At 74.0% G+C, this 56,684-nt stretch carries 50 protein-coding genes (1 of these 50 running past the window's edge); 26 read left to right on the forward strand and 24 right to left on the reverse strand.

Annotation, left to right across the window (positions count from 1 at the left end; translation table 11 throughout):
* Together MF672_RS00005 and MF672_RS00010 are read right to left on the reverse strand one after the other, a co-directional pair.
* Positions 1 to 483 (reverse strand): LUD domain-containing protein (locus MF672_RS00005; protein WP_247815113.1); only part of this gene is annotated, 483 nt, incomplete at its 3' end.
* Positions 480 to 1,211 (reverse strand): (Fe-S)-binding protein, encoded by a 732-nt coding sequence (locus MF672_RS00010; RefSeq protein WP_242375726.1) that lies wholly within the window; start codon positions 1,209 to 1,211, stop codon positions 480 to 482. The genes MF672_RS00010 and MF672_RS00005, both read right to left, overlap by 4 nt.
* 87 nt (positions 1,212 to 1,298) lie before the next feature.
* Here MF672_RS00010 and MF672_RS00015 point away from each other — a divergent pair, with 87 nt between their 5' ends.
* On the forward strand, positions 1,299 to 1,976 hold the full coding sequence (locus MF672_RS00015; protein ID WP_242375727.1) for a FadR/GntR family transcriptional regulator: 678 nt from the start codon (positions 1,299 to 1,301) through the stop codon (positions 1,974 to 1,976).
* Here MF672_RS00015 and MF672_RS00020 read toward each other — a convergent pair.
* Positions 1,970 to 3,337: a sulfatase family protein gene (locus tag MF672_RS00020; RefSeq protein WP_242375728.1), complete on the reverse strand. Its 1,368-nt coding sequence runs from the start codon at positions 3,335 to 3,337 to the stop codon at positions 1,970 to 1,972. The two genes, MF672_RS00015 and MF672_RS00020, sit on opposite strands and share 7 nt — an antisense overlap.
* A gap of 145 nt (positions 3,338 to 3,482) precedes the next feature.
* Here MF672_RS00020 and MF672_RS00025 point away from each other — a divergent pair, with 145 nt between their 5' ends.
* A complete protein-coding gene (locus tag MF672_RS00025) occupies positions 3,483 to 4,484 on the forward strand; it encodes an LLM class F420-dependent oxidoreductase (RefSeq protein WP_242375729.1) in 1,002 nt (333 codons plus the stop codon).
* Here the strand turns inward: MF672_RS00025 and MF672_RS00030 are convergent.
* Positions 4,481 to 6,418, reverse strand: a complete 1,938-nt coding sequence (locus MF672_RS00030; protein WP_242375730.1) for an FtsX-like permease family protein — start codon at positions 6,416 to 6,418, stop codon at positions 4,481 to 4,483. The two genes, MF672_RS00025 and MF672_RS00030, sit on opposite strands and share 4 nt — an antisense overlap.
* On the reverse strand, positions 6,415 to 7,095 hold the full coding sequence (locus MF672_RS00035; protein ID WP_242375731.1) for an ABC transporter ATP-binding protein: 681 nt from the start codon (positions 7,093 to 7,095) through the stop codon (positions 6,415 to 6,417). Before MF672_RS00035 ends, MF672_RS00030 begins: the two co-directional genes overlap by 4 nt.
* 138 nt (positions 7,096 to 7,233) lie before the next feature.
* On the opposite strand from MF672_RS00035, the gene MF672_RS00040 reads away from it, so the two are divergent.
* From MF672_RS00040 to MF672_RS00050, 3 genes are all read left to right on the forward strand, one after another.
* Positions 7,234 to 7,743 (forward strand): signal peptidase II, encoded by a 510-nt coding sequence (locus MF672_RS00040; RefSeq protein ID WP_242375732.1) that lies wholly within the window; start codon positions 7,234 to 7,236, stop codon positions 7,741 to 7,743.
* Between the two features lie 9 nt (positions 7,744 to 7,752).
* Positions 7,753 to 8,403 (forward strand): response regulator, encoded by a 651-nt coding sequence (locus MF672_RS00045; RefSeq protein WP_242375733.1) that lies wholly within the window; start codon positions 7,753 to 7,755, stop codon positions 8,401 to 8,403.
* 67 nt (positions 8,404 to 8,470) lie between these two features.
* A complete protein-coding gene (locus tag MF672_RS00050; protein WP_242375734.1) occupies positions 8,471 to 9,151 on the forward strand; it encodes a DUF4328 domain-containing protein in 681 nt (226 codons plus the stop codon).
* A 34-nt stretch (positions 9,152 to 9,185) separates the two neighbouring features.
* Here MF672_RS00050 and MF672_RS00055 read toward each other — a convergent pair whose 3' ends face one another.
* The 3 genes from MF672_RS00055 to MF672_RS00065 are packed head-to-tail and all read right to left on the reverse strand — an operon-like array spanning position 9,186 to position 13,930.
* On the reverse strand, positions 9,186 to 12,839 hold the full coding sequence (locus MF672_RS00055; RefSeq protein ID WP_242375735.1) for a DNA polymerase III subunit alpha: 3,654 nt from the start codon (positions 12,837 to 12,839) through the stop codon (positions 9,186 to 9,188).
* Positions 12,839 to 13,105, reverse strand: a complete 267-nt coding sequence (locus MF672_RS00060) for a DUF6504 family protein (RefSeq protein ID WP_242375736.1) — start codon at positions 13,103 to 13,105, stop codon at positions 12,839 to 12,841. Before MF672_RS00060 ends, MF672_RS00055 begins: the two co-directional genes overlap by 1 nt.
* Positions 13,106 to 13,162: 57 nt before the next feature.
* The gene (locus MF672_RS00065) at positions 13,163 to 13,930 is read right to left on the reverse strand and encodes a GntR family transcriptional regulator (RefSeq protein ID WP_242375737.1); all 768 of its coding nucleotides are present in this window, start codon (positions 13,928 to 13,930) and stop codon (positions 13,163 to 13,165) included.
* A 163-nt stretch (positions 13,931 to 14,093) separates the two neighbouring features.
* On the opposite strand from MF672_RS00065, the gene MF672_RS00070 reads away from it, so the two are divergent.
* The 6 genes from MF672_RS00070 to MF672_RS00095 are packed head-to-tail and all read left to right on the forward strand — an operon-like array spanning position 14,094 to position 20,315.
* Positions 14,094 to 15,209, forward strand: a complete 1,116-nt coding sequence (locus tag MF672_RS00070; protein ID WP_242375738.1) for an ABC transporter substrate-binding protein — start codon at positions 14,094 to 14,096, stop codon at positions 15,207 to 15,209.
* On the forward strand, positions 15,206 to 16,054 hold the full coding sequence (locus MF672_RS00075; protein WP_242375739.1) for an ABC transporter permease: 849 nt from the start codon (positions 15,206 to 15,208) through the stop codon (positions 16,052 to 16,054). Before MF672_RS00070 ends, MF672_RS00075 begins: the two co-directional genes overlap by 4 nt.
* Complete coding sequence (locus MF672_RS00080; RefSeq protein WP_242375740.1) at positions 16,042 to 16,893, forward strand: ABC transporter permease; 852 nt, start codon at positions 16,042 to 16,044, stop codon at positions 16,891 to 16,893. Before MF672_RS00075 ends, MF672_RS00080 begins: the two co-directional genes overlap by 13 nt.
* Complete coding sequence (locus tag MF672_RS00085) at positions 16,890 to 18,020, forward strand: ABC transporter ATP-binding protein (protein WP_242375741.1); 1,131 nt, start codon at positions 16,890 to 16,892, stop codon at positions 18,018 to 18,020. Before MF672_RS00080 ends, MF672_RS00085 begins: the two co-directional genes overlap by 4 nt.
* A complete protein-coding gene (locus MF672_RS00090; RefSeq protein WP_242375742.1) occupies positions 18,010 to 18,624 on the forward strand; it encodes an HAD family hydrolase in 615 nt (204 codons plus the stop codon). Before MF672_RS00085 ends, MF672_RS00090 begins: the two co-directional genes overlap by 11 nt.
* A 44-nt stretch (positions 18,625 to 18,668) precedes the next feature.
* The gene (locus MF672_RS00095; protein ID WP_247815114.1) at positions 18,669 to 20,315 is read left to right on the forward strand and encodes a serine/threonine-protein kinase; all 1,647 of its coding nucleotides are present in this window, start codon (positions 18,669 to 18,671) and stop codon (positions 20,313 to 20,315) included.
* A 137-nt stretch (positions 20,316 to 20,452) separates the two neighbouring features.
* Here the strand turns inward: MF672_RS00095 and MF672_RS00100 are convergent, their stop codons facing one another.
* Entirely contained in the window at positions 20,453 to 21,046 is a 594-nt protein-coding gene (locus tag MF672_RS00100) for a TetR/AcrR family transcriptional regulator (RefSeq protein ID WP_242381180.1), read from the reverse strand.
* Positions 21,047 to 21,177: 131 nt separating this feature from the next.
* On the opposite strand from MF672_RS00100, the gene MF672_RS00105 reads away from it, so the two are divergent.
* From MF672_RS00105 to MF672_RS00130, 6 genes are all read left to right on the forward strand, one after another.
* Positions 21,178 to 22,839, forward strand: coding sequence for an ABC-F family ATP-binding cassette domain-containing protein (locus tag MF672_RS00105; protein ID WP_242381179.1), 1,662 nt, complete (start codon positions 21,178 to 21,180; stop codon positions 22,837 to 22,839).
* Positions 22,833 to 23,699, forward strand: a complete 867-nt coding sequence (locus MF672_RS00110; protein ID WP_242381178.1) for a Vgb family protein — start codon at positions 22,833 to 22,835, stop codon at positions 23,697 to 23,699. Before MF672_RS00105 ends, MF672_RS00110 begins: the two co-directional genes overlap by 7 nt.
* A gap of 535 nt (positions 23,700 to 24,234) precedes the next feature.
* A complete protein-coding gene (locus MF672_RS00115; protein WP_242381177.1) occupies positions 24,235 to 25,182 on the forward strand; it encodes a quinone oxidoreductase family protein in 948 nt (315 codons plus the stop codon).
* Positions 25,183 to 25,190: 8 nt separating this feature from the next.
* On the forward strand, positions 25,191 to 25,868 hold the full coding sequence (locus MF672_RS00120; RefSeq protein WP_242381176.1) for a LysE family translocator: 678 nt from the start codon (positions 25,191 to 25,193) through the stop codon (positions 25,866 to 25,868).
* A 689-nt stretch (positions 25,869 to 26,557) separates the two neighbouring features.
* Positions 26,558 to 29,872, forward strand: a complete 3,315-nt coding sequence (locus MF672_RS00125; RefSeq protein ID WP_242381175.1) for a DNRLRE domain-containing protein — start codon at positions 26,558 to 26,560, stop codon at positions 29,870 to 29,872.
* 82 nt (positions 29,873 to 29,954) lie between these two features.
* Complete coding sequence (locus MF672_RS00130; RefSeq protein WP_242381174.1) at positions 29,955 to 30,566, forward strand: DUF6461 domain-containing protein; 612 nt, start codon at positions 29,955 to 29,957, stop codon at positions 30,564 to 30,566.
* 9 nt (positions 30,567 to 30,575) lie between these two features.
* Here the strand turns inward: MF672_RS00130 and MF672_RS00135 are convergent, their stop codons facing one another.
* The 3 genes from MF672_RS00135 to MF672_RS00150 all read right to left on the reverse strand — a co-directional run bounded on the left by MF672_RS00135 (position 30,576) and on the right by MF672_RS00150 (position 33,584).
* Positions 30,576 to 31,742 carry a PucR family transcriptional regulator gene (locus MF672_RS00135; protein WP_302893134.1) on the reverse strand — a complete coding sequence of 389 codons (1,167 nt, stop codon included), beginning with the start codon at positions 31,740 to 31,742 and terminating at the stop codon, positions 30,576 to 30,578.
* Between the two features lie 149 nt (positions 31,743 to 31,891).
* Positions 31,892 to 32,695, reverse strand: coding sequence for an ABC transporter permease subunit (locus MF672_RS00145; protein ID WP_242381173.1), 804 nt, complete (start codon positions 32,693 to 32,695; stop codon positions 31,892 to 31,894).
* Entirely contained in the window at positions 32,661 to 33,584 is a 924-nt protein-coding gene (locus MF672_RS00150; RefSeq protein WP_242381172.1) for an ABC transporter ATP-binding protein, read from the reverse strand. The genes MF672_RS00145 and MF672_RS00150 overlap by 35 nt, the downstream gene beginning before the upstream one ends.
* A 142-nt stretch (positions 33,585 to 33,726) precedes the next feature.
* On the opposite strand from MF672_RS00150, the gene MF672_RS00155 reads away from it, so the two are divergent.
* Both MF672_RS00155 and MF672_RS00160 read left to right on the forward strand, forming a co-directional pair.
* Positions 33,727 to 34,539 (forward strand): patatin-like phospholipase family protein, encoded by an 813-nt coding sequence (locus tag MF672_RS00155; protein WP_242381171.1) that lies wholly within the window; start codon positions 33,727 to 33,729, stop codon positions 34,537 to 34,539.
* Between the two features lie 36 nt (positions 34,540 to 34,575).
* The gene (locus tag MF672_RS00160; protein WP_242381170.1) at positions 34,576 to 35,595 is read left to right on the forward strand and encodes a 1-acyl-sn-glycerol-3-phosphate acyltransferase; all 1,020 of its coding nucleotides are present in this window, start codon (positions 34,576 to 34,578) and stop codon (positions 35,593 to 35,595) included.
* Here MF672_RS00160 and MF672_RS00165 read toward each other — a convergent pair.
* The gene (locus MF672_RS00165) at positions 35,540 to 37,027 is read right to left on the reverse strand and encodes a cobyric acid synthase (protein WP_242381169.1); all 1,488 of its coding nucleotides are present in this window, start codon (positions 37,025 to 37,027) and stop codon (positions 35,540 to 35,542) included. The two genes, MF672_RS00160 and MF672_RS00165, sit on opposite strands and share 56 nt — an antisense overlap.
* 135 nt (positions 37,028 to 37,162) lie before the next feature.
* Here MF672_RS00165 and MF672_RS00170 point away from each other — a divergent pair, with 135 nt between their 5' ends.
* Positions 37,163 to 38,512 (forward strand): MFS transporter, encoded by a 1,350-nt coding sequence (locus MF672_RS00170; RefSeq protein WP_242381168.1) that lies wholly within the window; start codon positions 37,163 to 37,165, stop codon positions 38,510 to 38,512.
* Positions 38,513 to 38,596: 84 nt separating this feature from the next.
* Here the strand turns inward: MF672_RS00170 and MF672_RS00175 are convergent, their stop codons facing one another.
* The gene (locus MF672_RS00175; RefSeq protein ID WP_242381167.1) at positions 38,597 to 38,899 is read right to left on the reverse strand and encodes an antitoxin; all 303 of its coding nucleotides are present in this window, start codon (positions 38,897 to 38,899) and stop codon (positions 38,597 to 38,599) included.
* 98 nt (positions 38,900 to 38,997) lie between these two features.
* A complete protein-coding gene (locus tag MF672_RS00180) occupies positions 38,998 to 40,347 on the reverse strand; it encodes a lanthionine synthetase LanC family protein (protein ID WP_242381166.1) in 1,350 nt (449 codons plus the stop codon).
* An 82-nt stretch (positions 40,348 to 40,429) separates the two neighbouring features.
* Here MF672_RS00180 and MF672_RS00185 point away from each other — a divergent pair, with 82 nt between their 5' ends.
* Positions 40,430 to 41,377 carry a sulfotransferase family protein gene (locus tag MF672_RS00185; protein ID WP_242381165.1) on the forward strand — a complete coding sequence of 316 codons (948 nt, stop codon included), beginning with the start codon at positions 40,430 to 40,432 and terminating at the stop codon, positions 41,375 to 41,377.
* A gap of 23 nt (positions 41,378 to 41,400) precedes the next feature.
* Here MF672_RS00185 and MF672_RS00190 read toward each other — a convergent pair whose 3' ends face one another.
* A complete protein-coding gene (locus MF672_RS00190) occupies positions 41,401 to 42,297 on the reverse strand; it encodes a glycoside hydrolase family protein (RefSeq protein ID WP_242381164.1) in 897 nt (298 codons plus the stop codon).
* Positions 42,298 to 42,439: 142 nt separating this feature from the next.
* On the opposite strand from MF672_RS00190, the gene MF672_RS00195 reads away from it, so the two are divergent.
* Positions 42,440 to 43,321: a DNA-3-methyladenine glycosylase family protein gene (locus tag MF672_RS00195; protein ID WP_242381163.1), complete on the forward strand. Its 882-nt coding sequence runs from the start codon at positions 42,440 to 42,442 to the stop codon at positions 43,319 to 43,321.
* Here the strand turns inward: MF672_RS00195 and MF672_RS00200 are convergent.
* Entirely contained in the window at positions 43,318 to 44,463 is a 1,146-nt protein-coding gene (locus MF672_RS00200; RefSeq protein ID WP_242381162.1) for a sensor histidine kinase, read from the reverse strand. The genes MF672_RS00195 and MF672_RS00200 overlap by 4 nt on opposite strands.
* Complete coding sequence (locus MF672_RS00205; RefSeq protein ID WP_242381161.1) at positions 44,460 to 45,116, reverse strand: response regulator transcription factor; 657 nt, start codon at positions 45,114 to 45,116, stop codon at positions 44,460 to 44,462. Before MF672_RS00205 ends, MF672_RS00200 begins: the two co-directional genes overlap by 4 nt.
* A gap of 157 nt (positions 45,117 to 45,273) precedes the next feature.
* Here MF672_RS00205 and MF672_RS00210 point away from each other — a divergent pair, with 157 nt between their 5' ends.
* On the forward strand, positions 45,274 to 46,665 hold the full coding sequence (locus MF672_RS00210; RefSeq protein ID WP_242381160.1) for a hypothetical protein: 1,392 nt from the start codon (positions 45,274 to 45,276) through the stop codon (positions 46,663 to 46,665).
* On the opposite strand, the gene MF672_RS00215 is transcribed toward MF672_RS00210, so the two are convergent.
* On the reverse strand, positions 46,662 to 47,162 hold the full coding sequence (locus MF672_RS00215; RefSeq protein WP_242381159.1) for a pyridoxamine 5'-phosphate oxidase family protein: 501 nt from the start codon (positions 47,160 to 47,162) through the stop codon (positions 46,662 to 46,664). The genes MF672_RS00210 and MF672_RS00215 overlap by 4 nt on opposite strands.
* Before the next feature lie 60 nt (positions 47,163 to 47,222).
* On the reverse strand, positions 47,223 to 47,489 hold the full coding sequence (locus tag MF672_RS00220; protein WP_242381158.1) for a hypothetical protein: 267 nt from the start codon (positions 47,487 to 47,489) through the stop codon (positions 47,223 to 47,225).
* A gap of 2,617 nt (positions 47,490 to 50,106) precedes the next feature.
* Between MF672_RS00220 and MF672_RS00230 the strand changes: the two genes are divergently transcribed.
* Together MF672_RS00230 and MF672_RS00235 are read left to right on the forward strand one after the other, a co-directional pair.
* Positions 50,107 to 50,991 carry an MEDS and STAS domain-containing protein gene (locus MF672_RS00230; protein ID WP_242371746.1) on the forward strand — a complete coding sequence of 295 codons (885 nt, stop codon included), beginning with the start codon at positions 50,107 to 50,109 and terminating at the stop codon, positions 50,989 to 50,991.
* A complete protein-coding gene (locus MF672_RS00235) occupies positions 50,988 to 51,950 on the forward strand; it encodes an anti-sigma factor RsbA family regulatory protein (RefSeq protein WP_242371744.1) in 963 nt (320 codons plus the stop codon). The genes MF672_RS00230 and MF672_RS00235 overlap by 4 nt, the downstream gene beginning before the upstream one ends.
* A gap of 31 nt (positions 51,951 to 51,981) precedes the next feature.
* Here the strand turns inward: MF672_RS00235 and MF672_RS00240 are convergent, their stop codons facing one another.
* The 3 genes from MF672_RS00240 to MF672_RS00250 are packed head-to-tail and all read right to left on the reverse strand — an operon-like array spanning position 51,982 to position 54,584.
* On the reverse strand, positions 51,982 to 53,223 hold the full coding sequence (locus tag MF672_RS00240; RefSeq protein ID WP_242371742.1) for an MFS transporter: 1,242 nt from the start codon (positions 53,221 to 53,223) through the stop codon (positions 51,982 to 51,984).
* Positions 53,224 to 53,233: 10 nt separating this feature from the next.
* Entirely contained in the window at positions 53,234 to 53,911 is a 678-nt protein-coding gene (locus MF672_RS00245) for a phosphatase PAP2 family protein (RefSeq protein ID WP_242371740.1), read from the reverse strand.
* Positions 53,904 to 54,584, reverse strand: coding sequence for a phosphatase PAP2 family protein (locus MF672_RS00250; RefSeq protein ID WP_242371738.1), 681 nt, complete (start codon positions 54,582 to 54,584; stop codon positions 53,904 to 53,906). The genes MF672_RS00245 and MF672_RS00250 overlap by 8 nt, the downstream gene beginning before the upstream one ends.
* Before the next feature lie 128 nt (positions 54,585 to 54,712).
* On the opposite strand from MF672_RS00250, the gene MF672_RS00255 reads away from it, so the two are divergent.
* Positions 54,713 to 55,597, forward strand: coding sequence for a diacylglycerol/lipid kinase family protein (locus MF672_RS00255; RefSeq protein WP_242371736.1), 885 nt, complete (start codon positions 54,713 to 54,715; stop codon positions 55,595 to 55,597).
* 4 nt (positions 55,598 to 55,601) lie between these two features.
* Here the strand turns inward: MF672_RS00255 and MF672_RS00260 are convergent, their stop codons facing one another.
* On the reverse strand, positions 55,602 to 56,684 hold the 3' portion of the coding sequence (locus tag MF672_RS00260; protein ID WP_242371734.1) for a PP2C family protein-serine/threonine phosphatase. The gene runs 129 nt beyond the window's last position; the window shows 1,083 of its 1,212 coding nt (coding positions 130-1,212); the start codon falls outside the window, past its right edge — the gene reads right to left on this strand; its stop codon occupies positions 55,602 to 55,604.

Consider the following 56,684-nt stretch of genomic DNA (forward strand, 5'->3'; position numbering starts at 1 on the left):
GTGGATCGCGGGGACCAGGATGTGGCTGGGGAAGTCGTCGCCGAGCTGCACGATCAGCTCGGCGAGGTCGGTCTCGTACGCGGTGATGCCCGCGGCGGCCAGCGCCTGGTTGAGCTCGATCTCCTGGGTGGCCATCGACTTGACCTTGACGACCTCGCGCTCGCCGGTGGCCTGGACCAGCTCGGTCACGATGCGGTTGGCCTCGGCGGCGTCGCGCGCCCAGTGGACGGTGCCGCCGGCGTCCTGCACGGCGCGTTCGAGCTGGACCAGGTAGCGGTCGAGGTTGCGGAGCGTGTGGTCCTTGATGGCCTTGCCGGCGGCGCGCAGCTCCGCCCAGTCGGGCAGCTCGCCGACGACGCTCGCGCGCTTGCCGCGGATGGTGTGGGTGGCCTTGCGGAGGTTGTAGCGAAGCTGCGAGTTCTGGACGGCCTGCTGAGAGTTTTTCGGGAAATTTCCGGGCATGCCGAGGAATGTCGCGCTCATTGGCTCTCCTCCGTGGACGCCAGGATCTCCGCCAGGTGCATCGTCCGCACCCCCGTCTTCTGCCGACGCAGCGTGCCGCCGATGTGCATGAGGCACGAGTTGTCGGCCGCGCACAGCACCTCGGCGCCGGTGTCCATGATGTTGCGGGTCTTGTCCGCGCCCATCGCCGCCGAGACCGCCGGGTTCTTCACCGCGAACGTGCCGCCGAACCCGCAGCACTCCTCGGCCCCCGGCAGCGGCACCAGCTCCAGGCCGCGCACGTGGGCGAGCAGCCGGGCCGGGCGGTCGCCGAGGCGCAGGCCGCGCAGCGAGTGGCAGGTCGGGTGGTAGGTGACGCGGTGCGGGAAGTACGCGCCGACGTCCTCGACCTTCAGCACGTCGAGCAGGAACTCCGTCAGCTCGTACACCTTGGGCGCGACCTCGGCGATCGCCGCGGCCCCCTTGCTGCCCGGCCTGGCCAGCTTGGGGTACTGCTCGCGCACCATGGCCGCGCACGAGCCGGACGGGGCCACCACGGCGTCGTACCCGGCGAAGACCTCGGTGAAGTGGCGCGCGAGCCGCACGCCCTCCGCGCGGTAGCCCGTGTTGACGTGCATCTGGCCGCAGCACGTCTGGGCGGCCGGGAAGTCCACCTCGCAGCCGAGCCGGCGCAGCAGGGACACCACGGCCTTGCCGGTGCCGGGGAAGAGCGTGTCGTTCACGCACGTGATGAACAGGGCGACTCGCACGGCTCTCCTCTCGAAAGGTATGGTCTGACCACAATATGGTCAGACCATAGCAGGGAGGTCCGGTTGGACGGCAGTGGGTGGCGTCCGGTGAAGCGCACCCGGACATTTGAGGACGTTCTGGCTCAGATCGAACGGCGGATCGCCGAGGACGGCCTCACCGCCGGCGACCGCCTGCCCGCCGAACGGCAGCTCGCCGAGCAGCTGGGGGTCAGCCGCTCCTCCGTCCGCGAGGCGCTGCGCGTGCTGGAGACGCTGGGCGTGGTGTCCTCCCAGGTCGGCCGCGGCCCGGACGCGGGCGCGGTGCTGACCGCGCGCCCCGACTCGGCGCTGACCGACCTGCTGCGCCTGCACCTCGGCCTGGCCACCCTCGAACTGCGCGAGGTCATCGACACCCGGCACCTGATCGAGCGGTGGGCCGCCGCCCGCGCGGCCGCCGGCCGGGCCGGCACCGAGTCCCTGGCCGCCGCGCTCGCCGGCATGGACGCCGCCCGCTCCGCCGAGGAGTTCGTGGAGCACGACATCGCCTTCCACTGCGCGATCGCCGACGCCTCCGGCAACCGCCTGGTCGCCGCCATCATGCGCTCGCTCAGGGACGCGATGCGCAGGTTCTCGGTCGAGGCGGTCGAACGCCTCGGCGACACCGCGATCCTGCGCGCCGGCCACCTGCGCATCCTGGCCGCCGTCGAGGCGGGCGACCCCGGCGAGGCCGCCGCGGCCGTCTCCGAGCACCTGGCCGACGCCTACCCGGCGCTCTTCCCTCACTGACGCGCGTCGGCCTGCCGGCAGCTCGCCCCCGAGCAGGCCACCAGCGCGTTCAGCCGCGCCTCCAGCCCTGCCATCAGCGTCGCGTCGGCCGCGGAGGCCAGGTTGACCAGCTGGTACGGATCCTTCTGCAGGTCGTAGAGCTGCTTCTCGCCGGTGTCGTAGCGGACGAAGGTGTAGCGCTCGGTGCGCAGCGCCTGGTAGGCGGGCACCGGCGTCTGGCGGGCCGACGAGCGGTTGACGGGCCGGTTGAACTCGATCAGCGCGTTGTGCCGCCACGCCGCCGGCCTGGCCCCCTTGAGCAGCGGCACCAGCGACCGCCCCTCCGCGAACGCGGGCAGCGCGGCCCCGCCCAGCTCGGCGACGGTGGGCGCGAGGTCCACGGTGGCGGCCATCTGGGTGATCGTGGAGCCGCGCCGGACGCCGGGGCCGCGCACCACCAGCGGGACCTTGATCGCCTCCTCGAACGGCGTGGTCTTGCCCTGCGGCAGCCGGTGCGTGCCCAGGTGGAAGCCGTTGTCGGAGGTGAACAGGAGGTAGGTGTCGTCGAGGTGCCCGCTCGCGCGGAGGGCGTCGACGACGGTGCCGACCAGGTCGTCCACGCCGAGCATGGCGCGCAGCCGGGCCCGGTGGCGGCGGTCGACCGCCTCGATCTGCTCCTGCGACAGCGGGAGCCGGCTGCGCAGCCACAGCGGCTCGCGGCTGACGTCGGCCTGGTTGAACGACGGCGTGCGGGGCGCGCTGAGCTGCGGGAACGCCTCCTCGTGCCGCCAGGCGGCGTTGGCCGGGTTGTGCGGCGCGATCGGCGCGAGGTAGAGGAAGAACGGCTTGCCCGAGCTCTCGATGAAGGCGCGGCTCTTGTCGGCGAGCACGTCCGACAGGTAGTCCTCGCGGCCCCAGCCGTGCTCGGTCAGGCCGCCGTTCTCGTTGAGGCGGTAGCCGTACTCCTCGTAGAGGTTGGTGACGGGGACCGCCCATTCGTCCCAGCCGGGCGGCACGTACGTCTCGCCGGCGGTGCGCCCCGGGTAGTGGTTGAGGAACTTGCCCATGAGGGCGGTGCGGTAGCCGGCCGCCTGCATCCACGTGCCGATCGTGGAACGTTCCAGGCCGGAGGTGTGGAACCGGTCGAAGCCGCCCTCGGGCGCGGTGTTGGTCAGCACGCCGTGGCTGTGGACGTACTGGGAGCGCAGGATCGACGCGCGCGACGGGCAGCACCAGGAGTTCGTCACGAAGAACCGGTCGAACGAGGCGCCCTGGCGGACGAGCTGGCGCTGGATGTTCGGGAAGTACGCCAGCGTGCCGGCCTCCAGGTCGTCCACGACGATGAGGACGACGTTCGGCCGGGACGCACTCGCGGCCACCATGGGCTCGGCCGCCGGCAGCAGAAGCAGCAGGAGGCAGGCTACGCGACAGAGACCTTTGAGCACGGACTGTGACTTCCCCGGAAGATCCTCCATTGACACCCGGCCCGGCCGCGGCCGTAATAGAACTTAATTCCGGAGGTGTCACATGAAGCTCGGGCTCCAGTTGGGCTACTGGCAGCGCAACGCCGACGACGCGACCGCATCCGTGCTGGCGGCCGAGCGTCTCGGCTACGACTCGGTGTGGACGGCCGAGGCGTACGGCAGCGACGCGTTCACCCCGCTCGCCTGGTACGGGGCGCGTACCAGCCGCATCAAGCTCGGCACGTCGGTCGCGCAGCTCTCGGCCAGGCCGCCCGTCACGACCGCCATGACCGCCATGACCCTCGACGCGCTCACCGGCGGCCGGCTGATACTCGGCGTCGGCGCCTCCGGGCCGCAGGTGGTGGAGGGCTGGTACGGCCAGCCGTTCGCCCGCCCGCTGGCCAGGACCCGCGAGTACGTCGAGATCATGCGCAAGGTCTGGCGCCGCGAGGAGCCGGTGACCGCCGGTGGCCCCCACTACCCGCTGCCGCTGCCCGGCGGCCTCGGCAAGCCGCTCAAGCTCATCACCCACCCGCTGCGCCCCGACATCCCCGTCTACCTGGGCGCGGAGGGCCCCAGGAACGTCGCCCTGGCCGCCGAGGTCGCCCAGGGCTGGCTGCCGTTGTTCGCCTTCCCCGACAAGATCGAGGAGATGTACGGCGACGCGCTGGCCGGGGCGCCCGCGGGCTTCGAGATCGCCGCCATGGTCACGGTCGTCATCTCCGACGACGTGCGGGCCGCGCTCAACGGCGTCAAGCTCATGCTGGCCCTCTACATCGGCGGCATGGGCGCCCGCCACCGCAACTTCCACGCCGACATCATCGGCCGCATGGGCTACGCCGAGGCCGCCGAGCACATCCAGTCCCTCTACCTCGCCGGCCGCAAGGACGAGGCGTTCCAGGCGATCCCCGACGAGCTGGCCGACGGCATCTCGCTCGTCGGCCCGCCCGGCCGCATCAGGGAGCGCCTGGAGCTGTGGCGCAAGAGCCCGGTGACGAGCCTGCTCGTCATGGGCCCGCGCGACGAGCCCACGCTCAGGCAGGTGCGCGACCTCGTCCTGGGCTAGTCGGGACGCGGGGCGGGGTCGGAGGTGACCGACCTCAGCAGCGGCCTGCTCAGCGCCCCCGCCCCGATCACCCCGCCGAACCCGAGCGCCACGCAGGCCACCAGCGTGACCACCCCGGCCGTGCTCACCCCGCCGATCATGAACGGCGTCGCGCAGAACGCCCCCACCAGGATCGCGCCGCCGCCCATCACCGCCAGCGGGATCAGCGTCTCGGCCCGCCTGGCCCGGTCCAGCACCTCCAGCGGGGTGCCGGCCAGCCGCAGCAGCCCGTACGTCTGCCGCCGGTCCAGCACCGACGAGGCGGCCGTGATGCCCGCGCTGGCGATCGCCACCAGGAACGACACCGCCAGCACCACGACCGTGCCCACGCGCACGTCGGCCAGGATCTGGACGCCGAAGCGCTGCTCGTCGTCCTCCGTCGTCGGGGTGCGACCGGGGACGAGCCCGGCGAGCGCGGTGCGCGCCCGGTCCAGCGTCTCCGCGCCGGGCTCTCCCTGGAACGCGGCCACGACGGTCTGCTTGACGACCTTGACCCCGGCCGGCACCCCGGCCGCCGCCAGCCGCTCGCGGGCCTGCCCGGCGAGCTGCTCCACCTGCCCGGCGGGCGCGAGCACGCGGAGCTGCGGCGGCCCGCCGTCCCCGGCGAACGCCCCGGGGCTGAGCAGGCCGAGGAAGCCCGCCACGAACCCGGTCAGCGCCACCCCGCTCACCGTCCGCCAGGCCGAGCGCGGGTCGTCCACCAGCCGGCGTCCGGCCAGCAGCGGCGCGGGGCCGCGCGCGGTCCGCGCGGTGATCCTGCCGATGAGGCCCACCACCCACGGCCCGGCCAGGTTGAGACAGAGGAAGGCCAGGCCGAGCGCCACGGCGACGATCGCCACGCTCGTCCCCCTGGTCAGCATCGGGAAGGCGGCCAGCACCGCGAGCAGCGCCACCACGCGGACGAACCGCATGCCGGGCGGCGTCTCCCGCTTGGCCACGCCGAGCGGGCTCACCACGACCCGCCGCAGCCCCGCCACCGCCGACAGCCCCACCAGCAGCGGCACCGCCACCAGCACCCCCGCGAGGACGAGCGCGCCGGGGAACAGGTCCGCGACGAACCAGCCGCCGCCCTGGATCGGGATGCCCGCCAGCAGCGGCACCGCCAGCGCGAACACCACCGCCCCGGCCAGCGCGCCCGCCAGCGCGACGAGCACCGCCTCGGCCACCGTCATCCGCACCACCTGGCCCGGCGTCGCGCCGACCAGCCGGAGCGCGGCCAGCCGCCGGTCCCGCCTGGCCACCGTGAGCCGGGCCGCCGCGCCCCCGAACACCAGCAGCGGCACGACCATGAGCACGCTCGCGATGACCGCGAGCACCTTGTACGCCTCGGAGTCCTCGCTCGGCGTGCCGGCCAGGCTCGCGACCTTGACCGGCGGCTTGCCGACGATCCAGTCGTCGCTGCGCCGCGCGGTCATGGCGGGCGCGTCCGGCTCCTGGCCGGTGACCGCGACCAGCTCGCCGGGGAACACGAGGGCCTCGTCGCCGAGCGTGCCGGCGACCTTGGGGTAGCGCGCGCCCAGCTCGGCGGCGGGCAGCTCGCGGACCAGCTCGGCGAGGGCGGGCGACAGCCACGTCTCCCCCGGCCGCGGGAAGCGCGGCAGCCCGGGCGGCGCGGGCACGCCCTCCTTCAACGCGGCGAGGTCCACGACGGTGATCGTCCGGTCGCGCACGTAGTCGAAGCGGGACGCCTCCACCGCGACCGCGTCCCCGGCCGCGGCCGGGACCGGGTTGCGCCAGGCGCCGCGCTCGGCCCTGGCGTCGAAGGCGACGTTCGCGGCCACGGCGAACAGCAGCAGCGCCGTGGAGACGGCCACGGCCCCGAGCGTCAGCCAGGTGCCCAGCAGGCCCTTGCGCCCGCCGCCCCTGAGCAGCCGCCAGGTCAGGTCCAGGTTCACGCCGTCGCCCCGCTCATCGTGACGAGCAGGCCGTCGCGGACCTCGACCGTGCGGTCGCACCAGGCGGCCACGTTCGGGTCGTGGGTGACCACGATCAGCGAGGCGCCGTTGTGCCGGGTCGCCTCGGTCAGCAGCCGCATCGTGTCCTGGCCGGTGCGCTGGTCGAGGGCGCCGGTCGGCTCGTCGGCGAACACCACGGCCGGCCCGGTCACCAGCGCCCTGGCGATCGCCACCCGCTGCGCCTGGCCGCCCGACAGCTCGCCCGGCCGCCGCGTCTCCATGCCCTGGAGGCCGAGCGGCGCGAACCACTCGCGGGCCTGCCGCACCGCCTGCGCCCGCGCGACGCCGCCCAGCATGAGCGGCAGCGCCACGTTCTCCTCGGCGGGCAGCTCGGGCAGGAGCTGGCCGAACTGGAAGACGAAGCCGAAGCGGGAGCGGCGCAGCGCGCTGCGCTTGCGCTCCCCCATGGCGTCGATGCGCTGCCCCAGCAGGTGCACCTCGCCCGCGTCCGGCTTCATGATGCCCGCCAGGCAGTGGAGCAGGGTGGACTTGCCCGATCCGCTCGGGCCCATGATGGCCACGGCCTCGCCGGCCCGTACCGCGATGTCCACGCCGCCGAGGGCGACCGTCTGCCCGAACCGTTTGGCGAGGGCCCGTCCAACAAGCACGTCGTTCATGCCCTCAAGCCTCGCGGCGGGCCCCCTGCGGCGGATCGGCCGTGCGGACATCCCGCCTCGGCCGAACGGCCGATCCTCGGCCGGCCGCCCGCGCCGGTAGTCTTCGGGCGGAGACGTCGTTCGGCACGGAGGCCACACATGGTGCGGTTGGAGCGCGGTTCTGGTCGGCTGTACGGCATGATGCTCGCGCTGGCCGCGGTCGTCCTGCTGGTGGATCAGCTCACCAAGCTCTGGGCGGTCGCCGCGCTGTCCGGCGGCGAGCGCGTCGCGGTGCTCCCGCCGCTGATCCACTTCCGGCTGCTGTACAACGCCGGCGCCGCGTTCTCCCTGGGCACCGGCACGACGTGGGTGTTCGCCCTGACGGCGGCGGCCGCGGTGGCCGGCATCCTCCACGTCGCGCGCCGGCTGGCCTCCCCCGGCTGGGCGCTGGTGCTGGGCGTGCTGCTCGGCGGCGCGGTCTCCCACCTGGGCGACCGGCTGTTCCGCGCACCCGGCTTCGCCCAGGGGCACGTCGTCGACTTCATCGACTACGGCCCGTTCGTGGGCAACGTCGCCGACCTCGCGCTCACCTGCGGATGCGCCGCGATGGTGCTGCTCAGCCTGCGCGGGGTGCCGTTCGCCAGGGTGCCGGAGAGCCGATCTGCCTAGAGTTGGGCCGTGACTATTCGGGTTCTCGTCGCCGACGACCAGCAACTGGTGCGGACCGGCTTTCAGATGATCTTGGACGCGCAGCCGGACATGGAGGTCGTCGCGGCCGTCTCCGACGGGGCCGAGGCGGTGGCCGAGGCGCGCCGGCTGCGCCCCGACGTGTGCCTGCTGGACATCAGGATGCCCAAGCTCGACGGCATCGAGGTGACCCGCATCCTGGCCGGCCCCGGGGTGGACAACCCGCTGCGGGTGGTCATCGTCACGACGTTCGACCTCGACGAGTACGTCTACGGCGCGCTGCGCTCGGGCGCGACCGGCTTCCTGCTGAAGGACAGCGGGCCCACGCTGCTCATCGAGGCGGTGCGGGCCGCGGCGGCCGGTGACGCGCTGGTGTCGCCGTCGGTCACCGTACGGCTGCTGCAGCACCTGTCACAGCCCCGGCGGGCCGCGCCGCCGCCCATGAACGACCCGCTGACCGACCGCGAGCTGGACGTCGTGCGGCTGATCGCGCGGGGGCGCACCAACCAGGAGGTGGCCGCCGAGCTGTTCGTGTCGCTGTCGACGGTCAAGACGCATCTCGGCAGCATCTTCGCCAAACTCGGTGTCCGCAATCGGGTAGAAATCGCAGCTTGGGCGTGGGAATCCGGCGTGGTGAGCTGATTAACGGCGGGGTCCCCGGGATACAAGTGAATCAGAACCACAGCGCATGGCCCGGGGGGAGAACATCGTGCGCTACACCCAGGCACCGCCTACCAGAGCCGCTTCCGCCGTCTACGTCACGCTCTCCGCGCAGGTCTTCTCCCTCGCCGCTCTCGTGGTCTTCGAGCAGGCCCGGGGGCGGCAGCTCGCCGCCCAGCTCGCCGCCTTCGGCGGACGGCCCCAAGGGGCCGCCGCGGAGGCCGTCGTGGGCGCGGTCACCGTGTTCGCGGTGCTGATGATGCTGGTGGCGGGCACCTCGATCGCGGCGGGGGCCGCGTACGTCACGTGGCTGGTGCGGGCCAGGCAGGCCAACGACCGGTCGGCGGCGACCGGGCCGGTGGCGGCGGCCTGGCTCATCCCCGGCCTCAACCTGGTGGCGCCCGCGGTGCTGGTGGACCAGGTGTGGCGGGGCACCCGGCCGCCGGCCGGGCAGCGCGGGCGGTGGCTCGCGCTGCTGACCGGGTGGTGGCTGAGCTGGCTGGCCATGCTCGCGCTGGTCACCGTCCGGCTGCCGCTCGACTCCTCCGCCGACGGGCTGACCGGGGTGGGGGTGCCGGAGCTGCTGTTCGCGGCGCTGGCGGCGATGTCGTGCGCGGGCACCGTACGCGAGCTGACCCGGCTGCAGCAGGCCGCCCGCTCCCCCCTGGCCTCCCTCCGCACCCTGTCCGCCAAACCGCACGACTCCACCCCGATCACCCGCCCCACCTGACCACCCGGCCCGTGCGCGACGGTGACGGGGCGGGTCAGGCGGCGGTGGGGCCGGAGCTGCCGGGGCTGGCGTGCCAGAGGCGGCGGGGCGGGGCCGCGACGGCGGGCGCGAGGTCGGAGTAGGGCGACAGGCGGAAGCCGTTGGCGTACTCGACGGGCCGCCCGCCGACCCCCGCCGGCTCCTCCGGCGTCCGGCGCAGCAGGGCGCGGACCGCGTCGACGCCCCGGGAGCGCCACAGGGCGTCCACGTCGGCGAGGTTCCAGCAGTCGACGGCCCGCAGCGACACCGCCCGCACCCCGGTGCGCCGCACCACTCCCTTGGCCAGCATGAGCCACGACCCGAACACGGTCGAGGCGCAGTGCCCCTGCACCGACTCGAAGAAGGTCAGGTCGATCGGCCCGGTGGAGTCCTCCAGGGTGGTGAAGACGACCCGCTGCCCGGAGCGCACGGCCGGGGTCTGGGTGGCCACCTTGACCCCCGCCACCAGCACCTCCGACCCGTTGCGCTGCCGCAGCAGGTCGCGGGCGCGCACCACGCCGAGCAGGTCGAGCAGCTCGTCGTGGAAGCTGATGACGTGCCGGCTGACGTCGATGCCGAGGATCTCCAGCTCGGCCTCGACCATCTCGGCCTCGGTCATCTCGGGCAGCTCGCCCGGCGGCAGGTGCTCGGTGAACCCCAGCGGGAGCTGGGCGGAGGGCTGCGGGGCGGCGGCGGGCCGGGAGGGGCGGGTGTAGCGCTGGGAGGAGCGCGGCCCGGTCCGCACGCCGCTGTCCGACGACCGTTCGAGCGCGCCGATCCGGGCGATCAGGTCGCGCCTGGTCAGCTCGCCGGGCCGCCAGCGCGGCCCGCCCGGGTGCAGGTCGTGCAGCGCGTCCAGGCCGCCGACCTGGACGATCCGCTCGATGACGGGACGCGAGGGCCGGGCGCGGTCCCAGAAGTCGGCCAGCGACGTGTACGGCTGCCCGGCCACCATCCGCTCGACCTCGGCCTCGCTCACCCCCTTGATCGCCGAGAACGGCACCCGCAGCGCGTACCCCTTGCCGATGTCCTCGGCCCGGAACTCCCGCCGCCGGGGCGGCGCCTCCTCCGGGCCGCCGAGCCGCGCGGGCCGCACCCGCACCGGCACGCGCGGCCCGAGCCGTTCCACCCGCCAGTCCTTGCCGGACTTGTTGATGTCGAGCGGCAGGATCTTCACCCCGCACTGCCGGGCCTCGTCGATGATGACCCGCGCGGGGTACATGCCGGGGTCGTGCGTGAGCACCCCGGCGAAGAACGCCGCCGCGTGGTGCCGTTTCAGCCACGCCGACTGGTACGTGGGCAGCGCGAACGCCGCCGCGTGCGCCTTGCAGAACCCGAACCCGCCGAACGCGTCCAGCACCCGCCAGGCCCGGTCGACGGCCGCGTCGTCGAAGCCGTTGGCCCTGGCCAGCGGCACGAACGTGTTGCGCACCCGCTCGCGCCCCTCCGGCGTGCCGAGGGTGCGCCGCAACATCTCGGCGTAGGACAGGTCGCGCCCGGTCATCACCGAGATGATCTTCAGGACCTGCTCGTGGAACACCACGACGCCGTTCGTCTCGCGCAGCGCCTCGCGCAGCCGCTCGTGCGGGTAGTACGCCTGCCGCCACCCCTGCCGGATCTCCAGGTAGGGGGTGATCATGTCGGAGTTGACCGGCCCGGGCCGGAACAGCGAGATGTCCACGATCAGGTCGTGCATCGCCCGCGGCTCCAGCTTGGCCACCAGCTCCCGCTGCCCCGGCGACTCGATCTGGAAGCAGCCGATCGTGCGGGCGGCGCAGATCATGTCGTAGGTCTCCTGGTCGTCGTGCGGGACGTACTGCGCCTCCGGGTCGTCGCCGCGCTGGGTGTCGAGCTCGACGGTGACGCCGTCCACGCGCTCGATCTCGCCCAGCGCGTACGCCAGCGCCGACTGCATCCGCACGCCGAGCACGTCCAGCTTGAGCAGCCCGGCCTCCTCCACGTCGTCCTTGTCGAACTGCGACATGGGGAACTCCAGCAGGCTGCGCTCGACCGGCGTCCGGTCGAGGAGGCCGGCGTTGCCGATGAGCACCCCGCACGGGTGCAGCGCGATGTGCCTGGGCAGCCCGTCGAGCTTCTCCGCCAGCCGGAACACCCGGTCGAGCCCGGCGTCGCCGAGCCGGCTGCCGCGCAGCTCCGGCAGGTCGTCCAGGGACGCGGTGATCTGCCTGGCCCGGATGTGCGGGAACGCCTTGGCGATCGTGTCGATCTCGTGCGGCGGCAGGCCCATCGCGCCCGCGACGTCGCGGATGGCGCTGCGCGCCCGGTAGGTCTCCATCATGGACACGCAGGCCACCCGGTCCTCGCCGTACCGGTCGAAGATCGCCTTGTAGCAGTCGAGGCGGCGGGCGGACTCGACGTCCACGTCGATGTCGGGCAGCCCGACGCGGCCCTCGGACAGGAAGCGCTCCATGAGCAGGCCGTGCTCCATCGGGTTGATCTCGCCGATGCCGATCAGGTAGTTGACCAGGCTGCCCGCGCCCGAGCCGCGGATGGCGCAGCGCACGCCCATGCCGCGGATCATGTCGGTGATGCCGGCCACCGCGATGAAGTAGCCGGACAGCCGCTTGCGCTCGATGATCGCCAGCTCCTCCCTGAGCCGGTCGCGGGCGCCGGCGTCGCGGTCGAGGCCGCGGCGGAGCAGGCCGTCCTCGACGCGGTGGCGCAGCAGCGGCACGGGGTCGCGGCCGATCTCGGGCAGGTGCAGGTCGGGCGGGCTGTTGCGGAGCGCGAGCAGCCGCAGCGGGTCCATCGCGCACGCCTCGGCCAGCCGCCGGGTGGTCAGCAGCAGCCGCCCCACCCGCGCCTGGTCGGCGCCGCAGACCTTGGCCGCCACCTGCCACATCTCCTTGGTGCCCTTGAGGTAGGCGTGCGAGGTCGTGCGCTCCAGGTGACGCGGGTGCAGGGGGACGAGCTGGCGGGCCGCGTCGAGCACGTCGCCCACCTGGTGGTCGGCCGGGTCGAGGTAGCGCACCGCGTTGGTGAGCACGGCGGGCACGCCCATGGACTCGGCCAGGCCGAGCATGCGCACGGCGGTGGTGGCGTCGCGGAAGCCGTACTGGTCGACCAGCTCGATCACCACGCCGGGCACCGCGGCCCGCCACCGGCCGAGCAGCGTCCGCGCGTGCTCGTCGCGCCGCTCGGCGACGGCGCGGCCCACGTCGGAACGGGGGCCGAGCAGCACGACGAGCCCGTCGTCGGCGCCGAACCCGTGGTCGCCGCCCTGCCCGCCGCCGGGCCCGCCGGCCCAGGCGCCGATCAGCTCGCGGGTGACCTGGGGCTTGCCGCGCTCGCCGGCCCGGTGGGCGGCGGTGACCAGGCGGGCGAGCCGCGACCAGCCCTCGCCGCGGGCCAGCACGGTCACGCGGTCCTCGGCGTCGGGCCCGGTGCGGGGGCGCGACGGGCGCATGCCGGGCACCGGGCCCGACGGCGGGGCCTCCAGCGCCAGGTTGACGCCGACGACCGGGGCGATCCCGGCGTCCGCGCACGCCTGGACATGCTTGATCACGCCGTAGAGGCCGTCGCGGTCGGCCAGGGCCAGGATGTCCATGCCGAACTCGGCGGCGCGGCGGGCGAGGGCCTGGGGGAAGGCGGTGCCGTACCGCATGGAGTACGCCGAGCACACGTTGAGGTGCGGGAACGGCGGCGCCATCAGTCCCACGCCCTCAGCAGCAGCCAGCCGTTGCTGGCGGTGTCGTAGCGCAGCTCGTACGAGCCCACCTCGCGGCCGGGCCCGGCCTCCACGCGCCAGAACTGGCGTTCGCCCGGATCGCCCTCGTTCGTCTTCCACCACTCGCGCGCGACCACCCAGTGGTCGAGGACGCGGCGGACGAGGTGGAGCCGGTCGCGCCAGACGAACTGGATGGGCTCCCCGTCCCTCGTCCACACCTCTATCGGATCGCCATAGAGTCTGCTCAAGACGCTTCTCCCCGCGGCTCTGGTCGTGTTCGTGAGCCACCCGGGGGAAGGCGGGCGCTATGAATCGAACATATGTTCTCCGGCCGCGGAACGCAAGTCGAGCGCCTGCCGCACGAGCGGGTTCGCGCCGATCGAGTTGCGGATGCTGAAGGCCACGCTGCCTGCGCGGTAACGGTCGTCGGAGGACTCCACCGGGCGGCCCTCGTGGGTCGTCGTGACGCGGCGCTGGCGCAGCAGCGGGCTGCCCCGGCGCACGCCCAGCAGGCGGGCGTCCTGGGCGCCGGCGGCGACCGCGTCGATCAGGTGCTCGCCGTAGGCGAAGACGAGCCCGACGGCCTCGTACAGGGCCTCGGTGACCGACTCGCAGTCGGCGGGCAGCGCCTCGACGGCCGGGGCCACCCATCCGGCGTACACCGTCCGCTCGACGAGCACCGGCTCGCCCTCCAGCGTGCGCAGCCGCAGCACCTCCAGCACCTCCTCCCCGCCCAGCCGGGCCGACTCGGCGGCGCTCGCCGGGCGGCGGCGCTGCCCGACCACTTGGCCGCCGAAGCGGTGGCCGCCGGCGCGCGCCCACTGCGCGAAGCTGTGCAGCTCGGCGAAGCTCTGGCTGCGCGCCGCGCCGAGCACGATCCGCCTGGCGCCCTGCCGCGAGCCCACCAGCCCCTCGGCGACCAGCACGGCCACCGCCTGGCGCACGGTGCCGCGCGCCGCGCCGTACCGCTCGGCCAGCTCGGCCTCGCTCGGGAGCTGGGAGCCGACCGGGTGCGCGCCGGAGAGGATGCCCTCCCGCAGGTCATCGGCAATCAGTTCATAGCGCGCAACCACCGCCGCTCCCTCCCATTCACGAAAGAGCAACATTCATGCGACTTACTGGTGCTCGCTTGTTTGTACAAGTTCCCCTAGTTTCATGCCATACCCCCAGCACAGTGGAGGCGTCGTGTTCTCACCTCGCGCCCGCGCGGCCGGAGTCGCCGCGATCCTGACCCTAGTGACCACGGCAGTAACCGCGGCGTGCGGCGCCGCCCCCGGCACCCGGCAGACCACCCAGGCGTCGCAGGGCGGGGCGAACGCCGCCACCGCCACCTCCGCCGCCGACCTCGGCGGGCTGGACAAGCTCGTCGAGGCCGCGAAGAAGGAAGGCACCCTGCACGTCATCGCCCTGCCGCCGGACTGGGCGAACTACGGCGAGATCATCGAGAAGTTCCAGGCCAAGTACGGCATCAAGATCGAGAGCGAGACCCCCGACGCGGCCAGCGCCGACGAGATCAACGCCGTCAAGACCCGCAAGGGCCAGGACCGCGCCCCCGACGTGCTCGACCTCGGCCAGTCGTTCGCGATCAGCGGCGCGGCCGAGGGGCTGTTCGCGCCGTACAAGGTGCAGGCGTTCGGCAAGATCCCCGAGGGCCAGAAGGAGGCCACCGGCCTCTGGGTCAACGACTACGGCGGCTACGTGTCGATCGGCTGCGACGCCAAGAAGATCACCACCTGCCCCACGAGCTTCAAGGACCTGCTCAAGCCCGAGTACAAGGGCAAGGTCGCGATGAACGGCAACCCGACCAAGGCCGGCTCGGCCTTCGCCGGCGTGTACGCCGCCGCGCTCGCGAGCGGCGGCTCCTTCGACGACATCCAGCCCGGCATCGACTTCTTCAAGAAGCTCAAGGACGCCGGCAACTACAACCCGGTCGAGACCACCCCCGCCACCATCGAGAAGGGCGAGACCCAGATCAGCATCGACTGGGACTACAACAACGCCGCCTACGCCCCCCAGATGGCCGACAAGGGCATCGACTGGAAGGTGAACGTGCCCTCCGACGGCAGGTACTTCCAGATGTACGCCCAGGCGATCAACAAGGACGCCCCGCACCCGGCCGCCGCCCGCCTCTGGCAGGAGTACCTCTACAGCGCCGAGGGCCAGAACCTGTTCCTCAAGGGCTTCGCCCGTCCCGTGCTGCTGCCCGCCATGACCGCCGACGGCACCGTGGACCAGGCCCTCGCCGGCAAGCTGCCCCAGGTCGAGGGCGAGCCGACGTTCCCCACCAGCCAGCAGGTCGACGCGGCCAAGGCCAAGCTGGCGAGCGGCTGGGACGCCGCGATCTCGGGATGAGCCGCTCCCTCACGGGCGGCCGGCCGGGAGCCCGGTCGCGGGGATGGCTGGGGGCGCTGCCGCTGCTGGCGTTCTTCGCGCTCGTCTTCGGCGTCCCCGCCGCCGCGCTGGCGGCGGGGGCGTTCACCGCGCAGGGGCGGCCGAGCCTGGACAACCTGGCGCTGAGCCTGCGCGGCGGCTACCTGACCGCCCTGCTCGGCAGCGTGAAGCTGTCGGCGGTGGTGGCGCTGGCCGGGGCCGTGCTCGGCACGTTCCTCGCCCACGCCGTCGTGACCTCGCGCTTCCGGCTGCTGCGCGAGGCGGTGCTGACCGCCTCCGGCGTGCTCGCCAACTTCGGCGGGGTGCCGCTGGCGTTCTTCTGGATCGCCACGCTCGGCAACTCCGGCGTGGTCAGCGGGCTGGTCGGGCTGCCGTCGGGCTCGCTGTACACGTTCTGGGGGCTCGCCGTGGTCTACCTGTACTTCTCGATCCCGCTGATGGTGCTGGCCATGGCGCCGGCGCTGGACGGGCTGCGCCCGCAGTGGCGGGAGGCGGCGGCCAACAACGGGGCCACGGCCTGGCACTACTGGCGGTACGTGGGGCTTCCGGTGCTGGCCCCGGCCATGCTGGGCGGGGTGGTGCTGCTGTTCGGCTCGGCCTTCTCCGCCTACGCCACCGCCAACGCCATGGTCGGCACCGTCGTGCCGCTCGTCACCCTCAAGATCGCCGCCGCGCTCACCGGCGACGTGCTGATCGGCTACGAGAACATCGCGCTCGCCCTCAGCCTCGACATGATCGTGGTGGCCGGCCTGGTGATGGCGATCTACCTGCCGCTGCAGAGGAGGACGTCGCGATGGCTGCACTGACCGGGCTGGAGCCGGTCGCCGCCGCCCCCGCCCGCGCGCCCCGGGCCCGGGTCTGGCGCGGGGCCGTGTTCCTGGTGGCCGGGCTCTACTTCCTGGTGCCGCTCGGGGCCTCGCTCTGGTACACGCTCCACTCGCCCGCGGCCGGGGTGTCGTTCGCGCCGTACGCCGAGCTGCTGACCGCCGAGGGGTTCGCCCGCTCGCTGCTGCTGTCGCTGGGGCTCGCGGCGGCCACCATCGCCGTGGTGCTGCTGCTGGCGCTGCCGGCGATGCTCGCGGCGCGGCTGTTCGCGCCGCGGCTGCGGCCGGTCCTGGAGGTGTTGTGCACGCTGCCGCTGGTGGTGCCGCCGATCACGTTCGTGGCGGGGCTGGCGACGTCGCTGCGGACCGGGACCGAGGTGCTGGCGCCGACGCCGTTCTGGGCCACGATCATCGCGGTGCAGGACCCGGGGTTCCCGGTCGTGCTGGTGCTGGCGTACGTGGTGCTGGTGCTGCCGTTCGTGTACCGGTCGCTGGACGCGGGACTGCGCACGATGGACGTGCGCACGCTCGTGGAGGCGGCCCGCAACCTGGGCGCCTCGTGGCCGTACGTGCTGTTCCGGGTGGTCGTGCCCAACCTGCGCTCGGCGCTCGCCAGCGCGTCGTTCCTGACGCTGGCGCTGGTGCTGGGCGAGTACACCGTCGCGAGCCTGCTGGGGTACGAGCCGTTCGCGGTGTGGATCGTGACCGTCTCCGGGTCGCGCGGGCAGCTCTCGGTGGCCGTGTCCATCCTCAGCCTGCTCATCATCTGGCTGCTCCTGCTGGCCGTGTCCACCGTCTTCGGTAGGGAGAGGAAATCATGAGCGGGTCGGCCTCGGTCGAGTTCAGGGGGCTGCGGCGGGTCTTCGGGCGGACGGTCGCGCTCGACGGCCTCGACCTCGTCATCGCGCCCGGCGAGTTCGTCGCCCTGCTCGGGCCGTCGGGCTGCGGCAAGACGACCGCGCTGCGGTGCGTGGCCGGGTTCGAGCGGCCCGACTCCGGCGCGGTGCTCGTGGACGGCAGGGACATCACCGGCGTGCCGGCCAGCAAACGCGACGCCGGCATGGTCTTCCAGTCGTACTCGCTGTTCCCCAACCTGAACGCCCGCGACAACGTCGCCTTCGGCCTGCGCGTGCGCAAGGTGCCCACCGCCACCCGGCGGGCCCGCGCGGACGAGCTGCTGGAGCTGGTCGGCCTGCCCCAGCACGCCGACCGCTACCCGCACCAGCTGTCCGGCGGGCAGCAGCAGCGGGTCGCGCTGGCCCGCGCGCTCGCGCTGGAACCGCGCGTGCTGCTGCTGGACGAGCCCCTGTCGGCGCTGGACGCCAAGGTGCGCGTCACGCTGCGCGAGGAGATCCGGCGGCTCCAGCTCGGCCTCGGCATCACCACGATCTTCGTCACGCACGACCAGGAGGAGGCGCTGTCGGTCGCCGACCGGGTGGCGGTGCTGCGGGACGGGCGGCTGGAGCAGGTGGGGGCGCCCGCCGAGGTGTACGACCGGCCCGCCACGCCGTTCGTCGCGGAGTTCGTCGGCACCATGAACCACCTGGCGGGGCGGATGGACGGAGACCGGGTGCGGGTGCTGGGCCGGCTCCTGCCCGTGGACGGGCCCGCGCCAGGACCCGGTCCGGCGGAGGTGGACGTGCTGGTCCGGCCGGAGGCGGTCCAGGTGACGCCGCTCGCCGCGGGCGGGACCGACGAGGACGGGGACGGCGGGGACGGGGACGGGGGCGAGGTCGCCGAGGTGATCGCGGCCTCCTTCCGCGGCGCGTCCGTCCGCCTGCGGCTCGCCGTGGCCGGCGGCGAGGTGCTGGCCGACGTGCCCGGGCACGAGGCGGTCCGGCTCGGCCCTGGGACGCGCGTCGCGGTGCGGCTCGTGGAACGTCCCGTGCTGGTGGCGGCCCGCACGGTCACGGCGCCCTCCCCCGTCGTGGCCGCCGATGCGGTCTGACCCCGACGCCGTCCTGCTGGACCTGGACGGGACGCTGGTCGACACCGAGGGGCTGTGGTGGGAGGCGGCCGCCGCCGTCGCCGCGTCCCTCGGGCGGCGGCTGACCCGGGCCGACGTCCCGCACGTCCTCGGCCGCACCGCCGCCGACACCGCCGCCCACCTCCTCCCTGGCCCGGCCCCGGACGGCGCCGGGGCGCTGGCCGAGCGGCTGATCGACGACTACGCCGCGCGCCTCGCCGGCGACGTGCCCGTGATGCCGGGCGCGCACGCCCTCCTCACCGGCCTGGCCGCCGCCGCCATCCCGACCGCCCTGGTCAGCGCCTCCCCGCGCCGCGTGGTCGACCTGCTGCTCCCCCGCCTGCGCCACGCGTTCCACCTGGTCATCACGGACGAGGACACGACGCGCGGCAAGCCCCACCCGGACCCGTACCTGGAGGCCGCCCGCCGCCTCGGCGCGGCCCCGGGCCGCTGCGTCGCCATCGAGGACAGCCCGGCCGGCGTCGCGGCGGCCACCGCGGCGAGCTGCCGGGTGCTGGTCGCCGGCCCGTCGGGGCTGCCGTCGCTGGCCCGCGTGCGGGCCTGCCTGGCCGACGGGGCCGGGTGATCGTCCCTGCCGGGAGCAGGGCGGTGTCGGTAAGCTTGCGCGGCGTGAACCACGGTCGAACCTCCCACGTCGGGCGCTACAGGCTGCTGAGCGTGCTGGGGCGGGGCGGCATGGGCACGGTGCACCTCGCCGAGGACCCGACCGGGCAGCGGGTCGCCGTCAAGGTCATCAACCCCGAGCTGACCCAGCACGAGCAGTTCCGCATGCGTTTCCGCAGGGAGGCCGACGCCGCGCGCCGGGTGCGCAGGTTCTGCACGGCGGCGGTGCTGGAGGCCGCGCTCGACGGCGACCAGCTCTACGTCGTCACCGAGTACGTGCCCGGCCCCAACCTGGAGCAGGCGGTACGCGCGTCGGGCCCGCTGCGCGGCTCCAGCCTGGACGCGCTCGCCGTCAGCGTGGCGACCGCGCTGACCGCCATCCACGCGGCCGGGGTCGTGCACCGCGACCTCAAGCCGTCGAACGTGCTGCTGTCCCCCGTCGGCCCGCGGGTGATCGACTTCGGCATCGCGCGCGCCCTCGACACGCTCGGCGGCGTCACCGGCACCGGCGAACTGGTGGGCACGCCCCGGTACATGGCGCCCGAGGTGCTGCGGGGCGAGCCGGTCTCGCCGGCCTGCGACGTGTTCTCGTGGGGGTGCCTGGTGGCGTTCGCGGCGAGCGGGCGGGCGCCGTTCGGCGGCGACACCCTGCCCGCCATCGTCTACCAGGTGCTCAACACCGAGCCCGGCCTCGACGACGTCGAACCCGGGCTGCGCGAGCTGGTCCGGGCCGCTCTCCGCAAGGACCCCGCCGCGCGCCCGACCGCCCAGCAGCTCCTCGACCACCTGGTCGGCCGGCCGGCCGCCGGGCCCGAGCAGGTGTCGCGGACCGTCCAGGCGACGTGGCAGCACGCGGACGGGCCGTTCGCGCCCGCCACGCGGCCCGGCCCGGCCGGCGGCGCGCGGCGCGCGAAGCTGTACGCCGGGCTCGCGGGCGGCGCCGCGCTGCTCGCCGCGGCCGGCGTCGCGGCGTGGGCGCTGCTGTCGCCGAGCGGGCCGCCCGACCTCGACGTCCTGTACGCCGAGGACTTCACGCAGACCTCCGGCGGCTGGAACGGCACCTACGACCCCGACTCCTCGGCCAGTTACGGCTACCGGACGGACGGGACGTACGGGCTGGACGTGGAGCACGGCGGCCAGGAGGAACGCCGGGAGAACGCCCCCGTCCCCTTCCTGGTCGCCACGCCGACCACGACGCCCGACCCGTCGGCCGAGCCCACGCCGATGCTGCCCGCCTCGGTCGTCATCGGCGTCACCGCCGAGGTCAAGAAGGCGTCCGGCGCGGGCGAGTACGGCCTGTACTGCCACGACACGGACGACGACGACACCTACTACGAGTTCGCGCTCGACACCGCCGGCAAAGCCAGGATCCGGCGCGTCGTGGACGGCGCCGGCGGTACCCTCGCCCAGCCGGTGCAGGTGGACGGGCTGCCCGGCAAAGCGGCCAGGATCGTCGCCTCCTGCGAGCAGTCCGGGACGGCGGTGCGGCTCACGCTGTGGGTGAACGGCGAGCGGGTGCACCAGGTGGAGGACCCGAACGGGATCGGCAGCGGGACGCTCGGAGTGTTCGCCCGGACGACGAAGGCCGAGGGGTCGCTGCTGCGGACCACGTTCGACGACTTCGAGCTACGCGGCCCCAAGCCCAACTCCTGACCCCGCCCCTCCCGCCTCGCGCCCTCACGCCCCTCTTCGACGTGCGCCCTTTTGACGTGCGCCCTCTCGACGTGCGCCCTCTCGACGTGGTCCGCTCACCGCTCCCTCCCCCCTCCCCTCAAGCCGGGTCCGCGACGTCACAGGACGCCGGCGCGGGCGGCGGCCAGGGCGGCGTCCGCAGCACGGTCGGCGTCGCGCTCGCTGACCGGCTCGTGCGCCACGAACAGCCGGTAGTAGACGGGGGCGACCGCGACCCGCACCACTTCCCGCACGTCCACCATGTCGGGCAGCTCCCCCCGCGCGACCGCCCGCCGCACGACCTCGGCCGACTGCTCGTGCCGCGCCACGAAGAACTGGTGCAGCGCCCGCGCCGCGGTCTCGTTCTGCATGGCGGCCGCGACGAACGCCGACGACACCGGCCCCAGCTCGGGGTCGTCGAAGCCGGAGCGTACGAGCTGGACGACCCCTCGCAGGTCGCCCTCGACGGTGCCGGTGTCGGGGATCGGCCAGGGCTCGTCCTTGGCCAGCTCCAGCGCGTCGGAGATCAGCCCCTCCACGTTGCCCCAGCGCCGGTAGACGGTGGTCTTGTGCACGCCGGAACGTTCGGCGACCCGCTCGACCGTCAGCCCGGTGTACCCGTGCTCGGCCAGCTCGGCCAGGGTCGCCTGCCGTACGGCGTCGCGCACCCGCGCGCTGCGCCCTCCCGGGCGCTTGCTGCTGCCAGCTTCCAAAGACTACTCCAGTTGCGTTTGCTTCCCCGACTGTGGCAAGCTAAAGCTACCTGAGTAGCGATTGGAGTTCCATCCTGATCCACCTTCGAGGCGTTTCCCGGTCGTACGGCGAGCATGTCGTCCTCGACGACGTGACGGTGTCGGTGAAGGCGGGCGAGCGCGCAGGCGTCGTCGGCGAGAACGGTTCGGGCAAGTCCACCCTGCTCCGGCTCCTGGCGGGCGTCGAACGCCCCGACGACGGCGAGATCACCGTGGGCGACGGCGACGTCCGGGCCCCCCTTGACGTGGGGTACCTCGGCCAGACCCTCGACCTGCCGCCCACCCACACCGTCCAGCAGGCGGTGGACGCCGCCCTCGCCGGTCTCCGCGCCATCGAGCACCGCATGCGCGCCCTGGAGTCGTCCCTGTCCGACGCCTCCACCCGCGACGACGCCACCGCGCCGTCCGGCCACGACACCGCGGCCGCGCTGGCCGAGTACGGCGACCTGCAGACGCTGTACGAGGCCCGCGGCGGCTACGAGGCCGACGCCCGGATGGACAAGGCGTTCCACGGTCTCGGCCTGGCCCACGTCACCCGCGACCGCGTCCTGGGCAGCCTGTCCGGCGGCGAGCAGGCCCGGCTGGCGCTGGCCTGCGTGCTGGCCGCCGCCCCCCGTCTCCTGCTCCTCGACGAGCCCACCAACCACCTCGACGAGGCGGCGCTGACCTGGCTCGAGGGCCGCCTCCGCGAGCACCGCGGCACCGTCGTCGTGGTCTCCCACGACCGCGTCTTCCTCGACCGCGTCGCCACCGCCGTCCTCGAGGTGGAAGGCGCGGCCGTCACCCGCTTCGGCGGCGGCTACCGCGGTTTCCTGGCCGCCAAGGCCGCCGCGCGGGCGCGCTGGGAGCAGTCCTACGCCGACTGGTGCGAGGAGGTGCGCCAGGTGCGCGAGCACGCCGCCACCACCGCCCACCGCGTCGCCGCCGGCGGCCTGATGCGCGACAACAACAAGATGGCCTACGACCGCAACGCGGGCCGCGTGCAGAGCTCGATCTCCAGCCGGGTCCGCAACGCCCACGAGCGGCTGCGCCGCCTCCTGGCCGACCCGGTCCCCCGCCCGCCGTCCCCGCTCCGCTTCCGCGGCGCCTTCACCCACTCGACCCCGGACCAGCCCGCGACGTCCCCGGCCCACCCGGCCCCAGGTCAGCGCACGACGTCCCCCGCCCACCCGGCCCCAGGTCAGCCCACGACGTCCCGCACCCACCCCGCACCGCTGGTCGAGCTCCGCGACCTCCGGATCGCCGGCGGCCGCCTGCGCATCGACCACCTGGCCCTCGCCCCCGGCGAGCGGCTGCTCGTCCGCGGCCCGAACGGCGCGGGCAAGTCCACGCTGCTGCGCGCGCTCGCCGAGCAGGCCGCCCGCGACCACATCAAGGTCGGCCACCTCCCCCAGGAGGTGACCTTCGATCCCGGCCGCACCGTCCTCGACGCCTACGGGCACGGCCACCCCGACGAACGCGAGGCCGCCCTGCTCGACACCGGGCTCTTCGCCCCGCACACGCTCACCCAGAAGACCGGCCACCTGTCGGTCGGGCAGCGGCGCCGGCTCGCGCTGGCCCGCCTGCTGGCCGGCGAGCACGACCTGCTCCTCCTCGACGAGCCGACCAACCACCTCTCGCCGCTCCTGGCCGAGGAGCTGGAGCAGGCACTCGACCACTACCACGGCACGCTCGTCGTGGTGTCGCACGACCGCGCGCTCACCCGCCGCTTCCGCGGCGAGCACCTACACCTCTCGGGGGGACGCACATGTTGACCAAGATCGACGCTGGCACGCCGTACGGGATCACGACCGGCCCGGACGGGGCGCTCTGGTTCACCCTCGTGCACCAGGGCCGCATCGGGCGCCTCCAACCCGGCGGCACGCCCGTGATCCACCAGCTCGACCCGGCGGACGGCCAGCCGACCGTGATCACGCCGGGCCCCGACGGGGCGATGTGGTTCGCGGAGGGCAAGGGGGGCCGCATCGGCCGCATCACCGCCGACGGGCAGGTGACCTCCTTCCCTGCCGACTCCCCGTTCGGCGTCGCCGCGGGGCTCGACGGCGCCATGTGGTTCACCGAGATGCAGCCCGGCCGTATCGGGCGCATCGGCCCGGACGGCGAGCGCTCCGCCTTCGAGATCCCGCTGGACGGCGGCATGCCCGCCTTCATCACCTCCGGGCCGGACGACGCGTTGTGGTTCACCCTCAACCAGGGCAACGCCATCGGCCGCGTCTCCCTGACCGGTGAGATCACCCTTCACCCGCTGCCCACCGAGGGCGCCGCACCGGTGGGGATCACGCTCGGGCCGGACGGGGCGCTGTGGTTCGTGGAGATCGGCGCCGGGCAGGTCGGCCGCATCGACACCAGCGGCAAGATCGACGAGTACCCGCTCCCCGACCGGGCCTCCCGGCCGCACGCGATCGTCGCCGGTCCCGGTGACACCCTGTGGTTCACGCTGTGGGGCACCGACCGCGTCGGCCGCCTCACCGTTCGGGACGGCGCGATCCAGGAGTTCCCGCTCACGTCGTCCGAGGAAGGGCGGGTGGAGCCGCACGGGCTCACGGTCGGTCCCGATGGCGGGGTCTGGGTCGCACTCGAAGCAGGCGCGCTGGCCCGCCTCGCCACCGCCTGACCACACCCGCCCGGCTTCCTGCCACCGGTCCCCACTCCTGACCACCCCGGACGATGACAATCCGAACGGCTGAGGCCACCGCCCCTCACACCACCCCCTCACATCACCGCCCCACGTGACACCGACCCACGGGACACCGCTGCTATGCCGCATGGCGGGGGTGGCGCACGGCAAGGGTGCCGCACGGCGGAAGCGCCCCACGACGGAAGCGCCTCGTGGCCGGATGGGCGCCGTGGCCGGATGGGCGCCGTGGCCGAATGGGCGCCGTGGCCGAATGGGCGCCGTGGCCGAATGGGCGCCGTGGCCGGATGGGCCCCGTGGCCGAATGGGCCCCGTGGCCGAATGGGCCCCGTGGCCGAATGGGCCCCGTGGCCGAATGGGCCCCGTGGCCGAATGGGCCCCATGGCCGAATGGGCCCCATGGCCGGATGGGCCCCATGGCCGGATGGGCCCCGTGGGGTGGCAGGGGGGCGGACGGTGGGGTGGGAGGGGGACCCGGGTGGCGGTCCCGGGCGGAGGCGGAGTTGACTAGGGGGATGCATGCCATCATCGTCTCCGCCCAGGGCGGTCCCGAGGTTCTCGAGTACGTCGAGCGTCCCGACCCCACTCCTGGTGACGGCGAGGTCGTGGTCGACGTCGCCGCCAGCGGGGTCAACTTCATCGACATCTACCACCGCTCCGGCACGTACCCGCTGCCGCTCCCGATCACCATCGGCTCCGAGGGGGCGGGCACCGTCTCGGCCGTCGGGCCCGGCGTCCAGGACGTCGCCGTCGGCGACACCGTGGCGTGGGCCAACGTGCTCGGCAGTTACGCCGAGAAGGCCATCGTTCCGGCCGGGCGGCTGGTGCCAGTGCCTGAGGGCGTGTCGGCCGACGTCGCGGCCGCGACGATGTTGCAGGGCATGACCGCCCACTACCTGACGCACTCCACGCACGAGGTCAAGGAGGGCGACCGGGTCCTCGTCCACGCCGGCGCGGGCGGCATGGGCCAGCTGCTGATCCAGCTCGCCAAGCTGCGCGGGGCCAAGGTGTACACGACGGTCTCGACCGCCGAGAAGGAGAAGCTGGCCCGCGAGGCCGGCGCGGACGAGGTGCTGCGCTACGACGACTTCGCGGAGACGCTGCGCGGCACGATCGACGTCGTGTACGACGGCGTCGGCAAGGCGACGTTCGACGGCGGCCTGGACGTGCTGCGCCCGCGCGGCCTGATGGCCCTGTACGGGGCGGCGAGCGGCCCGGTGCCGCCCCTCGACCCGCAGGTCCTCAACAGGAAGGGCTCGCTCTTCCTCACCCGGCCCACGCTGGTGCACTACATCGCCGAGCGGTCCGAGCTGCTCCAGCGGGCGTCCGACCTGTTCGGCTGGATCGCGGAGGGCAGGCTGCACGTCAACGTCTCGCACCGGTACCCGTTGGCGGAGGCGCGGCAGGCGCACGAGGACCTGGCGGGACGCCGCACCACCGGGAAGCTGCTGCTCATCCCATGACGGGCGCCATGGCCGTTCCCGCCCAGTTCGCGGGGGCGGAGGTGGCGGGGGCCGTGTGGTCGTTCGCGGCCGTGGTGGCGTTGCTGACCGTGACGCCGGGGCTGGACACGGCGCTGGTCCTGCGTACGTCGCTCATGAGCGGCAGGCGGGCGGCCTGGGGCGTGACCTTCGGCATCCAGCTCGGGACGCTCACCTGGGGCGTGCTCACGGCCGCCGGCCTGTCGGCGCTGCTGGCGGCCTCGCAGACCGCGTACACCGTGCTGCGCTGGGCCGGGGCGGCGTACCTGGTGTGGCTGGGGCTGCGCATGCTCCTGGCCCGGCGGGGGCGCCAGGGCGACCCCCAGCCGGAGGAGGCCGAGGGGCCCGGCGGGCAGAAGGGGGAGGGCGGCTTCTGGGCGGCGTTGCGTCGGGGGCTCACCACGAACCTGCTCAACCCCAAGGTCGGGGCGTTCTACGTGGCGATGTTGCCGCAGTTCATCCCGGACGGGGCGCCGCACGCCGTCATGGGCCTGCTGCTGGCCGGCGTGCACGTGGCCGAAGGGCTGCTGTGGAGCGCGCTGCTGATCGGGTTCGCGGCGCTGATGGGCGGCGTGCTGCGGTCGCCGGCGGTGCGGCGCCTCCTCGACCGGTTGTGCGGTGCGGTGATCGTGGGGTTCGGGGTGCGGCTGGCGCTGGCGAGCGACTGACCCGCCGCCAAGGTGACCCGCGCCGGTCATCCCGCTCCCGCCTCGGCGGCGCTTCCTGAGCATTGGGCGTTCGCGGGATGAGCGCTGTCGCCGACCACCACGAATAAAGGGCGCCGTATCACGAGTTCGGGCAATTCGCCGCGGGCAGGAAAATGATAAGCCACCCTCCGTGCGCACGCAGTAGCCAGAACATCTCTTGAGGGCCGCGCTTCCGTCGGTTACCCTCTGGCAGGGGCAAGATTAGCGATACGGGCGCCCTTTGCAGGAAACGCAGGAAGAGTAAGAGTACGGCTTTGCACCCGCTGTACCGCCTCGTTGTCCGACGCATCCCGCGGACGGAACCGAACATATCGCGCGCCCGGCCGACATCAATTCCGGAACACGCCTTTCACCCCGGCAGCCAGCTGCCGGCCGCATTTCTTCGTGATCGATGAATCTCTTACCGGCGCCATCGACAAGGAGAGCACTTGAAAGGTCATCCGTACTCCAAGTTATCCCGCGGAGAACTGGCCCGCCGAAGGTCGGGGGGCATCGCCGTCCTGGCAGCCGTCGCGTTGGCCGCGTCACTGACCACAGCGGCACTCGGCACGGCGTCCGCGGCAGGAACGTCGGCGCCTCCTGCGCAAGCTCCTCCTCAGCCGAAACAACTCACGCAGGCCCGCCAGGAGGCGGCGAGCCAGAAACGGCCTGTGGAGATCGACGCCTGGACCACGGAGACGACGCAGTTCTTCGCGGCGCCGGACGGCAGGACCGTGCAGGCCTATCTCAACACAGGTCCTGTCCGGGTGCGGCGTGGCGGCAAATGGCTGCCCATCGACACGACGCTGGTGGTGGCGAACGGCGTCCTACGCCCGAAGGCGGCCAAGAACGGGCTGCAGTTGTCAGCGGGCGGCAACGGCCCGGTGGCCAAACTCCGGAGCGAGAAGGGCCGCGCCGCCCTGCTGCCGCCGGCCGGCGGACTGAACAAGCCCACGGTCTCGGGCAACACCGCCGTTTATCCCGACGCCTACGGCAAAGGCGTCGATCTGGCGGTCACGGCATCGCCCACCGGATTCACCCAGTCGCTGATCATTCGTGAGCGTCCCGAACGAAAAGCCGCTGTCGAGTTGCCGATGGCGTTGCCCGCCGGCCTGACCTTCAGCGGGGGCCCCGGCGGCCGGCCGCAGCTCAAGGACGGCAAGAAGAAGCTCGTGGACATCACCGGTGTTCCCATGCTCGACGCGGCGGCGGTCGAAGGCGGCCCCGACGACGGCCGGCGGGCCGTCGCGCACGTCACGGCGGCGACGGACTCGGAACTCGTCCTTGCCATGGACGAGGCGTTCCTCGCCGACCCCGCGACGCAGTACCCGGTGACCGTCGAAGCGGGCGGCTCGGAATGGCTGGGAGCCGGACGCGCCATCGACACCTTCGTCTCGAGCGTCCAGTATCCCAACTCCCAAGGCGGCTCGACCTGGCTGAGGGCGGGCAAGTCGAGCAACGGTGGCGAGACCTGGCGCACGTTCATCGGATTCCAGATGGACGCCTCCTTCCAGCTGATGGGGGCGAAGATTCTCAACGCGGACCTGCGGCTGTGGAACTACCGCTCCAATGCCTGCGGCAACGTGGTGGGATCAGGCATCCAGGTGCGGAGGGTGACCGGCGAATGGAATCCGTCGACGATCTCCTGGAGTTCGCAACCGGCCACCACCACCTCCGGCCAGGTCGTCAACCAGGCCGCGTACAGCGACACCTGCTCCTGGGGCGAGGGCGAACTTTACTACTCCATCGAGCCGATCGCGCAGGCGTGGGCGGACGGAGCAGCGGACAACGGACTGCTGCTGCGCGCGGCGAACGAATCCGACGCGACCAACTGGCGTCAGTACCGCTCGGCCGAATACGGCTATTCAGCCGGCACCACGGGGCCACGCGGGCCGGTGCTCTTCGTCGAGTTCGAGCCGTCCACCGAATTCACCTATCTCCAGGCGGACAAGCCCGCGGACCCGCCGTCGCAGGCTGAGATCGATGACATCAAGAGCCGTGAGAGCACGGGCATTCCCACGTATCCAGGCACCGACGACCAGAAGATCCACGATACGTCCGCGACCACCGGCAGCCGGACGGAGGTAGACGCCGACACGCAGGAGACGCCTCCGGACCTGACCCCTGAAGAGCTCACCGACCTCGAGACCCCCGACGAAGGCGAGGGTTACTACTGGGAGCCGGACGACCCGGACGCCCCGACTCCGACACCCACGGTCACACCGACCGGCCCGCCGGACGGTGAAGTGACCGTGGACCTCCCCCTGTCCTCCGCCGCCAGCACCACCAACTGGGGCTACGAGGAACAGGGCATTCCCGAACTGGTCGCGGGGAGCTACGACTGGGAGGACGGCACCTACGACCTGTCCCGCACCTATCTCAAGTTCGACGCGGCGGCCCTGGCCGGCAAGACGGTGAAGAGCGCTCAGCTCAGGCTCCGCAGCCGCTACGGCTACTGTACGGCTGCACAGACCGCCATCAAGGCCTACCGGGTGACCTCCTCCTGGGACGAGGCGACCCTCACCTGGGACTCGCAGCCTCTCACGTCCGCCACCCCCGTGATCACTCCCGACTCGGCCCCGTCGTGTGACGCGACGGCGGACATGAACTGGAACGTCACGCAGATCGCCGCAGGCTGGGCCTCGGGGAGCCCGAACAACGGCATCCAGCTCCGCGCGGATCCGGAGGCTCAGCAGGGCGCGTACGAGCGCTACTTCGATTCGCCGTCATCCGAGCCGGCGGATCTCTTGGCGCCGGTGTTGTCCGTGACGATCGCCGGGTCCTCGTCCACGGCCGGCAGAGCCACGACGACGGCGTCGGCCGCCGCGATCCAGACGGTTCCGCCGTTCGGGGACGGATTCATGACCGAGGCCGAATGCCGCCAGCACGAGGACGAGGCCAGGGACCCGGGCGTGAACGCGGGCGTGTTCTGGCCGGGCGGGTATGCCAAGAACCGCTTCAACTACTGTGCGATCCGGCACGTGGGCATGGCGAAGATGAAATTCGCGTTCCCCGAGATAACGCACTACATCGACGGTGAGGCGGTCATCCGTATCCGGACCTACAATGCCGGGAAGGACAAATACGACCGCCTGTTCCAGGCACGCGTCACGGTGAACCACTTCACCACCAAGGGGCTCGCGTACCCGAGGTACGCGAAAATCACCATCGGCATGAAGCTCGAGGACACGCCAGGGCCGCAACGCTGTCGCATAACAGGCCAGACGCAATACACCTATCACAACTCCGTCTGGCCGAACACCGAAGCCATCTTCAACGTGGAGTCGGTCGACGACAATGATTACGACGACCTCGACGCGGTCGCGATCTGCAAGCCGCGTTTCTGGTCGAAGGTGACGAGCTTGACGGAGAACGTCTCAGCCGCTTCGTACGACACGCTGCCGTCGATCCGCTGCGACAGCGCACATTACATCGTCAGCTCGATCGGCGCCGGCTGCGTCGTGTACCAGAAACCGCCGACGCTCACGTATAAACTGACGGACGGAACTTCGGACCCGAGCGTCCCGTCCAACGACCCGAACTCCACGTACCGATCGGTCGCGGGGCACATCTGGACGGCCTTCAACTTCCCGCTGAAGACCACTCCCTACAGCGCGTCGAAGACCTTCCCCGGCAACGCCGACGCCCGAGGAGGCGCCCAGTTGCCGCTGTACCGCTCGATCAACAGCACCAAGAACAACAAGAGCGGTCGCCTGATACGGGCCGAGTGCGACAAACTCCCTGACTACGACAAGACGATCAGACAGTGCGACGAATACCCCTTCAACTCCACCACGGCCAGCGCGGCCTTCGCGTCCAACTACTCATGGTCAGTGCGTCCGGTGACCAAGAAGGTCAACGAGGGAGGCGGCGGCAGGCTCGGTCGTTTCTATACGAACCAGCGGATACTGGGGCGTGATGGATCCGCCCAACGAGAGTTCAGGAACTGGGATCCCTTCTACGTGAAGGTGCAGCGCCCCGCATAACAGGATCAGGACCGGTATGCCTGGAGCAGACTCCAGGCATACCGGGGGCCTGGACACCATGACGAGCAAGGACGACGGACGCATGTACGAAGATGTGCTCCAGCACTACAGGAGCCTGCTCAAAGCGCATTCCCTGGAGGAGGGCGCGTGCTGGGCCGTCATCAGAGGTCTCACCCGTCCGCTGCCCCTGGAGGAGGTCACCCGTCGGCTCGACGCCGATCCGGCCGGGCTGGAACGGCTCCCCGTCGACGAATGGCCGCAGTTCGACGAGTCACCGGTCTACCTGATCACCACCGACGACGTCGTCATGACCCTCGAACCGCGGGGAGGGCGACTGTCCTCTCCTTTCGTCCTCGCGGAGGTCAGCACCGGCGCTGAGACGTGGAGCGTCTATTGGGACGTCAACCTGCACTCCAGCCTCGCCTACGCGAGGAATGGCCAGGTGGTCACCAGCGATGACTTCCTCTACGAGCCGGTCACCGAGCAGCCCTTCGCCGCCTGGGCCGATCTCCTCGCCGAATGGGTGCGTCCGGGCGAGGACGACGAATCGCAGTACGAGCGGACGCTCGCCCGCCAGTGGGCGGCCGGTATGGCCGTCGTCGAGCTGGCCAGCGGCGTACGCCTGACCGCGCAGGCGCTGCGCGGGCCCGTGCCCGCCATCGTCCACGACCACGAGGACGAGGACGAGGAGTGAAGGGCGGGATCAGTCCTGGGGGCCGGCTGAGGGGCGGTAGCCGTCCGGCCAGTCGAGGAGCCGGGCGCCCAGCACCGCCGTCTCCAGGGTGAAGCGCTGCGTGGGGTCGTCCGGGGAGAAGCCGGTCAGGCGGCGGATGCGCTCCAGCCGGTACGTCACCGCGCGCGGGCTCAGGCGCAGCCGCCGGGCCGCGGCCGTCTGGTTGCCGTGCGCGGCGAAGACCGCCTCCAGCGTCTCCAGCAGCGGCTCGTGCCCGCCCCGGGCGGTGAGCAGCGGGCTGAGGACGCTGGTCACCAGGTCCTCGATGGCGGCGCGGTCGCGGAGGAGCACGGGGAAGACCAGCAGGTCCGCGGCCCGTACGACGTCGGGCTTGAGCGACAGGGCGCCGGCCAGCTCCAGGGCCTGCGCGGCCTCGCGGTAGGAGGTGACCACGCCGCCCGGGCCGCGGTGCGGCCGGCCCACGCCGACGCGCCAGCCGGGCGGGAAGCGGGCGCGTACGTGGTGGGTGAACTCGCCGACGGCGGCCGGCAGGGTGGCGGGGGCCACGCACACCAGGAGGGCGTCGCGGACGGCGACCAGGACGTTGTGCGAGCCGAAGCGGGTGACGAGGGCGCGTTCGATGCGGTCGCGGTCCGGGGCGAGGGGCGCGGCGGGCAGGTTGCCGGCGACGGCCACCACGTACGACTCCGCCAGGCGGAGGCCGAAGTGCTCGGCGCGTTCGGCGAGCCGTTCCGCCCGGCCCTGGAGCAGGTCGTCCACGAACTGGCGGCGGGCCTCCTCCTCGTCGCGGATGGCCGCGAGCTGCGCCTGCTCGTAGCCCTCCATCAGGGCGGAGACGGCGCGGCGCAACGCCGGCAGGACCGGTGCGAGGCCGTCGGCGGCGGCCAGGGCGTCGTCCACGAGAGAGCGGAGCGGGACGCCCTGTTCGGCGGCGCGGTTGCCGGCGGCTCGGCAGGCGTCCAGGGCGCGCCGGTCCGGTAAGCGGCCCGTGGCGGCCGCCTCGGCCAGGAGCCGCCGGTGCCCGGTCAGCAGCCCGGCCGCCGTCAGCTCGGCCGTCAGGTCCGCTGCCAGGTCGGCCGGCGGGTGGATTGCCGGGTCGCCCGTCGCCCCGGTGGCCGGTGGAGGAGGCAGCGAGGGCGGGGCGGGGGTCGGTTCAGGGGGTGGGGGCGTGGTCATCGGCGTACGGGACGGGTCGGGGGGCGAGGCGAGGGATGGGTCGGGGGGCGAGGCGGGGGGCGAGGCGGGGGGTGGGGCGGGCTCGCGATCGCCGCGCCGATCGGCGGACCCGCCGTGGTGGGAGGCGGCGGGTGGGTGCGGGGTGGTCATCACACTCCTACGTCGCGCCGGTCGAAGGCGAGGACCGCGGTGAGCGCGAGCACGGCCGTCGCCCCCGCCAGCACAAGGTAGTCGCCCACCGGCACCCCCTCATAGATGGGCCTCCCCTCCGCGTAGTAGTGGAACGGCGAGACCCACTTCAGCCAGGAGATGGCCGCCACGGACCGGCCCACGGTGACGACCATGTACCCGGCCGCCACCCACACCCCGACCACGGCCGAGGCGACGAGCCGCCGCCCGGTGGCGGCGCCCACGGTCAGCGCGACCGTGCCGAAGAACAGCCCGAGCAGCAGCACGCCGAGGTGCCCGGCGAGGATGCGGTCGAACGGCACCCCGTTCTGCTCGGCCGCGCTCATCCCCCACGCCACCAGCAGCGTCACGGCCGCCACGCCGAGCAGGGCGAGCGCCAGCCCGGCGAGCCGGGCGAGCACGAGCCGCCGGCGGTCCACCGGCAGCGTGACGACGAGCTCCAGCGTCCCGGTCTCCTCGGGCCCGGCGAGCGCCCGGTTGGCCAGCAGCGTCGCGCACGCGATGAACAACATGGGGACGAAGAGCTGGTAGACGACCGTCTGGAGGTAGCCGGCGCCGGAGGTCATGTCCTCCAGGCCGCCCATGAGGTCGCGCAGCGGGCCGGGGAACTTGGCGATCATCGCCGGCCCGTACGTCTCCGGGCTCTGCCGGACGCTGCCGTAGACGGCCAGGTAGAGCGCGATGAAGGCGCCGAGGCCGGCGGTCCACCAGAACACGACCCTACGCTGGTCACGCAGGCTTTTGGCGATCAACGGGCCGATCATCGTGCCGCTCCTCGTCGCTGTAGTAGGTCAGGAAGATCTCTTCGAGGTCGGGTTCGGCGCTCACCAGGTGGACCACGGTGAAGCGGGCCGCGGCCTTGACGAGCGCGTCCGGCCGGCCGTCGATCGTGCAGCGCACGGCGGCGCCCTCGACGCGCAGGTCGCGCACGCCCGGCAGCCCCTCGAACGCGGCCCGCGGGACGGGGGCGTCGAAGTGCAGCTCGACCCGGCGCACCGCCTTCTCGCGCAGCGCCGCGACGTTCTCCACGGCGACGAGCCGGCCGCCGCGGACGATGCCGACCCGGTCGGAGACGCTCTCCACCTCGGCGAGGACGTGCGAGGACATGAGCACGGTCCGCCCCGAGGCGCGCACCTCGCGCACCAGGGCCAGGAACTCCTGCTGCACGAGCGGGTCGAGCCCCATGGTGGGCTCGTCGAGGATGACGAACTCGGGCTCGTGCATGAACGCCTGGATGAGCCCGATCTTCTGCCGGTTGCCCTTGGAGAGCTTGCGCATGGGCACCGACAGGTCGGCGTCGAAGCGCTCGGCGAGGCCGTGGACGCGGGACTCGGGCACGCCCCCGCGCACCCGGGCGAGGAAGCGCAGGTAGTCGATCGCGCGGTCGCGGCTCTCCAGCACCAGGTCGCCCGGCAGGTAGCCGACCCGGGCGCGGGTGGCGGCCTCGCGCGGCGCGCCGCCGAGCACCCGTACCAGGCCGCGGGTCGGCCGGATCACGTCGAGCAGGAGCCTGATGGTGGTGGTCTTGCCGGCGCCGTTGGGGCCGAGGTAGCCGAAGACCTCGCCCGGCTGGATCTCCAGGTCGAGATCCTCCAGTCCCCGGCGTCTGCCGTAGTACTTGGTCAGCCCTTCGGCCTGCACCACTGCTGTCATGGGGGCATCGTCCCGCCGGAGGGGGCGCGGCGTCAGCGGGCGGATCCGGCAGCCTGGCGGGCCGTTCGCTTCCGGGGCGCGGCAACGCCGCGCGCCGGTGGGCTGCGCCGGGCACTGTCCGGCCGGTGAGAGGGTGGAGGGTGTGGAGACGGCGTTCGTGCTCGGTGGCGGCGGCGTGCTCGGCGCGCACGAGGTGGGCATGTTGCAGGCGCTCGACGCGGCGGGCATCCGCCCCGACCTGGTGGTGGGCACGTCCGTGGGCGCGCTCAACGGGGCGGTGATCGCGGCGGGGCCGGGCGAGGCGGTGGAGCGGCTGACCGGGTTGTGGCGTTCCGACGTGGTCCGCACCGCGTTCGCGGGCTCGTGGATGGCGCGGCTGTCGACGCTGGCGCGCACCGGCACCCACCTGCACCCGATCGGGCCGCTGCGCGACCTGCTGGCCGAGACCGTGCGGGCGGGCCGCATCGAGGAACTGGAGGTGCCGTTCCAGTGCGTGGCGGCCTCGGTGGAGCGGGCGGCGGCGCGCTGGTTCACGGGCGGGCCGCTGGTGGAGGCGGTGCTGGCGTCGTGCGCGGTGCCCGGGCTGCTGCCGCCGGTGGTGATCGGTGGCGAGCACTTCTACGACGGCGGGCTGGTGCACAGCATCCCGGTCGGCCGGGCGGTGCAGCTCGGGGCCAAGCGCGTGTACGTGCTGCACGTCGGCCGCATCGAGCGCCCGCTGAGCCCGCCGCGCCGGTTCTGGGAGGTGGGCATGGTGGCGTTCGAGATCGCCCGCCGGCACCGCTTCGCCGAGGACATGGCCAGCCTGCCGGACGGCGTCGAGGTGCACGTGCTGCCCACCGGGGCGACCGAGCCGCTGTCGCCGCTCCGCTACCGCGACGTCTCGCAGGTCTCGGCCTGCATCGACCGGGCCTATCACGCGTCCTCGCGCTATTTGAGCGAGCATGGAGGATGAGGGCAGGGGAGATGGACGACGTCCTAGGAGGCCTGGTTGCTCCCCCCACGCATCCTGCGCAGGCTTGTGCTGGCGCCGCTGGTCATCGTGGTGACCGTGGCGATGCTGGTGACGTTGCCGCTGTGGCTGGTGGTCACGGCGGCCGCCTCGATGCGGCTGCCGCCGCCGCAGCGGCGGGGGCCGCGGTTCGTGTGGTTCGGGGTGGCGTGGCTGACACTGGAGTCGCTGGTGCTCATCGCCTGCCTGTGGTTGTGGGTGGCGGGCGGGGCGCGGCACCAGGAGCGCCACTACGGGCTCGTCACGTGGTTCCTGTCGCGGGTGTACGGGGCCGCGGTGCGCATCTTCCGGCTGCGCCTGGACGTCGAGGAGCCCGCCGGCCGGGGCGGCGTCTCGTCCCGCCCGGTGATCGTGCTGGCCCGGCACGCCGGGCCCGGTGACTCGTTCCTGCTGATCCACCGGCTGCTCGTCACGCACGGGCGGCGGCCCCGCATCGTGATGAAGGCCGTCCTCCAGTACGACCCCACGCTCGACGTGGTGATCAACCGGCTGCCGAACGCGTTCGTGCCGCGCCGCTCCGGCCACCCGCGGACGATCGGCGAGATCCGGCGCCTGGCCGCCACGATGGACGAGCGCGACGCCCTGGTCATCTTCCCCGAGGGCGCGAACTTCAGCCCGCGCCGCCGCCGGGTCGCGATCCGCCGGCTGGAGGCGAAGGGGCTGGCCGAGGAGGCTGAGCGGGCCCGGGGCCTGGAGCACGTGCTGCCGCCCCGCCCGAACGGCGCGCTCGCCGCCATCTCCGCCTGCCCGGCCGCCGACGTGGTGTTCGTGGCGCACACCGGCCTGGACGACCTGGTGACGCTGGGCGACATCTGGCGCAGGCTGCCCTACACCGCGCACATCTCGGCGAAGTGGTGGCTGGTGCCGGCCGCCGAGGTGCCGCGCGGCCGGGCCGAGCGGGTGCGCTGGCTGTACGACAACTGGGCGCGCATCGACGCCTGGATCAGCGAGCAGCGGCTCCCGGTGGGAGGAGCGGGACCTCCGGCGGGCCGTTGCTGATCAGCTCCAGCAGGGCGCCGGTGTCGAGGTGGCGCTCGACGAGGTCGCCGAGCGCGTCCAGCCGGGCCTCCCTGAGCGCGGCGAAGTCGGTGCCGGGCGCGGGGACGAAGTCGCGGCCCGCGCGCGCGGCCACGTCGGCGAGGAAGGCGCGGCGGAAGCCGTCGTTCTCCAGCGCGCCGTGCCAGGTGGTGCCCCACACGTCGCCGGCGCGGCAGCCGTCGAGGAACGGCTCGCCGCCCTCGACCGTGACCCGGCCGTGGTGGATCTCGTACGCGCGAACCGGCTGCCCGTACGCCGTGCCCTCCGGCCGGGCCAGGCGCTTGTCCGGGACGAACTCGGTGCGCACCGGCAGCAGCCCGAGCCCGCCGACCTTGCCGGCGCCGGACTCGACGGTGTCCACGATCTCGCGCCCGAGCATCTGGAACCCGCCGCACACGCCGAGCACGGGCCCGCGGCGCTCGGCGAGGGCGGCGGCGAGGCCGCTCTCGCGCAGCCAGCGGAGGTCGCTCACGGTGGCGCGGGAGCCGGGCAGCACGACGAGGTCGGCGTCGTCCAGCTCGGCGGGGCCGGTGACGAAGCGCACGACGACGCCGGGCTCGGCGGCCAGCGCGTCGAGGTCGGTGAAGTTGGAGATGCGCGGCAGCCGGACGACCGCGACGCGCAGGGTCTGGCGGCCGTGCGGGGGGCGGGCGGCGACGCGGCGGGAGTCGAGGGCGAGGGAGTCCTCGACGTCGAGCCAGAGGCCGTCGAGCCAGGGCAGCACGCCGTACACGCGCCGCCCGGTCAGCTCGCGCAGCATGCGCAGGCCCGGCTCCAGCAGCTCCATCGCGCCGCGGAACTTGTTGACCACGAACCCGGCGACGTGCGCCTGGTCGGCGGCGTCGAGCAGGCCGACGGTGCCGTAGAAGGCGGCGAACACGCCGCCCCTGTCGATGTCGCCGACGACGATGACGGGCAGCCCCGCGGCCCTGGCCAGGCCCATGTTGGCGAGGTCGCCGGCGCGCAGGTTGATCTCGGCGGGGCTGCCGGCGCCCTCGCAGACGACCACGTCGTACGCGGCGCGCAGCCGGGCCAGGGACTCCAGGGCGGCGGTGCGCAGCAGGTCCTTCAGCTCGCCGTACTCCAGGGCGTCGACGTCGGTGAGCGGGCGGCCCATGAGGACGACCTGGCTGCGGCGGTCGCTGCCCGGCTTGAGCAGGACGGGGTTCATGTCGGCGGCCGGCTCCAGCCCGGCGGCCTGCGCCTGCACGGCCTGGGCGCGGCCGATCTCGGCGCCCTCGGGGGTGACGTAGGAGTTGAGCGACATGTTCTGCGCCTTGAAGGGCGCGACGCGCACGCCCTGGCGGGCCAGCCAGCGGCAGATGCCGGCGGTGACGACGCTCTTGCCGGCGTCGGACGTGGTGCCCGCGACGAGCAGTCCCCCCTTGACCATGCGATCACCGTATCGGAGTCACGGCTCAGGAAATTTCCCGGTAACTGCCCATTTACTCAGGCTGTGACTTATGCCACTCTGGCTAGAACCTTCCCCTAGAACGCAATTCTAGATTTACCTACTGAAAGGGTGGGCATGGTCGGGACGTTGGGTACGCCGCGCACCGGCGCCATCGACGTGGCCTCGCGGGCGCCGTTCGGCTGGGCGCCGCTGGTCGTCCTGTTCATCGTCGGACTCGTGGACCGGATCGAGCACAACCTGCTCGCCGGCGTACTCCCCGCCATCCAGAAGGAGTGGGGCTTCAGCGACACGGCCGCCGGCTCGATCCCCACCGCGGCGGCCCTCGCCGCGGCCCTCGTCTCCCTTCCCGCCGGCTACCTGGCCGACCGGCTCAACCGCACGCGGATCATCGCCTTCGTCGTGTTCATCTGGGCCATCGCCACGCTGGGCAGCGGCCTCGCGACCGGGTTCGCCATGTTCTACCTGATGCGGGTGGTGCTGGCGGCGGCCGAGAACATCGACAACCCGGCCTCGGGCAGCCTGCTCGCCGACTACTACCCGCCGGTCAGCCGGGCCAAGGCGTACGGGCTCACCCGGGTCACCACGTACCTGGGCGGCATCGGCACGCTGCTCGGCGGGGTGCTGGCCCAGGCGTTCGGCTGGCGGACGGCGTTCGTCGTCATGGTGATCCCCGGCGTGCTCACGGCCCTGCTGGTGTGGCTGCTGCGCGAGCCGCGCCGCGGCGAGCTGGACCGGCTGGTGGCCTCCGGCAGCGCCATGCCCGGCGGCCCGACGGCGCCGGCGGAGACGCCGCAGGCCGCCGAGCCCGCGCGCAAAGCGCCGTTCTGGCGGCAGTTCCGGCAAATTGTGTCCATCCCCACCCTGGTCATCGTCTGCCTCGGCCTGTCGTTCCTGACGCTGGGGCTGGCCGGGATCTTCTACTGGCTGCCCACGTTCATGGTGCGCACGCTCGGCGTGAGCGTCGGCACGGCCGGCTCGCTGAGCGGCCTCATCACGGTCGCCGGGACGCTGGCCGGCACGCTGCTCGGCTCCTGGCTCGGCCGGCGCTGGCACGGCACCCGCAAGGGCGGCCGGCTGCTGGCCGGGGGCGGCGGCATCACCAGCGGCTCCGTGGTGCTGGCGGGCGCGCTGAGCGTCGAGTCGGCGGGCCTGTTCACCGCCCTGGTGCTGCTGGCCTGCTCGCTGATGTCGATCGCGATCCCCAACATGACGGCCTGCCTGGCCGACGTCATCCCGGCGGCGGCGCGCGGGCTCGGCTTCGCCGTCCTGCAACTGCTCATGACGGCCGGGGGCGCGTTCGGCTCGCTGGTCGTCGGCATCGCCTCCGACTCGCTCGGGTCGCTGCTGGCCGGGATGTACATCCTGGTGGTGCCGATGGTCGTCGGCGGGCTGGTGACGCTGGGCGCGCGGGGCTCCTTCGAGCGGGACGCCGCCCGGGTGCTCGACGCGGCCGCGCGCGGCTGAGCCCGGCGCGACACACGGGTGCGCCCGCCTCCCTACCTGCCGCAGGGGGCGGGCGCATCCGTTCCCGCACGTCGGAGCGCGGGGTCAGCCCTGGGGGCCGCGCCCGTAGCGCTCGCGCTCGGCGGCCGTCGGGTCGCTCTCCGGGGACAGCCGCTCGCGCTCGGCGGCCGTGCGGTCCGTCTGGCGCATCCGCTCCCCGGAGGTCCCGCCGCCACCGCCGTAGCGGCGCTGCACGGCGTCCCTCCCCTTCTCGATGTGCTCGTCGTACTTGTGGCCGGTCCGCTCCTTGGCGAACCTGGAGGCCCGGTCGAGCACCTGGTCGGCCTGCTTGGAGTGCCCGCGGGCCAGGTTCTCGGCCTTCTTCAGCCATTCCCCGATGCGGCTCATCACCATCTCCCCGTTCGTCCGGCTACCTGGGCCCCCTACCCCGCCGAACGGCCTCCTCACTTTCCTGGTGCCGCCCCACGACCCGGCTCGGGGCGGCCTCAGCCCGGGCCGCCGGGAGCGCGCAGGTGCGCCGACGGGACCGGGATGGCGGGGAACGGGTTGTCCGGCAGGAGGATGACCCGGCGCGCCTCGCGGCCCTGGAGGGCGGCGTCGAGGTGCAGCAGGGCCGCGCCGATGCCGGCCGCGCCCACCATGAAGCCGGTGTCCGCGCTGACCTCGCCGGGACGTAGCCGGCGGTAGGCCTGGTACCAGCGGAAGCCCCGCCCGTCGTGGTCGGTGGCCGCGCCGATGAGATGGTGGGCCAGCTTGCGGGCGAAGGCGAGGTACGTGGCGTCCCCGGTCTCGGCCCACAGGCCGACGAACAGCTCCAGCAGCCCGGCCGAGCCGCAGCACTGGCAGGCGACGTTCCAGAAGCCGGGCGTGCGCCCCTCCGGCGCCCCGCTGCGCAGGATGCCGCCCGCCAGCCGCTCCACCCACTCCAGGTGCCCCCGCTCGCCCGTCACCCGGTACAGCTCCTGGAACATCCGGGCCACGCCCGCCGAGCCCGAGCAGAAGCCCAGGTAGTGCAGGCCGCGCTCCTGCGGCACGTGGTGCGGCACCAGCGCGCATCTGTCGGTCACCACGCTCACCTCGCGGACGAAGCCCGCCCCCCGGTTCGCCGCCTCCAGGAAGCCCGGCTCGCCGGTGAGCCCGTACAGGCGGGCCAGCAGGAACGCGGTCCCGGCGGTGCCGGCCAGGAAGCCGGGCGTGACGGCGTCGGCGGGCAGGTCGGGGCAGTCGCCGAAGCGGTGGCCAGGGACGGCGAGCCCGGCGATGCGCTCGCCCGCCGCCACCGCCGTCTCCTCGTAGCGCGGCACGCCGAGGGCGGCGGCGGCCCGCAGCAGCCCGAGCACGATGCCGCCGTCGCCGCGCTGGGCCGGGTCCCCCGTCCAGCCGGGGCCGCCGGCCAGCGGACGGGCGGAGCGCACGACGTGGTCGGCGGCGTCGCGGGCCGCCGACTCCAGCTCCTCGTCGCCGAGCGCCCAGCCGGCCTCGGCGAGCGCCACCACGACGCCGGTCAGGCCGTGGTAGAGCGTCAGGTCGTTCTGGCCGCGCCAGGTGGCGGCGAGCCGGCGCGCCCCGGCCGCGGCGTCCTCCAGGTACGCCTCGTGCCCGGTGGCGGCGGCCAGCTCCAGGAAGAACAGCACGATCCCGGCCGCCCCCGCGTACAGGGAGGCGGGCTCGGGCGTGGTCAGGGCGGAGCGGCCGCGGCCGTCGGGGTTGGCGGCCCACGCGCGGCCGGACGCGTCGTCCTGGGCGGCGCCGCGGATCCACCGGCCGGCCAGGATGGCGGCGGTCAGCGGCGTCTCGGCGCGCTCACTCGGGGAGCGGGTCTTGTCCGAACCCATACTTGAGTATCCCACAACCTTGGTAGGAAAATCGGGCTACTGTTGTGTTGCTCGCAGGAGAACATCGTCCGGAGGGGAAGCGGTGGCACTGCCCGATTTCCTGATCGCCGGCGTGCCGAAGGCCGGCACGACGGCCCTGCACACCGCGTTGCAGCAACATCCGCAACTCTACCTGTCCACGATCAAGGAACCGAAGTTCTTCCTCACCGACGGCCCGCCGCCCGAGCGCGGCGGCCCCGGCGACCTGGAGACCTACCGGGAGCACGTCTGGCGGCGCGCGGACTACGAGGCGTTGTTCGACGACGCGCCCCCGGGCACGCTGACCGGCGAGTCCACCCCTTTCTACCTCTACGACGCGGACGCGGGCCGGCGCATCCGCGCCCTCGTCCCGGACGTGAAGATCATCGTGACGCTGCGCGACCCCGTCGAGCGAGCCCACTCCAACTGGACGCACCTCTGGTCGGCCGGGCTGGAGCCGATCGGCGACCTCGTCCGCGCCTGCGAGGCCGAGCCGGAGCGGATCGCCGCCGGATGGTCGCACTTCTGGCACTACGTCGGCCTCGGCCGCTACGGCGAGCAACTGGCCCGGCTCTTCGAGCTGTTCCCGCGCGAGCAGGTGCTCGTCTTCCGCTACCGGGACCTCGTGGACCGGCCCGCCGACACCCTCGACCGGATCTGCGCCTTCCTCGGCGTGCGGCAGGGGCTGCTCACCGAGATGCCCCGGCAGAACGTGACCGCGCACCCCGACGCGGGCGCCCGGCACACGGTGCTGTCCACGCTGGCCCGCCGCCTGCCCGCCCTGGCCCGGCCGATCGAGGACCTGCTGCAGCACCGCGGCACGGCCCGCCGCCCGCTGTCGTGGGAGCAGCGCCGGCGGCTCATCCCGTACTTCGCCACCGACGTGGCGCTGCTCCAGCGGGTGACGGGCGAGGACTTCAGCGACTGGCTGCGGCCACGGGAACGTTCCGGCGGCCTCGTGGGCGCCCGGCCGCCGGGCCAGCGCCAGTCGCGCAACGGCCGCCGCGGCTGAGCGGCCGCGCGCGCGCCGTCGCCTTACCGCAGCTCGGTGCGCAGCTCGTGGGCGCCGTCCGCGCGGGTGTACTCGTAGTACAGGCGGGTGCCCCCGCCCGGCAGGTCCACGAACTCCAGGTAGCGCAGCCCGCGGCCGTGGTGCGGCGACTCGGCGGCGGGCCGCTCGCCCACCGGGGTCAGCGCCGCCGGGTCGGCGCCCACGGCGATGCCGGTGCGCTCCTCGTAGTTCTCGGCGGCGCTGGCCCGGCCGTCGTAGAAGGCCACCACGCGGTCGCCGTCGAAGCGGACCGCGCTGATCCGGGTGCCGCGCGCGTCCCACAGCCCCGGCCGGCCGCTGAGCGCGGTGCCGTGCCAGGTCCACTCCAGGCCATCCGTGCTGGTGGCGTAGTCGGTGACCATCTGGTCGGCCTCGTCGGGGTCGGCGAGCGGATGGCAGGAGGCCCACAGGTGCCAGACGCCGCCCCGCCGGACGATCACGGTGTCCTTGACGCCGGTCTTCGGGTCGCCGGGCAGGACGGTGGCGCGGGTGCGCGGGTCGAAGGCGGCGGGGTCGGCCGCCTCCAGCACCTCGACCCGCCAGTGCTTGGTGCCGGGGGTGGCGCAGCTCAGGTAGAGCCGCCAGCGCCCGCCGGGCAGGCGGACCAGGGACGGGCGCTCGAGCGACTCGGCGTCCATGGCCTCCCTGGAGACGGTGGCGATCGTCTCGAAGCGCTCGCCGTCCACTGAGCGGGCGATCGCCACCGCGTAGCCGCGGCCCTGCCCGATCGGGCGGCGCAGCCGGTAGGCGAGGTAGACGAACCCGTCGGCGGCGACGGCGCTGGGCGCGCCCGCCCAGTGGCCCTCGCCGGGCGCGGGCGGGCCGATCGCGACGCGCGCGCGCTCGGGGTCGGGCAGGAGGGCGTTCTCGTCGATCGGCATGGGACCGAGCGTAGAGCCTGGCGGGGTGCCGGACATGGCCGCTTACCTCTCCTTGGAGTTTTCCTTATTACCTATAGACTTTACATAGATACGGCCGGCGGCGGCGTCCCGTTCTGTCGGCGGAGGTCCTTACCATACGCGCATGACCCTGCACGGATTCACGCTCACCGCCGACGGCCCGTACGACTTCGGCGCCGCCCTCCGCTTCGTCGAGGACTGGCCGGCCACCAGCGCGCTGCCCTCCGACGGGCGGGCGCTGCGCTTCGCCTACTGCGCGGAGAGCGACTGGCTGCCGATCGGGGTGCGGGTGACGGCGGCGCCCGGCGGGGTCGAGGCGGCCACCACGCGCCCGGCCGGGCCGTCGATCCGGGGCGAGGTGGCGCGCGTCTTCTCCCTCGACACCGACGGCGCCGGCTTCGCCAAGCTCGGCGAGGCCGACCCGGTGCTCGGCGACCTGCAGCGGCGCAGCCCCGGCCTGCGCCCGGTCTGCTTCTGGAGCCCGTGGGAGGCGGCCTGCTGGGCGGTGATCGTGCAGCGCTCGTCGATGCTCATCGCCTCGCGCATCAAGCGGCGCATCGCCGAGCGCTACGGCGCCAGGCTCACCGTCGACGGCCAGGAGTGCCTGGCCTTCCCGCCGCCCGTGTCGCTGCTGGAGGCGGGCGGTCTCGGGCTGCCCGCGCAGAAGGAGGAGTGGGTGCGCGGCCTGGCCAGGGCCGCCCTCGACGGCGTGCTGACCACCGAGCACCTGCGCTCGCTCGCCCCCGAGGAGGCGCTGGCCGAGCTGCGGGCGCTGCCGGGGTTGGGGCCGTTCTCGGCCGGGCTCATCCTGATCCGCGGCGCCGGGGCGCCCGACGCCTTCCCCGGCGACGAGCCGCGGCTGTTCGCCATCCTGCGGGAGGCGTACGGGCTGCCCGAGGACGCCCCGCCCGCCGCCTACCGCGAGCTGGCCGAGACCTGGCGGCCCTACCGCTCCTGGGCGTCCTTCCTGTTCCGCGCCACCTCCTACGGCACCCCCCGCGACTAGGCCGCCGGGTCCACCGGCAGCTCCACGGTGATCGTCAGGCCGCCCTCCTCGCGCGGCCAGCCCGTCACCGTCCCGCCGTGGGCCTCGGCGATCACCTTGACGATCGACAGGCCGAGCCCGCTCCCCCGGTCCGAGCGCAGCCGGTCGCCGTGCAGCCGCCGGAACGGCTCGAAGATCGTCTCCATCTCGTACGGCGGCACCGGCAGCCCCGTGTTGGCCACGATCAGCTCCACCCGGTCGGCGCGGCGCCGGGTCGTGATCCACACCTCGCCCTTGGGGTGGTTGTGCCGGACCGCGTTCTCCACCAGGTTCTGCACCAGCCGCTCGACCAGCACCGCCTCGCCGGTGGTCGGGGCGGGGTCGAGCAGCCGGTGGATGGTCACCTCGCGCTCGGCGGCCTCGGCGGCGGCCTGATCGAGCACGTGCTCGGCGACGTCCGTCAGGTCGAACGGCCGCCGGTCCAGCACCGCCTGCTCGCCCTCCGCGAGCGCCAGCAGGCCGTCGATGAGCCGTTCGTGGCGGGCGTTGACCAGCAGCAACGACTCGCCGAGCCGCTTGACGTCGTCGGTGGCGTCGGGGCGGCGCACCGCGACGTCCACGAGCGTGCGGTTGATGGTCAGCGGGGTGCGCAGCTCGTGCGAGGCGTTGGCGACGAACTTGCGCTGCGCGTCGAACGCGCGGGCCAGCCGGCCGAGCATGGTGTCGAAGACGTCGGCCAGCTCCCTGACCTCCTCGCGCGGGCCGTCGTAGCCGATGCGCTCGGTCAGGTCGTGGCTCTGCGCGACCTGGCGGGCGGTCTCGGTGATCCGCCGGACCGGCCGCAGCGCCCAGCCGCCCGCCCGCCAGCCGAGCGCGAACGCCCCCGCCGTGCCGGCCAGCACGATCAGCCCGCCCGCGTTCCGCACGGCGGCGAGGGTGTCGCGCTGGTAGGCGGCGCGGACCCGCATGGCCTGCCGGCGCGCCACCTCGTAGATGCCGTCGTTCCTGCAGAACCCGTCGTTCTCGACGCAGGCGGGCGTGAGCAGGTCGGTGCGGTACTCCAGGGAGGAGCGCACGACCAGCCACACGCCGGCCACGGCCGGCGCCCCGAGCACCAGGAAGACCACGGCCGCGGCCAGGGCGAAGCGGAGGCGCACGCTCATGGGATGCGGTACCCCGATCCCGGCACGGTCTCGATGACCTGCGGCTCGCCGAGCTTCTTGCGCAGCTTCATCATCGTGGTGCGCACGGTGTTGGTGAACGGGTCGATGTGCTCGTCCCACACCTTCTCCAGCAGCTCCTCGGCGGAGACCACCGCGCCGCGGGCGCGCAGCAGCTCGGCCAGCACGCCGAACTCCTTGCGGGCCAGCGGCACGTACACGCCGTCGCGGAAGACCTGCCGGTGCGCCCAGTCCAGCCGCACCCCGGCCCGCTCCAGCATGGGCGGGTCGGCCTTCCTGGCGCGCCGGCCGAGCGCGTGCACCCGGGCCACCAGCTCCTCGAACGCGAACGGCTTCGGCAGGTAGTCGTCGGCCCCGAGCGACAGCCCGCTGACGCGGGAGCGGACGTCCCCGGCGGCGGTCAGCATGAGCACCCGGACCAGCCACTCCCGCTCGACCACGGTCCGGCACACCTCGTCGCCGTGCACCTGCGGCAGGTCCCGGTCCAGGATCAGCACGTCGTAGTCGTGTACGCCGAGCCGCTCCAGCGCCGACTCCCCGTCGTAGGCGACGTCCACCGCCAGCGCCTCGCCCCGCAGCCCCTCGGCGATCGAGTCGGCGAGCATCCTCTCGTCCTCGGCCACCAGCACCCGCACGCGCGCCCCCTCGCGAGATCCATGAACGGCGACGATCCTCGCCGAACCCACATAACGCCCGCATAACCACTTCTGGTGACGATCAGGTTATCGGCCGCCCGCTGGACTGCCTCCCCTACGGCCGGATCCCCCGGCCCGGCCGCACGGGAGGACCTCCGTGACCATCGCCCCGCCCCGGACCCGCCCGCCCGTCGCGGGTCTCCGCGCGCCGGGCGGGCACCGCCTGTTCGGGTGCGTGCTCGCGACGGCCGCCGCGCTGCGCGTGCTCGTCATGCTGGGCTACGACACCGCGCAGGTCTACTGGTACGACTCCTTCACCTACCTGGACACGGCCGTGCACCTGCGGCCGCAGGGGGCCTTCCACCCGGCCGGGTACTCCTGGTTCCTCTGGGCGCTGCGCCCCTTCCACAGCGTGACGCTGGTGGCCGGGGTGCAGCACGCGATGGGCCTCGGCCTCGGGGTGATGCTGTACGCGCTGCTGCGCCGCCGCTCGCTGCCCGGGTGGGGGGCGGCGCTGGCGACCGTGCCGGTGTTGTTCGCCCCGGCGTTCGCCCGGCTGGAGCACGCCGTGCTGTCCGACCTGCAAGTGATCTTCCTGGTCACGGCCGCGCTGCTGGCGCTCATGTGGCGGCCCGCCGTGCCGTCCGCGCGGGCCGCCGCCGCGGCGGGCCTGCTGCTCGCGCTGGCCGGGCTGACCCGCACCGCCGCCGTGCCGCTGCTCGGCCTGGCCGCCGCCTGGCTGCTGCTGCGCCGCGCGCCCTGGCGGCGGGTGGCCGCGCTGGCGCTGGCGGGCGGCCTGCCGCTGCTGGCCTACGCCGGCTGGTACGCCCAGCACCACGGCCGGTTCGCGCTCAGCGGCTCCGACGGGGTCGCCCTCTGGGCCCGGACCATGACGTTCGCCGACTGCTCGAAGATCCAGCCGCCGCCCCGCCTGGCCGCGCTCTGCCCGAACGGCACCGTCGTGGACGCCGCCTCCGAGTACGTCTGGGCCCCCGGCTCGGCGCTCAACCGCCTGCCCGGCGACCGGTTCTCGCACAACGACGCCGCCAGGTCGTTCGCCCTGGCCGCGATCGCCGCCCAGCCGCTCGACTACCTGCGCGAGGTCGCCAGGGACACGGCGCTGGCCTTCGCCTGGCAGCCGGTCGCCCATCCCAGGCGGGTGTCGCCCGCCGTGACCTTCCCCGTCGGGTCGTGGCCGTTGCCCGAGGAGCACGCCCTCATCGGCCGGGTCCGGGCCGCGTACGACCCGGCCATCCGCGGCATGTCGTCCGTCGAGCCGTACGCGTCGGTGCTGGCGGCCTACCCGTACCCGTGGGCGCTGCACGGCCCGCTGCTGGGGGTGCTGCTGGCGGCGGGCGGGCTCGGCGTGGCGGCGGCGCGCGGGCGGCGGGCGGAGGTGCTGCTGCCGTGGTCGTTCGCGGTGTTCCTGCTGGTGGCGCCGGTGGCCGCGCTCGACTTCGACCACCGGTACGTGCTGCCTGCCGTCCCGCCCGCGTGCCTGGCGGCCGCGCTGGCGATCCGGCGGCCGGCCGTGCGCGGAAGGGGCTAGGGGATCGGCACGCGGGCGCTGGCCAGGGCCGGGCGGCGCATGGCCATCAGCGGGACGCCCAGCCCGTACGTCAGGAAGGCCCCCTCCGGCCGGATCTCGACCACCCGGCACGTCTCGCGCCGCTCCTCGGGCAGCAGGCGGCGGAGCCGCCGCCACACGTCGCCGTCCGGGTCCGGGATCCCGGGGTGCACGATCGCCGTGCCGTGGAAGCTGACGGTGGCCGGCGGGATGGGCGCGAGCAGCGCCAGCAGGCCGCCGCGGTGCACGGGCACGGTGACGGCGACCCGGCCGGAGCGCGCGAGGTGCCGGGCCTTCCAGCTGTCGGCGGCGACGGCCACGTACAGGCGCCGGCCGCCGGTGACGTAGACGACGCCGCTCGATCGCGGCTGCCCGTCCGGCGTGAGGTGGGCGACGGTCGCGAACGACTGCCTGCCCAGCTCCCGCCAGACCTGCTCGGCGGTGAGGCGCGGGCCCTGGGTGGTGGTGGTTACGGACATGACGGATACCTCCCGTACCCCTTGGTAGGGGACGGGCGCGCGGCCAGGTAGAGGCGAACGTCAGCTCTCGCCCGCCGGGTGCGGGTTCTTCCCCCCTCCCCCTCCCCCTCCCCCTCCTCCGACGCACTGGGAGATGACGGAGACCTTGGAGGGCTTGCCGGAGTTGTTCTTGAACATGTAGCGCCACTTGCCGGCGACGGCGCGGCTCTCGATGACGCTGGCGTGGGCGTGCGGGTCGTGCCAGACGTACCCGCCGCCGATGGGGACGCTGCCCGCCGGGCAGGCGGCGCCGGTCACCCTGACCGGCTTGCCCGGGGGCACCGCCACCGGACGGCCGTGCTCCTGCGTCACCGACAACGTGGCCGCCGGGCCCTGGGGACCCGTCAGCCCTCTGGCGCCCTGCGGACCCGCCGGGCCTCTCAGCCCCTGCGCCCCCTTCAGCCCCTGCGGGCCGGCCGGGCCCCGCGCGCCCTGCGGCCCCTTGAGCCCTTGGGGACCGGCCGCGCCCCTGGCCCCTTGAGGACCCGCCGGCCCCTGCGCGCCCCTGAGCCCTTGGACACCCCGAGGACCCGCCGGGCCCGTCGCCCCGACGGGACCCGCCGGGCCTTTCACGCCCTGCACGCCCCGGAGCCCCTGGACACCCCGAGGACCCGCCGGACCGGTCGCCCCGACGGGACCCGCCGGCCCTTTCACGCCCTGCACGCCCCGGAGCCCCTGGACACCCCGAGGACCCGCCGGACCGGTCGCCCCGACGGGACCCGCCGGCCCTTTCACGCCCTGCACGCCCCGGAGCCCCTGGACACCCCGAGGACCCGCCGGACCCGTCGCGCCGACCGGGCCCGCCGGGCCCGCCGGGCCCTTCGCGCCCTGGAAGCCCCGCAGCCCTTGGACGCCCTGCGGGGCCGGCTTCTCCTGCCCTTCCGTTTCACTGGCCTGCCGGGCCCGCGACTCACAGGCCCCTGCCGGGCCTCGCGCCACGGCCGCGGGACCGGCCGGGCCGGACGCCGGGGATCCGGCGGCCCCGCGCCCGCCGGGCCCGTGGCCGGGAGCGCCCCTGCGGGCCCGTCTCGCCGCGCGCCCCGGCGGGTCCGGCGGGCCCCGGCGCCCCTCGCGGGCCCGCGGGCCCCGGGTCGCCCCGCCAGCCCTGGGCCCCGGGGTCGCCCTTGGGGCCCTGCAGTCCTTGCGGGCCCGCCGGTCCCGGGTCGCCTTTGAGTCCCACGGCCCCCGGGTCGCCTTTCGGCCCCGCGACCCCCGGGTCGCCCTTGGGGCCCGCGGCGCCGGGGTCGCCTTTCGCGCCACGGCGCCCGTCGCGGGCGGGCCCATGGCCCGGCGGGACCGGGCGGGCCGGCGAGTCCCCTCGCGCCGGCCGGACCGGCGGGGCCGGTGGCGCCCTGCGGCCCGCCGGGCGGTGGCCCCGATCGGGCCGGCCGGTCCCGCGATCCCCTGAGGGCCCGCCGGTCCTGTCGCCCCGTCAGGCCCGCGGGCCCCGCCCCCCGGCGCCCCGTCGCGGCCGTCCCGCCCGGGGTCGCCGGCGGGCCCCGGCGCTCCCTGCGGCCCGGTGGCGCCCTGCGGCCCTGCGGGGCCCTGCCAGCCGCGGAGTCCCTGCGGGCCCCGCGCCCCGACGGCCCCGTCGCGCCCGGGGATGCCCTGCGGGCCCACCGCGCCGTCCTTGCCGTCCTTGCCCGCCGGCCCGGCGATGCCCTGTGGCCCCACCGCGCCGTCCTTGCCGGGCTTGCCCGCCGGCCCGGTAAGGCCCTGCGGGCCGCGTACGCCGGGCTTCCCTGTCGGGCCCGGCTTGCCCTCCGGGCCGCGCGCGCCGTCCTTGCCCGGCTTGCCCTGCGGGCCCCGCGCGCCGGGCCGCCCCACCGGACCCGGCACGCCCTGCGGCCCACGCGGGCCGCCCTTGCCGGGACGCCCCGGGCCGCGCGGCCGGGTTGCCTGTCGGCCCGGTACGCCCTGGGGCCGCGCGCGCCGGGCTTTCCGTCGGCCCCGGGACGCCCTGCGGGCCGCGCGCGCCGGGCTTGCCTGTCGGCCCCGGTACGCCTCAGGCCGCGCGCCGGGCTTTCCGCCGGCCCGCGCGCGCGCCAGCGGGCGCGCGCGCCGGCTCGCGGGTGGGGCACGTTCCTGCGGCCGCGGGGGCCGTCCTTGCCTGGTTTGCCCTGCGGGCCGGGCATGCCCTTGTGACCGGCGGGGCCGCGGGGCCCGACCGGCCCGCGCGGGCCGGCCGGTCCGCGGGGCCCGACCGGTCCCCGGGGGCCGTGGTGCCCGTCGTGCTCGGGATGCGGCCGGTGAGCTTCGGCGACCGGACCGGGGCCGGGACCGTTCTCGCCCGTGCCCCTGACGCCGGCCCTGTCGACGATCCCGGGTGTTCTCGCGGCCGCGACGGCCGCGATCGTGATCGGCGAGCACGGGATACCGGTCGCTCCCGCCGACAGGACGAGAAAACGGACGAGTACGGTGAATTGCATGCTCACCATGCTCACAACGCCTAAGTTATCGGAACAACCGGCATTTACCCGGTTCCCCTCCAAGAGGCGCAAAAGAAGGACCGGGCAGCTTATACCCACCCCACAAAGCCCCGCACACACCCCCGCAAGCACCGGAAACACGCCAAATAGGACTCGCCCGTGACCAGCGGCGATGCGCGGCGAATTCGCACTCCCGGGATAGGCGAACCAGCCAATCACAACCCGCCGGAAAGCGCCAGAGCGCACCCCCGATTTCACGAAGCACCCGTGGAAGTCCTCGTATTCGGATAACCGAGTTTCGCCGCCCCGCCCGCAGGAAAGGAATCCGAATTCACGGCACACCCGTCCGGCCGCCCCGCCGCAGGGCACAGATCGGACATTCGGGGCGGGTCACGGACGTTCCCAGCGGTATGGTGGAGGACAACGTCAGGAGCGGGCCGGTCCCGTCTCTTCCCAGGGTGCGAACGGGTGACTGCGTGCGGCAGGTCAAGGATGTGCGGCTGGGCGACCACGTCTGCCTGGCCTTCGCCCACGAGGCCGAGCAGCGGGCGGTGGCCGGCGCGTTCGTCTCCGCCGGGCTCGACCGGGGCGAGCGGGTGATGTACTTCACCGACGACCCGGCCCCCGACGGGGTGCGCGACTGGCTGGCCGAGGCGGGCGTCGACGTCTCCGGCGCCGTCGCCTCCGGCCGCCTGGAGGTGCTCACCGCCGCCGACAGCTACCTCGGCCCCGGCCGCTTCGACCCCGACCTGATGATCGCCCTGCTTCGCACGACGGTCGGCGACAGCCTCGCGGCGGGCTTCGCCGGGCTGCGGGTCACCGGGGAGATGAGCTGGGCGCTGCGCGAGCTGCCCGGCGCCGAACGGCTCGAGGACTACGAGCGCCGCGTCACCGGGCTGTTCGCCGAGGGCGACTCCGCGGCGCTGTGCCAGTACGACGCCCGCCGGTTCCCCGCCCACCGGCTGACCGGTCTCCGCTGCTGCCATCCCGGCGAGGTGCGCATGGACGATCTGGCCGACGGCGAGCGCCTGCGCGTGACCCCGTCGTACGAGCCGGGCGGCGAGCTGGTCCTGCGGCTGCGGGGCACCATCGACCGCAACACCGCGCCCGCCTGGCACGCCGTCCTCGACCACGCCGCCGGCGCGGGCGGCGACGTGTGGGTCGACCTGAGCGAGCTGGAGTTCATCGACGTGGCGGGCACGCGCGCGCTGGCCCGCGCCGCCGGGCGGATGAGCGACGGCCACCGCCTGCGGGTGCGGCACGCCTCGGCCGCGCTGCGCAAGGTCCTGCGCCTGACGGGCTGGGACGGCGCCACCGGCCTGAGCATCGAAGGAGGGCTCCCGCCCGTGACCCGGCCATGAGCGCCACGACGACCGGCGCCGACCACGGGGCGCCGCCTCGGCTGGTGCACCACGCGCTGGTGTACGGCAGCGACGGCCACTTCGTGTCGGTGACCGCGCCCTTCTGCCAGGAGGGGCTGGCCGCCGGCGACAAGGTCCTGGCCGTCACCACCGCCGCCAACATCGCCCTGCTGCGGGCCGCGCTGGGCCGCGACGCCGACGACGTCGAGTTCGTCGAGGCCGCCGGCTGGTACGACGCGCCGGGCCGCACGCTCGCCGCCTACGACCGTTACGTGCAGGTCCACCAGGACGGGCGCCGCCGGGTGCGGGTCATCGGCGAGCCGGTCTGGCAGGGGCGCAGCGCGGCCGAGGAGACCGAGTGGATCCGGTACGAGTCGGCACTGAACGCGGCGTTCGCCGGGCAGCCGGCCTGGATCGTGTGCCCGTACGACGAGCGCGTCCTGCCCGGCCGGATCGTCGCCGAGGCCCGCCGCACCCACCCCGCGCTGCTGACCCCCGGCGGCGTGCGGCCGAGCGACGCCTACGTCGAGCCGGAGTCGTTCACCTGCGACGCCGACGCACTCCCGCTCCCCCCGCCGCCCCCTGACCCGCTCGCGGACTTCCCCTTCGACGGCGACCTGCACCTCATGCGCGGGCTGGTGCGGGCGGCGGTCGCCCCGCTCGGGATGTCCGAGGAGCGCGTCGGGCTGCTGCTGCTGGCCGTGAACGAGGTGGTCAGCAACGCGGTCGAGCACGGCGGCGGGCACGGCCGCCTGGTGGTGTGGGCCGAGGGGCCGGTCGTCGTCTGCGACGTGACGGACCCGGGGCGCATGGAGCGGTCCCTGCCCGGTTTCCGCACGCCCGAGCCGACCGCGACACGCGGGTACGGGCTGTGGGTGGTGCGCCGGGTCTGCGACCTGCTGGAGATCCGGACGGGGCCCGCGGGCACCCAGATCCGCCTGCGCCTGTCCCGCGCCTGACGCCCGCGTCAGGCGAGCACCCGCCCGGCCCTCAGCCGGGCGAGGAGGCGCCCCGCCGCTCGGCGAGGGCGAACAGCGCGCAGGCCAGGGCCGCGAGGACGGCGCAGCCCGCGAGGGCCCACCGGTAGCCGAGGGCCTGCGCGACCGTGCCGGCCGCCACGCCGGACACCAGCGAGCCGGCCGTGACCGCGTTGGCGAACAGCGTCGTGGCCCGCCCGGCCGCGCCGGGGAGCGCGTCCTGCACGTACGTGATGCCGAGCGCCCCCACGACGGCGATGGCCACGCCCCGCGCGACCTGGGCGAGCACCAGCGCCAGGACGGTGGTGGCGGCCGCGGCGAGCGCGAAGTACCCGGCGAACAGCGCCATCCCGGCCAGGATCACCCAGCCGTGCCGGCGCCGGGCGGGCAGCAGGAGCAGGGCGAGCGCGGCCGGGATCTCGACCAGCGCGCAGACGCTGAACATCAGGCCCACGTCGCCCGCCGGCCGGCCCAGGTCCTCGGTGACGTAGAGCGGCAGGGCCACGGAGCCGGCGAACATCGCGGTGTGGAACACCATGAACGCGCCGACCGCGGCCCACAGCCCGGACCGCCCCGTCGTGCCGCCGGCGGCCACGGGCGCCGAGGGGGCGCCGGAGGTGGGGTCGGAGGTGGGGGCGGGGCGGGGCGGTGCGGGGAGCAGGAGGACGGCCAGGGTCGTCAGGGCGAGGCCGAGCGCCGTCGCCGGCAACAGGGCGTCGAAGCCCCGCCACGCCATCAGCGCGCCCCCCGCCACCGGCCCGGCCGCCCAGGCCAGCGACCACGCCGAGCGCAGGAGGGGCGTCCCGCCGCCCGGCATCGCCGAGCCGCCCTCCACATGGCCGCGGTGCATGGCGAACAGCTGCGGGAAGGCCGCCTGCTGCGCCCCGAGGAACAGCACCGCCACCACCAGCAGCAGCCAGTACGCCCGCACCCCGGTCAGCAGCAGGTATCCGGCCCCGGCCACCGCCGCGGCCGCCACGGCCGGCCACCGGCTCGGCGCGCGGTCGTAGCGGCGGCCGAGCCAGTGGCTGACGAGCATGCCGCTCACCGCCGTCGCCGAGACGAACACCCCGATCTGGAACGCCGTCAGGTGCGCCCGCCGCGCCCCGAACAGCACCAGGTACGGCCCCGCCATCGACTCGGCGACGCCGAGCAGCAGCACGGCCGCGAGCAACGCGGGGAACGGCCGCCGCGCCGCCAGGAGGGCACGGGCGGCGGGGCCGCCCGTGCCGCCCGTGCCCTTGACCTCCGTCACGCGGCCGCGCTCAGGCGGCCACGACCGGCCGGGACACCTCTCGCCGGCGCTCCTGCCGCTCGCGCCGGTAGAGGATGGCCCGCGCCGCGACGATCACGCACGCCACCCCGAGCAGCAGCCCCCAGGTCACGTCCGTGAAGAAGTGCATCCCCCGGTACATCCGGGAGAACGCCACGATCAGCGGGGCCGCGACGCCCAGCACCCAGATCAGCACCTGGAGCGCCCGGTTGCGGACGTGTGTGCTGAGCACGAGCGCGAGCCCGCAGTAGAACGCGACGGCCGCGCTGACGTGCCCGGACGGGAAGCTGGAGGTGGGCGGGGCGGGGTCGAGGTGCTGCACCGGCGGCCGGTGCCGCCCGACGACCTCGGTGGTGGCGAGGAAGACCAGCGACTGGCTCCACACGGCCACGATCAGGAAGGCCGACTCCAGCCAGCGCTTCCACAGCAGCCGGAAGAGGATCGCGGCGATGGCGGTGAGCGCGACGATGTAGGGGGTGTCGGACAGGCTGGTGCCGTAGTCGGTGAGGGTGTTCCACAGCGACGTGCGGTCGGCCGCGAGGCTGCGGCTCAGGCCCGCCTCGCCGGTGGGCCAGGCCAGGATGGCCTCACCCGCCCCGTACGTCACCGCGGCCATCAGCAGCAGCGGCAATAAGATCGCTCGCGCGTAGTACTTCACGTGCTCAGTCATGTGTCACCTTCACCGATTCGGGTTCCACTCCTTCGGCCACCGGCGAGGCCGGTCTGCGCCCCTGCTCGCGCCGCCACGTCTCGAACGCCGCCGAGGTCGCGGCGATCACCGCCACGCCCAGCACGATCCCGCCGACCACGTCGCTCACGTAGTGCACGCCGAGCGCCACCCGCGTGTAGGCCACGCTGAGCACCGCGAACCAGGCGAGCGCCCAGGCCAGCCGCCGCCCCCACCGGGGCAGCGAGGGCAGCAGGAGCAGGACGACCACGCCCGCGCCGAGCGTCACGTTGACGGCGTGGCCCGACGGGAAGGAGTCGCCCGGCGCGAGCGCGACGGGGTCCGGCAGGTGCGGCCTGGCCCGGGCCACGACGATCTTGAGTGCCAGGCCGAGCAGCCCGCCCACGGTCACGGTGGTGACCGCCCAGGCGGCCAGCCGGGGCGCGCCCCGGTAGAGCAGCCAGGCGGCGTACGCGACGACCGCGATCCGCCAGGGCCACGGCCCGAGCGCGTCGGTCCAGACGATGAGCACCCGGGTCACCCCGGGGTGGGCGAGCGCGTACTCGTGCAGTTCCACGGCGACGCCGCGGTCCAGGTCGTTCAGCGGCATCTTCGCCACGACGAGCAGCAGGGTGAACGGGACCATGATCAGCGCCACGGCGAGACTCGCGACCATCAGCCGCAGCCCCAGGCCGCGATCGGAATTCTTGAGTGCAAGCAGCCGACGCCTCACGTTCTTCCGGCCCTCCCTCGAATGCGCGTCCGCCACGGCTACCCACTCGCGGCGCGGGTAGTCGGAAGGGCATGTCCCCCACCGTGGCGGTGGTAGCGCACCGCAAGAAGACCTTAGGCGCGGGCCTCGACAGGCTCCGCGTGCTCATCACCGAGGAAGGCGTCGCCGACCTGCTCTGGTACGAGGTGCCGAAGAGCAAGAAGGCGCCCAAGAAGGTTCGCAAGGCCCTCAAGGAGGGCGCCGAGCTGGTGTTCGTCTGGGGCGGCGACGGCATGGTGCAACGCTGCGCCGACGCGCTCGCCGACTCCAAGGTGCCGATGGCCATCCTGCCGGCCGGCACCGCGAACCTGTTCGCGAACAACCTCGGCATCCCCATCGACCTGGAGGAGACCGTGCGGATCGGCTTCCACGGGCGGCGCGAGAAGCTGGACCTCGGCGTGCTGAACGGCGAGCACTTCGCCGTGATGGCGGGCGCCGGGTTCGACGCCGAGATGATCGCCGAGACCGACGGGGCGGCCAAGCGGCGGCTCGGCAAGCTCAGCTACGTCAAGGCGGCCGTGCGCGGCGTCGGCGGGCCGCTGGTGCCGATGAAGGTCGACATCGACGGCACGACCTGGTTCGACGGCATGGCGAGCTGCCTGCTGCTGGGCAACGTGAGCACGATCGCGGGCGGCATCGAGGCCTTCGACGACGCCCGGCCGGACGACGGCTGGCTGGACGTGGGCGTCGCGACGGCGAAGGGCCCGGTGCAGTGGGCGCGGGTGCTCGGCCGGATGGCGGCCGGGCGCTCCGACGAGTCGCCGTTCGTGCGGATCACCCGGGCCAGGAAGGTGTCGGCGACGTTCGGCTCGCCGCTGACGTACGAGCTGGACGGCGGCGACCGCGGCAGCGTGACCGCGATCGAGGCCGAGGCGGCCCCCGGCGCGCTCACGCTCTGCCTGCCGCCCGTGACCTGAGCGCTCAGCCCGTCCCGCGCGGGACGCCGAGCGCCAGCAGGGCGGTGTCGTCCTCGACGCCGGGGCCGAGCTCCTCCAGCAGGTCCACCACGGCCTCGACCAGCCGCGCCGGGCCGGCCGGGGCGAGCCGGCGGCCGAAGTCGAGCAGGGCGTCGTCGCCCAGCCGGTCGGGGCCGCCGGGGCCGGCGCGGGCGTCGGTGAGGCCGTCGGTGTAGAGCAGCAGCGTGTCGCCCGGCGCCAGCCGGGCCCGCGCGGTCACGAACTCCGGCTCGGACAGCAGCCCGACCGGCGTGCCGCCGGGCGTGTCCAGGTACTCGGCGGCGCCGTCCGCGCGCAGCAGCAGGGCGGGCGGATGGCCGCCGGCGGCCACCACGACGTCGAACCCGCCGCCCGCGAGCCGGGTCAGCACGCCCGCCAGGGCCGTGCAGTAGCCGCAGTCGGCGCCGTCGCCGCGCTCCTGGAGCGTCTGGTGCAGCGTCTCCAGCATGGCGGCGGGGCCGGGGCCGGGCAGGGCGGCGGCCCGCAGCGTGTAGCGGGCCAGCGAGGTCAGCGCCGCGGCGGCCGGCCCCTTGCCGCACACGTCGCCGAGGAAGAAGCACCAGCGCCCGCCGCCCAGCTCGAACAGGTCGTAGAAGTCGCCGCCGAGGTCGTCGGGGGCGGCGGTGTGGTAGTGCGCGACGGCCTCCAGGCCCGGCACGTCGGGCAACGACGGCGGCAGCAGGCTGCGTTGCAGCGTGGCCAGCACCTTCTGCAGCCGGGCGCGCTCGCGTTCCAGCTCCTGGCGGGCCCGCAGCAGCTCCCGCTCGTACGCGCGCCGGTCGCGGGCGTCGAACAGGGTGGTGCGCACCAGCAGCGGCCGGCCCTGCCGGTCGGGCTTGACCACGGAGGTGGCCAGCACCGGCAGCCGCTCGCCCGCGGCGGTGCGCAGCTCCAGCGCGATGCCGCCGGCCTGGCCCTGCATGCGCAGCAGCGGCGCGTAGTGGGTCTCGTAGTAGATCTTGCCGCCGACGGAGAGCAGGTCGGTGAAGGACAGGCGGCCGACGACCTCCTCGCGCCGGTAGCCGAGCCAGCCGAGCAGCGTGCCGTT

It is taken from the genome of Actinomadura luzonensis, from assembly GCF_022664455.2.
Lineage (GTDB): Bacteria > Actinomycetota > Actinomycetes > Streptosporangiales > Streptosporangiaceae > Nonomuraea > Nonomuraea luzonensis.

Coding starts and splice junctions, on each gene's coding strand:
- MF672_RS00135 (WP_302893134.1), bottom strand. CDS start 31,742: ATGACCACGCCCCCACCCCCTGAACCGACCCCCGCCCCGCCCTCGCTG.
- MF672_RS00170 (WP_242381168.1), top strand. CDS start 37,163: ATGGTCGGGACGTTGGGTACGCCGCGCACCGGCGCCATCGACGTGGCC.
- MF672_RS00175 (WP_242381167.1), bottom strand. CDS start 38,899: ATGAGCCGCATCGGGGAATGGCTGAAGAAGGCCGAGAACCTGGCCCGC.
- MF672_RS00190 (WP_242381164.1), bottom strand. CDS start 42,297: ATGCCGATCGACGAGAACGCCCTCCTGCCCGACCCCGAGCGCGCGCGC.
- MF672_RS00075 (WP_242375739.1), top strand. CDS start 15,206: ATGAGCCGCTCCCTCACGGGCGGCCGGCCGGGAGCCCGGTCGCGGGGA.
- MF672_RS00055 (WP_242375735.1), bottom strand. CDS start 12,839: ATGGCGCCGCCGTTCCCGCACCTCAACGTGTGCTCGGCGTACTCCATG.
- MF672_RS00255 (WP_242371736.1), top strand. CDS start 54,713: ATGTCCCCCACCGTGGCGGTGGTAGCGCACCGCAAGAAGACCTTAGGC.
- MF672_RS00040 (WP_242375732.1), top strand. CDS start 7,234: ATGGTGCGGTTGGAGCGCGGTTCTGGTCGGCTGTACGGCATGATGCTC.
- MF672_RS00245 (WP_242371740.1), bottom strand. CDS start 53,911: ATGACTGAGCACGTGAAGTACTACGCGCGAGCGATCTTATTGCCGCTG.
- MF672_RS00120 (WP_242381176.1), top strand. CDS start 25,191: ATGGCCGTTCCCGCCCAGTTCGCGGGGGCGGAGGTGGCGGGGGCCGTG.
- MF672_RS00020 (WP_242375728.1), bottom strand. CDS start 3,337: ATGGTGGCCGCGAGTGCGTCCCGGCCGAACGTCGTCCTCATCGTCGTG.
- MF672_RS00200 (WP_242381162.1), bottom strand. CDS start 44,463: ATGAGCGTGCGCCTCCGCTTCGCCCTGGCCGCGGCCGTGGTCTTCCTG.
- MF672_RS00215 (WP_242381159.1), bottom strand. CDS start 47,162: ATGTCCGTAACCACCACCACCCAGGGCCCGCGCCTCACCGCCGAGCAG.
- MF672_RS00180 (WP_242381166.1), bottom strand. CDS start 40,347: ATGGGTTCGGACAAGACCCGCTCCCCGAGTGAGCGCGCCGAGACGCCG.
- MF672_RS00110 (WP_242381178.1), top strand. CDS start 22,833: ATGTTGACCAAGATCGACGCTGGCACGCCGTACGGGATCACGACCGGC.
- MF672_RS00250 (WP_242371738.1), bottom strand. CDS start 54,584: ATGGTCGCGAGTCTCGCCGTGGCGCTGATCATGGTCCCGTTCACCCTG.
- MF672_RS00150 (WP_242381172.1), bottom strand. CDS start 33,584: ATGACAGCAGTGGTGCAGGCCGAAGGGCTGACCAAGTACTACGGCAGA.
- MF672_RS00090 (WP_242375742.1), top strand. CDS start 18,010: ATGCGGTCTGACCCCGACGCCGTCCTGCTGGACCTGGACGGGACGCTG.
- MF672_RS00035 (WP_242375731.1), bottom strand. CDS start 7,095: ATGAACGACGTGCTTGTTGGACGGGCCCTCGCCAAACGGTTCGGGCAG.
- MF672_RS00025 (WP_242375729.1), top strand. CDS start 3,483: ATGAAGCTCGGGCTCCAGTTGGGCTACTGGCAGCGCAACGCCGACGAC.
- MF672_RS00235 (WP_242371744.1), top strand. CDS start 50,988: ATGAGCGCCACGACGACCGGCGCCGACCACGGGGCGCCGCCTCGGCTG.
- MF672_RS00115 (WP_242381177.1), top strand. CDS start 24,235: ATGCATGCCATCATCGTCTCCGCCCAGGGCGGTCCCGAGGTTCTCGAG.
- MF672_RS00130 (WP_242381174.1), top strand. CDS start 29,955: ATGTACGAAGATGTGCTCCAGCACTACAGGAGCCTGCTCAAAGCGCAT.
- MF672_RS00165 (WP_242381169.1), bottom strand. CDS start 37,027: ATGGTCAAGGGGGGACTGCTCGTCGCGGGCACCACGTCCGACGCCGGC.
- MF672_RS00195 (WP_242381163.1), top strand. CDS start 42,440: ATGACCCTGCACGGATTCACGCTCACCGCCGACGGCCCGTACGACTTC.
- MF672_RS00085 (WP_242375741.1), top strand. CDS start 16,890: ATGAGCGGGTCGGCCTCGGTCGAGTTCAGGGGGCTGCGGCGGGTCTTC.
- MF672_RS00145 (WP_242381173.1), bottom strand. CDS start 32,695: ATGATCGGCCCGTTGATCGCCAAAAGCCTGCGTGACCAGCGTAGGGTC.
- MF672_RS00080 (WP_242375740.1), top strand. CDS start 16,042: ATGGCTGCACTGACCGGGCTGGAGCCGGTCGCCGCCGCCCCCGCCCGC.